The 57,671-nt window shown below is 62.4% G+C and carries 45 protein-coding genes (1 of these 45 cut by a window edge); 22 read left to right on the forward strand and 23 right to left on the reverse strand.

What is annotated here, in order from left to right; genetic code table 11:
* Positions 1-649: the 5' portion of a precorrin-6y C5,15-methyltransferase (decarboxylating) subunit CbiE gene (gene cbiE / locus ACLEJQ_RS16280; RefSeq protein WP_440796566.1), read on the reverse strand. 563 nt of this gene lie to the left of the window's left edge; 649 of the gene's 1,212 nt are visible here — the first part of the coding sequence; its start codon is at positions 647-649; the stop codon falls past the left edge of the window.
* Positions 650-1,412: 763 nt separating this feature from the next.
* On the opposite strand from cbiE, the gene cobG reads away from it, so the two are divergent.
* The 5 genes from cobG to ACLEJQ_RS16305 all read left to right on the forward strand — a co-directional run bounded on the left by cobG (position 1,413) and on the right by ACLEJQ_RS16305 (position 13,155).
* Positions 1,413-2,732, forward strand: coding sequence for a precorrin-3B synthase (cobG, locus tag ACLEJQ_RS16285; RefSeq protein WP_440796567.1), 1,320 nt, complete (start codon positions 1,413-1,415; stop codon positions 2,730-2,732).
* Complete coding sequence (locus tag ACLEJQ_RS16290; protein WP_440796568.1) at positions 2,725-3,351, forward strand: precorrin-8X methylmutase; 627 nt, start codon at positions 2,725-2,727, stop codon at positions 3,349-3,351. The genes cobG and ACLEJQ_RS16290 overlap by 8 nt, the downstream gene beginning before the upstream one ends.
* Positions 3,351-4,082 (forward strand): precorrin-2 C(20)-methyltransferase, encoded by a 732-nt coding sequence (locus ACLEJQ_RS16295; RefSeq protein ID WP_440796626.1) that lies wholly within the window; start codon positions 3,351-3,353, stop codon positions 4,080-4,082. The genes ACLEJQ_RS16290 and ACLEJQ_RS16295 overlap by 1 nt, the downstream gene beginning before the upstream one ends.
* Complete coding sequence (gene cobJ, locus ACLEJQ_RS16300; protein WP_440796569.1) at positions 4,079-5,770, forward strand: precorrin-3B C(17)-methyltransferase; 1,692 nt, start codon at positions 4,079-4,081, stop codon at positions 5,768-5,770. The genes ACLEJQ_RS16295 and cobJ overlap by 4 nt, the downstream gene beginning before the upstream one ends.
* Positions 5,771-6,078: 308 nt before the next feature.
* Positions 6,079-13,155, forward strand: a complete 7,077-nt coding sequence (locus tag ACLEJQ_RS16305) for a TcdA/TcdB pore-forming domain-containing protein (protein WP_440796570.1) — start codon at positions 6,079-6,081, stop codon at positions 13,153-13,155.
* Here ACLEJQ_RS16305 and ACLEJQ_RS16310 read toward each other — a convergent pair.
* Entirely contained in the window at positions 13,152-13,748 is a 597-nt protein-coding gene (locus tag ACLEJQ_RS16310; protein WP_440796571.1) for a MarC family protein, read from the reverse strand. The genes ACLEJQ_RS16305 and ACLEJQ_RS16310 overlap by 4 nt on opposite strands.
* Before the next feature lie 243 nt (positions 13,749-13,991).
* Between ACLEJQ_RS16310 and ACLEJQ_RS16315 the strand changes: the two genes are divergently transcribed.
* The 3 genes from ACLEJQ_RS16315 to ACLEJQ_RS16325 are packed head-to-tail and all read left to right on the forward strand — an operon-like array spanning position 13,992 to position 16,263.
* Positions 13,992-14,801 (forward strand): hypothetical protein, encoded by an 810-nt coding sequence (locus tag ACLEJQ_RS16315; RefSeq protein WP_440796572.1) that lies wholly within the window; start codon positions 13,992-13,994, stop codon positions 14,799-14,801.
* A gap of 59 nt (positions 14,802-14,860) precedes the next feature.
* Positions 14,861-15,586 carry a hypothetical protein gene (locus ACLEJQ_RS16320; RefSeq protein ID WP_440796573.1) on the forward strand — a complete coding sequence of 242 codons (726 nt, stop codon included), beginning with the start codon at positions 14,861-14,863 and terminating at the stop codon, positions 15,584-15,586.
* Positions 15,583-16,263 carry a hypothetical protein gene (locus ACLEJQ_RS16325; protein ID WP_440796574.1) on the forward strand — a complete coding sequence of 227 codons (681 nt, stop codon included), beginning with the start codon at positions 15,583-15,585 and terminating at the stop codon, positions 16,261-16,263. Before ACLEJQ_RS16320 ends, ACLEJQ_RS16325 begins: the two co-directional genes overlap by 4 nt.
* A 40-nt stretch (positions 16,264-16,303) precedes the next feature.
* Here the strand turns inward: ACLEJQ_RS16325 and ACLEJQ_RS16330 are convergent, their stop codons facing one another.
* The 7 genes from ACLEJQ_RS16330 to prmA all read right to left on the reverse strand — a co-directional run bounded on the left by ACLEJQ_RS16330 (position 16,304) and on the right by prmA (position 26,005).
* Positions 16,304-19,078: a response regulator gene (locus ACLEJQ_RS16330; RefSeq protein ID WP_440796575.1), complete on the reverse strand. Its 2,775-nt coding sequence runs from the start codon at positions 19,076-19,078 to the stop codon at positions 16,304-16,306.
* 99 nt (positions 19,079-19,177) lie between these two features.
* Positions 19,178-20,473, reverse strand: a complete 1,296-nt coding sequence (gene purD, locus ACLEJQ_RS16335) for a phosphoribosylamine--glycine ligase (RefSeq protein WP_440796576.1) — start codon at positions 20,471-20,473, stop codon at positions 19,178-19,180.
* A 189-nt stretch (positions 20,474-20,662) separates the two neighbouring features.
* Complete coding sequence (gene purH, locus ACLEJQ_RS16340; protein WP_440796577.1) at positions 20,663-22,270, reverse strand: bifunctional phosphoribosylaminoimidazolecarboxamide formyltransferase/IMP cyclohydrolase; 1,608 nt, start codon at positions 22,268-22,270, stop codon at positions 20,663-20,665.
* Positions 22,271-22,353: 83 nt separating this feature from the next.
* Positions 22,354-22,674, reverse strand: a complete 321-nt coding sequence (gene fis, locus ACLEJQ_RS16345) for a DNA-binding transcriptional regulator Fis (protein WP_003186237.1) — start codon at positions 22,672-22,674, stop codon at positions 22,354-22,356.
* Positions 22,671-23,678, reverse strand: a complete 1,008-nt coding sequence (gene dusB / locus ACLEJQ_RS16350; protein ID WP_440796578.1) for a tRNA dihydrouridine synthase DusB — start codon at positions 23,676-23,678, stop codon at positions 22,671-22,673. The genes fis and dusB overlap by 4 nt, the downstream gene beginning before the upstream one ends.
* Before the next feature lie 185 nt (positions 23,679-23,863).
* A complete protein-coding gene (locus tag ACLEJQ_RS16355; RefSeq protein WP_440796579.1) occupies positions 23,864-25,096 on the reverse strand; it encodes a DUF3426 domain-containing protein in 1,233 nt (410 codons plus the stop codon).
* Between the two features lie 30 nt (positions 25,097-25,126).
* The gene (gene prmA, locus ACLEJQ_RS16360) at positions 25,127-26,005 is read right to left on the reverse strand and encodes a 50S ribosomal protein L11 methyltransferase (RefSeq protein ID WP_440796580.1); all 879 of its coding nucleotides are present in this window, start codon (positions 26,003-26,005) and stop codon (positions 25,127-25,129) included.
* Between the two features lie 189 nt (positions 26,006-26,194).
* Between prmA and ACLEJQ_RS16365 the strand changes: the two genes are divergently transcribed.
* Positions 26,195-30,166, forward strand: a complete 3,972-nt coding sequence (locus tag ACLEJQ_RS16365) for a type III effector 1 (protein WP_440796581.1) — start codon at positions 26,195-26,197, stop codon at positions 30,164-30,166.
* A 64-nt stretch (positions 30,167-30,230) separates the two neighbouring features.
* Here the strand turns inward: ACLEJQ_RS16365 and accC are convergent, their stop codons facing one another.
* The 8 genes from accC to gcbA all read right to left on the reverse strand — a co-directional run bounded on the left by accC (position 30,231) and on the right by gcbA (position 37,953).
* Positions 30,231-31,586 carry an acetyl-CoA carboxylase biotin carboxylase subunit gene (gene accC, locus ACLEJQ_RS16370; RefSeq protein ID WP_440796582.1) on the reverse strand — a complete coding sequence of 452 codons (1,356 nt, stop codon included), beginning with the start codon at positions 31,584-31,586 and terminating at the stop codon, positions 30,231-30,233.
* A 17-nt stretch (positions 31,587-31,603) separates the two neighbouring features.
* Positions 31,604-32,071 (reverse strand): acetyl-CoA carboxylase biotin carboxyl carrier protein, encoded by a 468-nt coding sequence (gene accB / locus ACLEJQ_RS16375; RefSeq protein ID WP_440796583.1) that lies wholly within the window; start codon positions 32,069-32,071, stop codon positions 31,604-31,606.
* A gap of 48 nt (positions 32,072-32,119) precedes the next feature.
* Positions 32,120-32,572 (reverse strand): type II 3-dehydroquinate dehydratase, encoded by a 453-nt coding sequence (gene aroQ / locus ACLEJQ_RS16380; protein WP_440796584.1) that lies wholly within the window; start codon positions 32,570-32,572, stop codon positions 32,120-32,122.
* A gap of 748 nt (positions 32,573-33,320) precedes the next feature.
* Entirely contained in the window at positions 33,321-33,773 is a 453-nt protein-coding gene (locus ACLEJQ_RS16385) for a hypothetical protein (RefSeq protein ID WP_440796585.1), read from the reverse strand.
* Positions 33,751-33,987, reverse strand: coding sequence for a polymorphic toxin type 44 domain-containing protein (locus tag ACLEJQ_RS16390; RefSeq protein WP_440796586.1), 237 nt, complete (start codon positions 33,985-33,987; stop codon positions 33,751-33,753). Before ACLEJQ_RS16390 ends, ACLEJQ_RS16385 begins: the two co-directional genes overlap by 23 nt.
* Entirely contained in the window at positions 33,897-34,124 is a 228-nt protein-coding gene (locus ACLEJQ_RS16395) for a hypothetical protein (RefSeq protein ID WP_440796629.1), read from the reverse strand. The genes ACLEJQ_RS16390 and ACLEJQ_RS16395 overlap by 91 nt, the downstream gene beginning before the upstream one ends.
* A 159-nt stretch (positions 34,125-34,283) precedes the next feature.
* Entirely contained in the window at positions 34,284-36,230 is a 1,947-nt protein-coding gene (locus tag ACLEJQ_RS16400) for a methyl-accepting chemotaxis protein (protein ID WP_440796587.1), read from the reverse strand.
* A gap of 52 nt (positions 36,231-36,282) precedes the next feature.
* On the reverse strand, positions 36,283-37,953 hold the full coding sequence (gcbA, locus tag ACLEJQ_RS16405; RefSeq protein WP_440796588.1) for a diguanylate cyclase GcbA: 1,671 nt from the start codon (positions 37,951-37,953) through the stop codon (positions 36,283-36,285).
* A gap of 285 nt (positions 37,954-38,238) precedes the next feature.
* On the opposite strand from gcbA, the gene ACLEJQ_RS16410 reads away from it, so the two are divergent.
* From ACLEJQ_RS16410 to ACLEJQ_RS16435, 6 genes are all read left to right on the forward strand, one after another.
* Positions 38,239-39,306 carry a DUF2333 family protein gene (locus tag ACLEJQ_RS16410; RefSeq protein ID WP_440796589.1) on the forward strand — a complete coding sequence of 356 codons (1,068 nt, stop codon included), beginning with the start codon at positions 38,239-38,241 and terminating at the stop codon, positions 39,304-39,306.
* Positions 39,307-39,309: 3 nt separating this feature from the next.
* A complete protein-coding gene (locus ACLEJQ_RS16415) occupies positions 39,310-39,867 on the forward strand; it encodes an NUDIX hydrolase (RefSeq protein WP_440796590.1) in 558 nt (185 codons plus the stop codon).
* A gap of 168 nt (positions 39,868-40,035) precedes the next feature.
* Positions 40,036-40,407, forward strand: a complete 372-nt coding sequence (locus tag ACLEJQ_RS16420; RefSeq protein ID WP_440796591.1) for a translation initiation factor Sui1 — start codon at positions 40,036-40,038, stop codon at positions 40,405-40,407.
* A 211-nt stretch (positions 40,408-40,618) separates the two neighbouring features.
* Positions 40,619-42,532 carry an arginine decarboxylase gene (speA, locus tag ACLEJQ_RS16425; protein WP_440796592.1) on the forward strand — a complete coding sequence of 638 codons (1,914 nt, stop codon included), beginning with the start codon at positions 40,619-40,621 and terminating at the stop codon, positions 42,530-42,532.
* A 445-nt stretch (positions 42,533-42,977) separates the two neighbouring features.
* On the forward strand, positions 42,978-44,270 hold the full coding sequence (locus ACLEJQ_RS16430) for a type VI secretion system Vgr family protein (RefSeq protein WP_440796593.1): 1,293 nt from the start codon (positions 42,978-42,980) through the stop codon (positions 44,268-44,270).
* Positions 44,267-45,058 carry a DUF4123 domain-containing protein gene (locus ACLEJQ_RS16435; protein WP_440796594.1) on the forward strand — a complete coding sequence of 264 codons (792 nt, stop codon included), beginning with the start codon at positions 44,267-44,269 and terminating at the stop codon, positions 45,056-45,058. Before ACLEJQ_RS16430 ends, ACLEJQ_RS16435 begins: the two co-directional genes overlap by 4 nt.
* A gap of 4 nt (positions 45,059-45,062) precedes the next feature.
* Here ACLEJQ_RS16435 and ACLEJQ_RS16440 read toward each other — a convergent pair whose 3' ends face one another.
* From ACLEJQ_RS16440 to ACLEJQ_RS16450, 3 genes are all read right to left on the reverse strand, one after another.
* Positions 45,063-46,412 carry an MATE family efflux transporter gene (locus ACLEJQ_RS16440; protein ID WP_440796595.1) on the reverse strand — a complete coding sequence of 450 codons (1,350 nt, stop codon included), beginning with the start codon at positions 46,410-46,412 and terminating at the stop codon, positions 45,063-45,065.
* A gap of 224 nt (positions 46,413-46,636) precedes the next feature.
* Positions 46,637-46,996: a DUF6124 family protein gene (locus ACLEJQ_RS16445; RefSeq protein ID WP_440796596.1), complete on the reverse strand. Its 360-nt coding sequence runs from the start codon at positions 46,994-46,996 to the stop codon at positions 46,637-46,639.
* A gap of 504 nt (positions 46,997-47,500) precedes the next feature.
* Entirely contained in the window at positions 47,501-47,794 is a 294-nt protein-coding gene (locus ACLEJQ_RS16450) for a hypothetical protein (RefSeq protein ID WP_440796597.1), read from the reverse strand.
* Between the two features lie 164 nt (positions 47,795-47,958).
* Here ACLEJQ_RS16450 and ACLEJQ_RS16455 point away from each other — a divergent pair, with 164 nt between their 5' ends.
* Genes ACLEJQ_RS16455 through ACLEJQ_RS16470 form a run of 4 tightly spaced genes read left to right on the forward strand, consistent with a single transcriptional unit; the run spans position 47,959 to position 50,231 of the window.
* On the forward strand, positions 47,959-48,264 hold the full coding sequence (locus ACLEJQ_RS16455) for a MazG-like family protein (protein ID WP_024780720.1): 306 nt from the start codon (positions 47,959-47,961) through the stop codon (positions 48,262-48,264).
* Complete coding sequence (locus tag ACLEJQ_RS16460; protein WP_440796598.1) at positions 48,261-49,010, forward strand: methyltransferase domain-containing protein; 750 nt, start codon at positions 48,261-48,263, stop codon at positions 49,008-49,010. Before ACLEJQ_RS16455 ends, ACLEJQ_RS16460 begins: the two co-directional genes overlap by 4 nt.
* 24 nt (positions 49,011-49,034) lie before the next feature.
* Complete coding sequence (locus ACLEJQ_RS16465; RefSeq protein WP_440796599.1) at positions 49,035-49,652, forward strand: DUF4136 domain-containing protein; 618 nt, start codon at positions 49,035-49,037, stop codon at positions 49,650-49,652.
* Between the two features lie 21 nt (positions 49,653-49,673).
* Positions 49,674-50,231, forward strand: coding sequence for a DUF4136 domain-containing protein (locus ACLEJQ_RS16470; RefSeq protein WP_440796600.1), 558 nt, complete (start codon positions 49,674-49,676; stop codon positions 50,229-50,231).
* A gap of 714 nt (positions 50,232-50,945) precedes the next feature.
* Here the strand turns inward: ACLEJQ_RS16470 and ACLEJQ_RS16475 are convergent.
* Together ACLEJQ_RS16475 and ACLEJQ_RS16480 are read right to left on the reverse strand one after the other, a co-directional pair.
* Positions 50,946-51,800, reverse strand: a complete 855-nt coding sequence (locus ACLEJQ_RS16475) for a MaoC/PaaZ C-terminal domain-containing protein (protein ID WP_440796627.1) — start codon at positions 51,798-51,800, stop codon at positions 50,946-50,948.
* 2 nt (positions 51,801-51,802) lie between these two features.
* A complete protein-coding gene (locus tag ACLEJQ_RS16480) occupies positions 51,803-53,155 on the reverse strand; it encodes a 3-oxoacyl-ACP reductase (protein ID WP_440796601.1) in 1,353 nt (450 codons plus the stop codon).
* Positions 53,156-53,299: 144 nt separating this feature from the next.
* On the opposite strand from ACLEJQ_RS16480, the gene ACLEJQ_RS16485 reads away from it, so the two are divergent.
* Positions 53,300-54,577, forward strand: a complete 1,278-nt coding sequence (locus tag ACLEJQ_RS16485; protein WP_440796602.1) for an acetyl-CoA C-acetyltransferase — start codon at positions 53,300-53,302, stop codon at positions 54,575-54,577.
* On the opposite strand, the gene ACLEJQ_RS16490 is transcribed toward ACLEJQ_RS16485, so the two are convergent.
* Positions 54,564-55,592 (reverse strand): bile acid:sodium symporter family protein, encoded by a 1,029-nt coding sequence (locus tag ACLEJQ_RS16490; RefSeq protein ID WP_440796603.1) that lies wholly within the window; start codon positions 55,590-55,592, stop codon positions 54,564-54,566. The two genes, ACLEJQ_RS16485 and ACLEJQ_RS16490, sit on opposite strands and share 14 nt — an antisense overlap.
* 79 nt (positions 55,593-55,671) lie before the next feature.
* Here ACLEJQ_RS16490 and ACLEJQ_RS16495 point away from each other — a divergent pair, with 79 nt between their 5' ends.
* Positions 55,672-56,463, forward strand: a complete 792-nt coding sequence (locus tag ACLEJQ_RS16495; RefSeq protein ID WP_440796604.1) for an AraC family transcriptional regulator — start codon at positions 55,672-55,674, stop codon at positions 56,461-56,463.
* 250 nt (positions 56,464-56,713) lie between these two features.
* A complete protein-coding gene (locus ACLEJQ_RS16500) occupies positions 56,714-57,607 on the forward strand; it encodes a PA4780 family RIO1-like protein kinase (RefSeq protein WP_440796605.1) in 894 nt (297 codons plus the stop codon).
* Positions 57,608-57,671: the final 64 nt, after the last annotated feature.

Raw genomic sequence — 57,671 nt, forward strand, 5'->3', positions numbered from 1 at the left:
GGCGTGACAGGCGCGGCGTCGAGGGTTCGGCCTGGCATTCGACGGCGATCAGGTTGAGGTCTGCAACGAGCGGGTCGGACCATTGCGCGGCGTAGCCTTCGATCCGCCGCTCCGCGCCACCGCCCAGGTGTTCCAGGACCGTCATGGCGCTGGGGCCGAACCCGCGCTCGCGCAGCAGCGTCGCCACGGCGGCCGGGCTGTGCCGGTCGTTGCTCAACAACAGCAGCCTGACGCCGGTGGATAAGTGGGCATTGAGCACCGCCAGGGGGCGCGCCACTAGCGATAGGGTCATCACATCCTGCAACGGCCAACCCATGCGCGCCGCTGCCAGCGAACAGGACGATGGGGCAGGGATGACCTGAATCTCGTCGCCTGAAACCTGTTTAGCGAGGCTGGCGCCCACGCCGTAGAACATCGGATCGCCGCTCGCCAGCACGCACACCGCCTCGCCTCGACGGGCCAGCAGCGGCTCCAGGGAAAACGGACTGGGCCATAGCTCCCGTTCGCCGCGAATACACCGCGGCAACAGGGCCAGTTGCCGGGTGCTGCCGATAATACGCGACGCCCGCAGCAAAGCATGCCGGGCGGTGCGGCCCAGGCCCTTGAAGCCGTCTTCGCCGATGCCCACTACGGTCAACCAGGGCGTCATTTTTGTTCCTCGACTGGATCTGTTTGATAGGCAGGCTGATGCCCGCGAACCGGGCCGTCATCATACCGTGAGTGTTTGGTTAAGGTTGCGTTCGATCCATAGCGGTCTGGCAGTCGACCTGGATTTCTGTGTACATATCCATTGCTGCGGTAACGGCCACTTAGGGTTCCGCTTTTACAGCGGGTCACTTTTGAAAAGGCGCCAAAAGTAACCAAAAGCGCCTCGCCCCACCACTGGGCACCTCGCCAAGGCTCGGTGTTCCCTCACTCCGGCATTGCTCCGTGGGCCCGCCGCGATGGGCCATCCATGGCCCTGCGCGGCTAACCCGGCATCCATGCCGGGTTGCCCACTGCGCAATGCCTGCGTTCGGCCCTTGTGGTTGATGGGGCGCTCAAGATCAAGAGCCAAAGCCAAAGCCAAAGCCAGAGCCAGAGCCAGAGCCAGAGCCAAAGCCAAAGCCAGAGCCAGAGCCAGAGCCAGAGCCAGAGCCAGAGCCAGAGCCAGAGCCAGAGCAAGGCGGCCTGGTGGGCGGCTTGTTTTTCTCGGCCGGCCTGCGATCCCGTTGTGGGAGCGAGCTTGCTCGCGATGGCTGCGGCGCATTCAATAGTTTCATCACAGGCAGACCGATATCGCGAGCAATCTCACTTCCCCATTTGCCCCTGCGCTACCTCAATCCGACCAGCAAGCTTTTCATGCCCCCCGACAAAGCAGGCATAATGGCGCTCCTTCGCCGTCGTGGCGTGTTTTATCTGCCGGTTTGCCCTTGAACGAATATCCATCCTCCAACGTCATCCGCCCCTCGGGTTGTCCGGGGTTGTTGCGTGTCGTCCAGGCGCTGGACGGTGGGATCTGTCGGATCAAGCTCGACGGCGGTGCCATCCGGGCGGATCAGGCCGAGGCCGTGGCGTCGGCGGCGGAGCGGTTTGCCGGTGGTGTGATCGAGGCGACCAACCGGGGCAACCTGCAGATCCGTGGCATTGGTCCGGAGCATGGGGCGTTGATCGAGCAGTTGCTGGCCGCCGGGCTTGGCCCGCGCAAACCGGCCGGTGATGACGTGCGCAACCTGATGCTCAGCCCTTCGGCGGGTATCGACCGGCAGATGCAGTTCGATATCCGGCCATTGGCCGAGCAGATTCTGTTCACCTTGCAGACCCATGAGCGCTTCCATGAGTTGTCGGCCAAGTTCGCCGTGCAACTGGATGGCGGCGAGGCCATGGCGATGCTCGAACATCCCCATGACCTGTGGTTGTCGGCCTTTTTCCAGCATGGCGAACCCTGGCTGGCCTTCGGATTGGCCGGCACGCCGTTGGATCAACCGGCCGGCAGCGTGCCGCTGGCCCAGGGGCACGCCTTGGTGGTGGCGGTGCTGGAACTGTTTCTCGACCTGGCCCGTCCGGACCAGACCCGCATGCGGCATCTGCTGGGCGAAATCCCACGGCACGAGCTGATTGCCCAACTGGCCCACCGGGTGCCGTCGCAACCTTGCCGGGATTGGCAGCGCGGTGCGGCCATCGACGGATTGCATCTCGGCATCCATCCCCAGCATGACGAGCGGTTCTTCGTCGGCGCGGCGGCGCCCCTTGGTCGGCTCGACGCCACCCTGTTGCGAGGCGCCGCGCAACTGGCGCGGGAGAAGGGCGACGGCACGCTGCGCTTCACGCCCTGGCAAAGCCTGCTGCTGCCTAACGTCAGCCTCAAAGACGCAGACGAGGTGCTGGCGCAGCTCGAAGGCCTGGGTCTGCTGTGCTCGGTCGGTCAGCCTCTGGCACAACTGATTGCCTGCACGGGTTCCAGCGGTTGCGGTAAAGCCCTGGCCGATACGAAAGCCGATGCCCGGCAGCTGGCCGGGCTGCTGCAACGCCAGGGCAGCTCCCCGAAAATCCATTTGTCCGGTTGCCCACGTTCCTGTGCGGCGGCCCATATCGCACCCGTCACCTTGTTGGCGGTCGCCCCCGGTCGTTATGACCTGTATTTTCGCGAGGCCACGCAGCCGGGTTTCGGCGTGTTGCAGGCCCGTGACCTCACTATTGAAGCGCTCAGCCACCGGCTCGGCGCTCGCCCCGGAGCCCCACTTGATGCTTGATTACATCCGCGACGGTCAGGAGATCTATCGCAACTCCTTCGCGATCATCCGCGCCGAAGCCAACCTGGCGCGCATCCCGGCTGACCTGGAGAAACTCGCGGTGCGGGTGATCCACGCCTGCGGCATGGTCGAAGCCGTCGATGGCCTGCAGTTTTCCGAAGGCGCGGGCACGGCCGGGCGCCAGGCGCTGGCCGCCGGTGCGCCGATTCTTTGCGACGCGCGAATGGTCTCCGAAGGCGTGACCCGTGCCCGCCTGCCCGCCAACAACCCGGTGATTTGCACCCTGCGCGACGAGCGCGTGCCAGAGCTGGCCCTGGAGCTGGGCAACACCCGTTCAGCCGCCGCGCTGGAGTTATGGCGTCCGCACCTGGAAGGCAGCGTCGTGGTCATCGGCAATGCGCCGACCGCGCTGTTCTACCTGCTGGAAATGCTCGACGCCGGCGCACCGAAACCGGCGCTGATCCTCGGCTTCCCGGTGGGTTTCGTCGGGGCCGCCGAGTCCAAGGCGATGCTGGCGGCCGACAGCCGTGGCGTGCCGTTCGTGATCATGCAAGGCCGGTTGGGCGGTAGCGCCATGGCCGCGGCCGCCGTCAATGCCCTCGCCACGGAGATCGAATGATGCAGCAGCCTGGACGTCTGATCGGCCTCGGCGTGGGCCCGGGTGATCCTGAACTGATTACCGTCAAGGCCCTGCGCTTGCTGCGCGAGTCGCCAGTGGTCGCCTATTTCGTTGCCAAGGGCAAGAAGGGCAACGCCTTCGGCATCATCGAGGCGCATTTGCAGACTGAGCAGACCTTGCTGCCGCTGGTCTACCCGGTCACCACCGAAGCGCTGCCGGCGCCGCTGTCGTACGAACAGGTGATCGCCGATTTCTACGACACCGCCGCCGAACAGTTGGCCGTGCACCTGGACGCCGGCCGCAACGTAGCGGTGATCTGTGAGGGCGATCCGTTCTTCTACGGCTCCTACATGTACCTGCACGATCGCCTGGCCGAGCGCTACGATGCCGAAGTGATTCCCGGCGTCTGCTCGATGCTCGGTGGCGCCTCGGTGCTCGGCGCGCCGCTGGTCTATCGCAACCAGAGCCTGTCGGTACTTTCCGGCGTGCTACCTCATGACGAACTCAAGCGCCGCCTGGCTGATGCCGATGCGGCGGTGATCATGAAACTGGGGCGCAACTTCCCCAAGGTTCGCCAGGTGCTGGAGGAGCTGGGTCTGGAGGGCCGGGCGCTGTACGTCGAGCGGGCGACCATGGCGAACCAGAAAATCGTTCCGCTGGATGAAGTCGAGCCGATGTCCTCGCCATATTTCTCGTTAATCATCGTGCCGGGCGAACGGTGGCAAGGATGACGGCCAAGATACCGGCCATCGTTATCCTCGGCCCCGGCAGTCTGGCCACTGCACGCCGGATCCAGCAGCGCTATCCCGAGGCCCTGATCCACGGTCTGGCCGGGCGGGTCGAGGGCGCGGATCGTCCATACCAGGAATTTGGTGCGACGCTACGCGAACTCTATCAACAGGACACGCCGATCATCGCACTGTGCGCCGCCGGTATCGTCATCCGCACCCTGGCGCCGTTGCTGCTGGAAAAAGGTGTCGAGCCGCCGGTGCTGGCAGTGGCCGAGGATGGCAGCGCCGTGGTGCCCTTGCTGGGCGGCCTGGGCGGGGTCAACGTCATGGCGCGGGATATCGCACAAACCCTGCAAGTCGCGCCCGCGATCACCACCAGCGGTGAACTGCGTTTCGGCACGTGCCTGCTCAATCCGCCGAGCGGCTACAGCCTCGCTGACCTGGAACAGGGCAAGCGTTTTGTCTCCGACCTGCTGACCGGTGAATCTGTGCGCATCGAGGGCGTTGCGCCGTGGCTGGATCAGGCGCGGTTACCGGAAGATGCACAGGCGCGGCTGGCGATTCGTGTCGACAGTGCCGCCGGTACGCCTGGGGCGCACGAGCTGCGTATTTATCCACGCAATGTGGTGGTGGCGGTAAGCGCCGGCGCGTTGCCGAACATTGATGAGGTCCTGCGCGAGGCCGGTCTGGCGATGCAGTCGCTGGCCTGCCTGCTGGCAGCGGACAGTGACATGGCGCGTCCCGAACTGCATGACGCCGCGTTCAAATTGAACGTGCCGCTGCGGTTCGTGCAGGCCGGTGGCGATGCCGTCCAATGGTTGGCGGACGCCATCGCGCAACCGGCCTCGGTGCACACGGTGGGCGACCACGCCATCGCCGTGGCCGAGCAGCCTGTTGATCCACAAAACATTGGCCGGCCACGTGGACGCCTGGCGGTGATCGGCCTCGGCCCTGGCGCTGCCGAGCTGATGGTGCCGGCGGTACGCGCTGAGCTCGACCGCGCCACCGACGTATTGGGCTATGAAACCTATGTGCGCATGGCCGGCCCGTTCCGTGCCGATCAGGTGCAACATTGCACCGACAATCGCGAAGAAATGCAGCGTGCCCGACATGCCTTCGAATTGGCCGTCCAGGGCCGTTCGGTGGTGGTGGTGTCGTCGGGCGATCCGGGTGTGTTCGCCATGGCTGCCGCCGTGCTGGAAGCCTTGCACGAGTCGACCGATGCGCACTGGCACAACGTTGATCTGCAGATTCTTCCGGGCGTTTCGGCGTCCCTGGCGACCGCCGCCCAGGCCGGCGCGCCGCTGGGCCATGACTTTTGCGTGATGTCGCTGTCGGACAACCTCAAGCCGTGGTCGATCATCGAGAAACGCCTGGACCTGGCGGCCGAAGCGGACCTGGCCCTGGCCTTCTATAACCCGATCTCGCGTTCACGGCCATGGCAACTGGGCCGGGCGCTGGAAATCGTCGGGCAACATCGTACGGCCCAGACGCCGGTGGTGCTGGGGCGCGATATCGGGCGTCCAGGCCAGACCTTGCGTGTTACTACCCTGGGGCAGTTGACGCCGGACCAGGTGGACATGCGCACCATGATGCTGATCGGCTCCTCTACGACCTGCGTTTTCCCAAGAGCCGAGGGTGGCGATTGGGTCTACACACCGCGTTGGTATGGCAGCAAACCGCTCTGATCAATTTTTGATCAGAGATTGGCGAGGGGCTACCGTGGCGAGGGAGCTTGCTCCCGCTCGACTGCGCAGCAGTCGCCAGGTGTAGATGCTGCATTGGGTGATGAGGGGCTGCTGCGCAGCCCAGCGGGAGCAAGCTCCCTCGCCACGAGGCCGGTGTCGGTCTTCGGTAAACGTATCCGGTTTTCTATATTAAGTTGGACATTAATTGAATCTCTTATCGTTTGAGCGGTATTAGGGCGGGCGTTATGTTGTCGACTGTTCAGGAAGGAATCCTGATGAGTTGAATTCAATACATGGAAGTGTCGTTTATGAGTGAGTCTGAAGTTTCATTGGCGGATAACTACGTCAACTTCGTAAGTTTGCTTAAATTAAAAGACCTGGAGCGGGCGCTGATAGCGCATAAAGGCACCGATGAATATGACGCGGTGCTGCGTTATTACTTCGGTTGTATCGCCGTACTGGATTCGCCGCAGATGTTGAAGCCGCTGGGGCTGCTCAAGCAAGCGTTGGGCGAATTAAAGGGAAGCAGCAGGCACCGCCGTTCGCCGCAGTCGTCAGCAAGCCCGGATGAGGCTGGGGGCGCGACGCAGGCCTATGACAAGATAGAAATTTTCGAGGCGCGTCTGCGCAACAGTCTGGACCTGCTGCAACAACCGCCCGTCGAAGTGCCGAAGAACCTGCATTTTGTCTGGCTGGGCGGCGGTATTGGCGCAATCCAGCGTGACTACATCAGTATCTGGAAACAACTACTGGGTACAGAGGGTTATCAACTCAGTCTCTGGTATGACAGCGATGCCCTGTTGGCTTATGAAACCAATCGGATCATTGTCGAGGCTGCCAAGGCTGACGCCATGAGCAGTGGCGGAGAGTCCAGCGATAATGCGTTGGAACTGGGCGACCTTTATGAAGAACGGGTCATCGTCCTGAAACAGCAAATGTACGCGCACATCAATAAAGCGATTGAAAACGGCGGCAGTGCTGATGAGGCGAGAATCGATCTGCTAGTCCGGGCTTATGGCCAGGACCGGGCGCGGCTGATGACCCTGAGGAACGATAACCGTCGCAGCCTGGAGGCAATGGCTACGGACGAATTGGTCCTGCGCGATCTTGCCGGCGGCGGGGCGCTGGAGCAATTGCAGGATATCTATCGGCGCGAGGTCAATCTGCGAGGGATGTTCGCCGGCGCTTCCGATGTCGTGCGGATCGAAGCACTGTTCGCCGAAGGCGGCCGATATGCCGATGTCGATAACCTGCCGCCCTTGCAGGAGCACTTAGGGGGAGTGGACATCCGCGCGTTCAAGAACGACGCACGGATCGGCGTGTTGCAACTGCTGCTTGATCGCAACCCCGAATGGATGCCTGGCCGTCAGGCATTGCGCAGTCAGTACACGGATTACTATGACGCCATTCCCGCGGAGCACCGCCCGGCGCTCGAGCGTTTTGCCGCCAGCCAGCCCAGGTTGAACCGAGTCTTCCGCATCCCGGTTGAACGACAGGCACGTCTGGATGAGCTGCGTGCCGTGACCGTGCGGAACTCGTTGAGCAACGCTTTCCTGATGGCCCATCCGGGGGCAGCGATGCTCAAGGCGGTGATCGAGCGTTTCAGGCTCAACTACCAGATCGTCGATGCCACCGCGCGCCTGGCCGACGAGCAGAACGTCGCCATGACCGATGTCGAAACCATGACCGGGCTGGCGCGGCAGGCCGCTACCGAGGTTTTCGGTGAGTTGCATAAGCTGCCGGCGGAAGTGGAAATGACCGTAATGTTGCTGGTCGAGGCCGCCGCGACCTACTACAGCGATGGGATTCGTCCGCAGAGCGAGGGGACGATCTATCTGACCGGGCCCGCCGCCATGCGGGTGGGCATGGACGATTATCAGCGAGCCCATTTCACTCCTCGGACCGCTGAACAGTGGCAAGCGCAGGCGGCCATCGAGGCCATCGGTAGCGTCAATCTGGCGACCGAGGAGGAGCAGGATCACTCCTGGAAAGAGAACCAGAGCGACACCGAGCGATGGCTCGAAAAAGAGCAAGAGCGCTGGCGGCAGGAGAAGTTCAAGGCTCGTTATGCCGGTGACATGGCCGAGCTGCTCAAGTACCGCACCCTGAAATTCGATGAAGGCTGGCCGGTGGTCGAGGGGCGCCATGTCTTGTCCACCGAGCTGTTGCAGCATCTGGCCGATGAACTGGGTGAGCCGTTTATCCAGGCGATGGGGCGAAGCCATAACGGTACGGTCGTCTTTGGCAAGCCGATACCGCTGGGGTTCGATCAGCGCCAGTCGATTCGCGGCCAGAGCGCCAAGGTGTTGCCGCCCGTCTCGTCAAGCGATGCACAGACACGCCCATTGTCTGTCGCGCAGTTGCTGGACGGCTTTGCCCAAGGCCGGCTCGAGATCATTCAACTGAGCCCGTTACAGCGCCTGTTGCTGGGGGGATTGATCGGTGCTGACGCCCTGGATAACCGCAGCTTCGACGCGATTCGTCCGCAGTTGGACAACCTGACCAACAGCCTCTTCGGACACGGTACTGCTGGCCGCTATGCCGCGCTCGAGCAGTTGCTGTATCAACGTCAGGCGCCCGCTTTCCTGGCGGGGCTGCGCAGTGCCGGCGATGACGCGCCAGCGCACGGTGAAACCGCCCTGGGACTCAAGAGAGCCGCACTGGCGCAATCCCTGACGTTGCGCCAGTGGGGCCGGCATGTGGCGCGGATCAGGCAGGTGGCGCAGCTTGAGTTCCGGACGCGAATCGTCGAGCGCCTCGGCGGTGTATTGGACGGGTTCGAAGCCGACACCATCAAGCTGGTGCCCCAGGATCTGCTGCTCCAGGGTGAGGGCGACAGGGTGGGGGGACGTTGTTATCCCCTGAGCCTGGCAATGGCCGCCGCGTTGTCCCAAGGCAAGTCGGCGGTCAATACCCTGCGCGAGCGCTTCTATCTCGGTGTGATCGAACCCGGCGCCAGCGACTCGGCCACTTTCCTCGACAGCATCGAATCACTGCGAGACGTGCAGCTCGGCGACGTCGGCCGCACGTTGGCGCGATCGGGTCTGAACGAGGTGGTGGACCTGTTGCACGCCAGGACAACGACCGGCACGCTGATGCTCAACTCCGACAATCACGCGATGCTGGTGGCCAAGACCTTCGAGGGCGAGACCAGCACTTATCACTTCTATGACCCGAATTTCGGGGTGTTCGAGTTCGAGCACTCGGCACGGTTCAGGCAGGCGTTGGAACGGTTTTTCCTCGACGAGGGCATGGCTGCTCATTACGCGGCCTATGGCGAGGCGGCGCGCCCGACCTTCGACCTGATCGAGTTGGATGGCGGGCGAGTGGCAAGCGTCGCCTTGCCGGGTGAAATGGACGTTTCGAAACTGCTCCAACCCGGTGCCTTGCCCGGACAGTCCCAGCGCCCGGTCCGGCAACGGCTGGCCAGTGCACGCGGGCAATCGCTGCAGAGTAATCCTCGGCTCGGCAACTGCCTGCTGACGCTGGACGCTTATGGGTGGGGCCGGCAGATCGAGCAGGCTACGGCTCGCCTCCAGCAGGAAAACAAACTGGGAACGCATCTCGTGCCGCTGTTCGACACCCTGGAGGTGACCTCGGACGGCGCGTACCGAATGAACCTGATCGATCCGACCGTTCCTGAGCATCCGGTGCGGATCGTTTCCACTGACCCGCGGCTGCTGCGCATCAAGCATTATCTCGCGGAGCGTTTTTCCACCTTGGCCAACAGGCCGCTCGTGCCGAGCGAGCCCGCCGAAGTGGGCAGCGTCCATACTCTGAACGCCGGCTTCGCCATCCAGGCGCTGATGAACGCGTTGCGAGGGCGGGAAGGGGCGGACCGGCCCCTGACCCTGGCGGTCCGACTGCATGCCTATGTCAATTACGCGCAACTGGTGCATGGCAACGCGGCAGATGTCGCGGGACTGCTGGGATTGGTCCGCCAGGCCCTGGCGGAAGAAAAACTCATTGCCCGAACCGTGGCGCCGGTGGTCAAGGCCGCGGTGGGGAGCAGTGTCAGTGAGGCGACCGGCGGACTGCTGCAACTGGCGAACGTCGGGTTTGATATCTATCAACTGGCGACAGCGCAAAACGCGGTCGAGCGTGCCCAGTTCGGGACCCAGCTGGCGTTCGACTCGGCCAGCCTGGTCTTGTCCGGAGGCGCCTACGCGGTCGGTGCCACGGCCGCCGGAGCGTTCCTGGGCGGTGCGGCGGTGATGCTCGGTGGCCTCGCGGTCGGCGTGACAGCCCTGGCTCAAGGGTTCGCCAGCATTGCCGAAGAGGCCCGGCAGGTCGGGTTGCTTTTCGAAGAGCTGAGCAAGGCGCACCTGGAGGCTTATCGCTTCGATGCCAGGCAGGGAACCTGGTCGCCGCATTCGTCGTTGATCCTCCAGACGCTGGACCTGACCCGCGCCGAGCTGGTGCTGGACGGCCCCCGGCTGTATCCGCTGCGTGACCATTTCGGGGTACCGACCTTCGATGATGATTACGCCAGGGCGATCGATATACGGCGTGAGTTGAGGCTGCCGGGACGCAGCACCTTCAGCCCGGCCGCCGGTTCAGTCATCGTCCTGCCCTGCACACCGCAAACCTGTTATCGCTACGAATACAAGGCGCTACCGTTCGCACGACTGCGCCATGACCCCGGCTTCGACATCGCGCGGCGCCTGGAGAAAAAGAAAGCCGATGGCGGCTGGTTGTTTCTGTTTTCCTTCTACTCGTTTCCGAGCGACTACATCCTCTATCGCATGGTTCCTGACTATCGGCCCACGACCATCGATGTGGTGCTCGACGAAGTCGACCGGTCGCTGGTCGTCCCGGTCCTGCCGACGCCCTGGCACGGCAAGGTCGCCTACAAGATCCGCGGCGCCGGCAAGCGTTGCGCATTGGTGCTTCATCCCGGGATCAGCGTGACCCTCGACTCACCGAGCCTGAAGCAATCGAATTGGGTCCTGGATGTTCCTTGGGCCGCTGAAGGGGATGTTCGGTTCGAGGGCTACGGCAAGCTGTTCATCGGCGATGTGCAGCTGGCATTCACCGGGACCGGTCGCCATCAGACGCTGCTCAGGCTCGCCAATGGGCAGGTGTTCCAGGTCGAGTCGGGGGAGCGCAGGCTTACCCTGGTCGAGGAGGAGGTGCCACCGGGCATGGCGCGCCAGGCACTGCAGGATCGGCTGCGAACCCTGGCGCGAGAACATCGTCTGGTCATGCCATTTACACCGATTCATCACTTCCTGGTTCCCTTCGAGAAACCGGATGAGCCGCGCTATATCACCGCCTGGTACGACGCGCAGGGCGATCGTTTCCTCTACATCCGCAATGACCTGCCGGGCGTCGATGAAGCGGTGCTGGGGGCGGTGGTGGACGATTTCGGCTACTTCTACGACCCGCAGAACCTGATCATCTGGCAAGTCGATGCAGTCACCGGGCTGTTGAGCCATCGTTACTGGTTGTGGAGCACCAGCAACGTGGCAACCCGCATCGAGCGCGTCGAGGCCGATGCGCAGGGTGTGGTCCATGTCGTCCAGCACATCACCCGCGAAGATCAGTCCGTCGATGTCCTGGTGTATGTGATCCACGACGAGCAATTGCTGTTGAGTTCGATCACCCGCGGGCTGGACCCGGCCCTGGAGTCCATCCTGAGTGCCGGCGAAACGCTGACACGCTGGTCACAGGTCTTGGGAGAGGGTTTTGTGCTTGCGCCGAGCGATGCCCCTGAGGCCGCGTTCCGCACCGTCACCTGGCAGCCGGCGCCCTTCGTATCCCTTTGTTGGAAACTGGATGCGCAACGACGGGACATGGCTTGGGTACGCCGCAGCGACGGGCTGATCATCCGTCCGATGCCCAGGCGCAACGAGCCGCGTGGATGGGCCGATTCGATCAAGGACATGGCTGATCTGACGCTGTTGCCGCCGCTGAGTGACGACGATGTGTTTATCGTCTATGACCGGCTCAAGCAGACGCTGTGTTTCAGGCGACGTAGTGTGATCGCGGGCAAAGGGCGTTGGTCCAGCAAATGGGCAAGTTCCGACCGGTTGGAAAATGTGGTCGCCGTTGACGCTGGCTACGTCGCGCTGACATCGGGGGGCCTGATCTACGACCTGACCGACGATGGCGAGCTGAAGCTCAGTGGCGTCAACGAACCCTGGTTCAAGGGCCGGGCGCAGTGGTGGTCGGACCTGGACGCCCTGGCCCGACGAACCCCCAGCGCAAGCCTGGTCCTGATTGGCTTGGGCAACGTCAACGCTGAGGCGCGCTTGTGTGGCTGGTACATCGGCAATCGCCTGTTGCTCGCCTCAGCCACGCCCGGAAAGGAAATCCGCCTGCTGGGCGCCACGCCGGATGGCGAGGCTGCCTGGCTGTTCGATGTGCAAATGGGCCAAGTCCATCGCCAGGCATTCATCGATCCGCAACGGCTGGACGCTGCCTTTGGCCAAGGTTCCCAGTTGCTGCTGGACGACGTACTGCCTGTTCCCCAGCCCGAATGGGCGCCCTGGCAGTTTGCCGAGCTGACGGTCGAGGGCGTCGGGCTGCGTGGCGTGACGTTCGAGGGTGTGGTGGTTGCGTTGCGTGACCGGGAGTCGCCGTTGATCACCGGGGTCACTCATCAATGGGTCATTGCCCAGGGCGATCAGTTGCAAGAGGGACTCAGGCGCCTGGCGACCCAGCCCTCGCACAGCCCCCTGTTGGCGGTGGAGGATCCTTCGAGCCTGAAGTGGTTCGTGGCCGAGACCGAACGGCTGATCCAGGTCTCCAGAGCGGCGCTTCCCGAGGCCTTCGAACTGCTCGGCACTCAACACCAGACCCGCGTATTGCTGCATGAGAGCGGCAGTGGAAAGCTGCTGACCCTGCCGGGCAAAGGGCCGGTGGGGCAACTCAGTTATGTCCAGCGCGAAGGTGAAGTGCTGGTAGTCGAAGGGCATGAGATGAAGATCGACGATCTGTTGCCGCTGATGCCGGACGACGTCACCACGCTGGTATTGCGCATGGGCCAAGGCACGGTGAGTTACCGATTGTCCAAGGCGGCCTGGCTAAGGGCCCGCTTGGTGATCCTTGACTGCCGACCTCCACTGGGCGATGCGGTGACAGTTCCCGGCAAGTTGATCTGGGAGCTGGAGGCGCCTGACTCGTTATTGCTCAGCCTGGTGCTGGAGCACCTGGTGATCATTGATCCGGACAGCGGGCACAGCGTGATTTTCCGCGAAGTGCATGCCACGGACGTCAAACTGCGTGGCGAGGTGTTGCTCAGCTTCGGCAAGGACCAGCACTACGCTGTCTCGGCGTTGGTCCGCTGGCTGGACGGCCAGCCAGGCGCCCGGAACGGCGTGTCGCTGAAAGCGTTCAACGCCCCGTCGCCAGCGCGGCAGAACAGCGTGGTCGGCGTCTAAGGCAGCAGATACCCTCGTACGCCGGTAAAAATGATCTGGGCGGCCAGCGCGCAGACGAACAGCCCCATCAGGCGGCTGACGATTTGCAGGCCCTGGTCGCCCAGTATCCGCTCGATGCGGCTGGACAGGTACAGCACCACGCCGACGGTAAAGCTGGCCAGGGCGATGCTGATGATAGCCATGAGTTTGTCGTCCCAGTGCGGCTGGCTTACGCCCATTACCAGCAGGGCGCCGATGGTGCCGGGGCCTACGGTCAGCGGAATCGTCAGCGGCACGATGGTTACGTCCTGCTGGACGTTGTCGGTCTGTACCGCCGACTTGCCTTGGGCCATGCCCAGCGCGGAGATGAACAGCACACTGCCGGCACCGATCCGGAACGCATCCACGGTGATGCCGAACACACTGAAAATCACCCGCCCGAAGAGGTACAGCAGGACGCTGGAGACCAGGGTCGCGGTCGCGACCTTCCAGGCCAGGCGGCGTTGCTCTTTTCGCGAATAGCCGCGAGTCAGGCCGATGAAACATGACAACACGAAGAACGGGCTATAGAGGACCAACATTTTCAGGTAAACGCTGAACAGCACGTGGAGCATGGTCGGAACTCACGAAGAATGACAATTGGCGTGGAGTCTATCAGGCGCCGGGGTGTCTGTCGGCTGGCCGTGGGTTCGAGGCTTTTTTATGCGGTAAAACCTGGGTTTGTTTTTCCTGTTAGTTGCCGGTTGTTGTCTGGAATTAAGTGTGGTTACAGTTCTGCACTTGTTGCTCTGAAGGTGGATGAGTAAGTATGGCGCTCGGGCCCATGGAGGGCCTTAATTAAATAAGGGATATATTAAATGAACGCTAAATCTGATTCGATCTTAACCTTGGCGGACCGACTGGCGCGTCTGAACGCCTACGATGTAACGCCCACCGATGTCGTTGTTTCTCCTCGAACTGCACAATATGGATCGGCGGGCTTTGTCAATGAAATCGAAAAGCCGGACCGCGCTTCGATTGTCGGCGACGCTATCCTGTCGTTCGTTTCAGGCATGACGGCGCAAAATCAAGCGGATATCCAGCATTCCTATCTGTTTGCATCGTTGGTGGCCAACAAGAAGTTTCCGCGCGATGACGAAGGCGAAGAATGGTATAGAACCTTCCTTGAGGTCATGCAGAGTTGTGGTTGGACCATTGTGCAGCGTTACTACGATAAGGTTGCCGCGTCCGGCAAGAGTTTCAAGATGGATCAACTGGTATTGAAAATCCTCGGTTCGGCCGTGGCGGCGGCTGCCGTCCCGGGTCCCACCTCATTGCTGATGCTTAAAGTGGCCGGTGATGCGATCGCCGCATTGCAGACCAATGACAAGTCGCTGCGGCTCTTTGATCAGAATATCCAGGAGTCCGGTACCGGAGGCTTTGGTGTGGCGAGCTGTCACGAAACCCCGCACGGTGAAATCCTCATGGCCTTGGGCGCCGTACGCTTCATCAAGCGGACAAACCAGACCAAGGTCCTGTTTGTGGATTGGGATAGCAGTTCGGTCGATCTGTATCGCGGTGAATGCCATATGACCATGGTGCCGACAATCATCAATGCGACCCGAGAGACTATTGTTGCAAAACTGGGTGATCGTGCGAAACAGAAAATCGACGAGTATGAGATCTGATTGATCTCCTGGCGACTACCGCGGTAGTCGCCATCCGTTAATGGAATAAGGTAATTGTCATGAAAGATCATTGTTCGGTTTTTATTGATGCCGGCGCTGTTGTCCTGTTGCCCACTGACCTGACTGGGCAGAACCGGCTTGACGTATTGAACTCGGTATTGTTTGCCCAGCTGGTAGCCAGTAAAAAATATCCCACTCTTGCCCGGTCCGGCGACTGGTACTCAGCGTACCGGGAAGTGCTGAATAATGGCTGGATGCAAAAGGCCGTCAGTTGGGATGATTTTTCACTCGCTGCCTCATCGAAAAACAACCTGATGGCGTGCATCGAAGAACGGCTGGAAGAATATGTCGAGAGAACTTTGATCGCGCAGGTAACTGATGTATTGAAGCGTGTCGCTCAATTGTCCAGCACCTTGCCCGCTATTCAATTGCTGCGTGAACATGCCCACAGGCCAAAAAGCCCGGATTCGGCCGAGGTGAGTCATAAGGCACCCGACAGAATAAGGCTGCAAGTCATCCTGGCCCAACAAGGGCCTGTGTTGAGTAGCGTCTGCCTGGAGTTCGAACCCGAGCACGTGACGTCCAATCCTCTCGGGCAACTGTTCTCCACCGATCCCGTGGTGGGCAACATTCAATTGCGCTGCTTCAAGGCCAATCTGTCCCAGGCGCTCTATGCGCCTTTTCGCGATGCGATCGTCCACAAGTTGGGGGATAAAGCCGCCAGGAACATCATCGATATTTCCGATGCGGTCAAGCAAGCGCAACCGGATGTGGGGGCGTTATGACGGATCATGGACTTCTATCGGTCGGTGGGCAGCGGTTGCGCCTGGATGAGGCATCGAGGGCGGCGGTCGTGGGCGCAAGTGTTGTCTCATTCGACGAGGGTTTGACCCTTCAGGATCGGGAGGATATCTACCTGAGCAACTTGTACGCGCAGTTGGCAACCCGCTCGGCGTACGAGGACGGTCTGGTCGGTAACTGGTTCGACTATTACAAGAACAAGCTCAGGTACCTGGGGTGGGACTCGGCGCGTCCGGTCACTCCGGAGCAGGCCGGGCGAGGGCTGATGGCCGATAGCGTTTCGCAACAGATCTCCCGGTCCGTTGGTGCCGGCTATTCGCGGCAGGCCAGCCAGGCGATGGCATCACTTGGGCGAAGCCCTGATGCGCTCCAATTGTTTGAACGAACGAGCCTGCAGCGCGATACGGGATTCTTTCAGGTGATCCCTTGTGTGGTCAAATCCCCCGGGAAAGTAGAGATCGCCCTGTATCACAAGCAGTTCCGCACCCGCCGGGCGGTCTCGGGATTTCTGTTCCGGCCTATGGAGGAAGTGGTGGAAAGCAGCGTAGAGCAAATGGCCGTCGTGACATTCAGCACACTGCATTACGCAACGTTCCGGCGAAAAGTCGCGGCCGCGGTGATCGCCGAAACGACTCGTCACCTGCATGAGCTGGAAATCTGAACGGCGCTCCGGATGGTCGCTGATTACCCTGTGCGGGTGTTCAGGGCGTGTGCACCGCTCTGTTCTGCTGTTCGCGCTGGGCCACCCAGTGCTCGATCAATTCACGTAACTGCGACAGCTCTACCGGCTTGGCCATGTGCCCGTCCATACCTGCCTGGCGGGCGCGCTCCTTGTGCTCGGCAAGGATGTGCGCAGTGAGTGCTACTACCGGCGTACGGGTACGCTGGTTCCCGACTTCCCAGGCACGCAACTGCTGGGTCGCGGAGAATCCATCGAGGATCGGCATCTCGCAGTCCATCAGGACCAGGTCGTAACGCCGTTCCTTCATGGCCTTGAGGGCTTCTTCACCATTGCTGGCGGTATCGGGTTGCAGGTTGAGCTTGCCGAGCATGCCGCGGATGACCTTGGTGGAAATGCTGTTGTCTTCGGCCACCAGGATGCGGAAATCGCTGGGCACTTTCACCGGGGCGGGAGGCCCTGGATTGACCGGCGCGCTCGTCGCCTGGCCTTTGTTGCGCTGGTTCAGTTCGTCCGCCAGGGTGGTCTTGAGGGTGTAGCCGGCCACCGGCTTGGCGAGGATGCGCTTGACTCCGCTGTTGCGCGCCACGATCTTGCTCGGCGCGTTGCTGATGCCGGTCAGCATGATCAACAGGATGTCGTGGTTCAGGCTCGGGTCTTCCTTGATCTTGGCCGCCAGTTGCATGCCAGTCATACCCGGCATGTTCTGGTCCAACAGCACCACATCGAAATAATCCCGAAGGTGCGCCTTGGTGCGCAGCAGCGCCAGGGCTTCCTTGCCCGATGGCACGGCGCTGACGTTCAGGCCCCAGGCGCTGCATTGCTGCACCAGCACCTTGCGGCAGGTGTCGTTGTCATCGACGATCAATACCCGTGCGCCTTGCAGCGGTCCATCGAGATCGGCAGTCGGATGTTCGAGGCGGTCCGGGTCCAGCGGCAGGGTCAGCCAGAGGGTGCTGCCCTGGCTGCTGCCGCTTTTGATGCCGAACTCGCCGTGCATCAGGATGATCAACTGACGAGCGATCACCAGGCCCAGGTTGCCGCCCAGGCGGGTGGCAGAGAGGAAGTTCTTACTGTGCAGCTCGGCGTGCATCAGCGTGTCGCGTTCTTCCGCATCCATGGGCGTTCCACTGTCCTGCACGGCAATGCGCAGGCGCGGCTGGGTGCTGCGCTCGTCGAGGGCGACCACAATCAGCACTTCGCCCTCGTCGGTCTTTTTCAGGGCGTTTTCCAGCAGGCTCAGCAGCGCCTGGCGCAGGCGCGTCGGGTCGCCGCTGATCACCCGTGGCACCTGGGGCTGGATGAAGCTGATCAACTCGACGTTCTGCTGTTCGGCCTTGGCGCGGAAGATGCTCAGGCAATCCTCGATCAGTGCATTGAGATCGAACTGCACGTCGTCCAGTTCGATCTGCCCTGACTCGAGCCGGGAAATGTCGAGAATCTCATTGATCAGCGTCAGCAGCTCGTTGCCGGCGCTGTGGATGGTTTGCACATAGTCACGTTGCTTGACCGACAGCGGGGTGCCCAGCAACAGCTCGGTCATGCCCAGTACGCCGTTCATCGGGGTGCGGATCTCGTGGCTGATCTTGGCCAGGAATTCAGCCTTGGCGTTGATCTCGGCGTTGCTCGCCGCCAGGTCGCGGCTGATGCTGAAACGGCTTTCGTTGATCGAGCGCTGGCGCTCGCCCAGGGCGACACTCATCAACAGGCCACTGATGCAGATGAACACCAGCAGGGTGATGATCAAGCCCTGGGGCGGGACCTCCGTGAGCCCTTGCAGTGCCGGAAGAATGATCAGCGTGCCCAGGTTGAACACCACCATGGCGGCGACGAACAGCCGCGCCGGGCGGTAACCTTTCTGCCAATGCCAGGCGCTGACGAACAGCATGCTCAAGCCAGCCAGGGCCACCAGAGCGTAGGTCATGATGTTCAATGGCAGCGTGTTGACGAACAACAGCAACAGGCTGCACAGCATCACCAGGACAATGTCCCCCAGCAGCAGCCGGTTCAATGGGTGTGGCCCCAGTGGCGCGAAGAAGCGATAGGCGAACATCAGGCCGCAGGGCGCCGTAAGCAGCAAGGCCAGGTATGCGCCCGGAGTCTGGACCGCCGGCCAGTCGGGTAGCCAGGGCCCGGCAAGGTTCAAGAGCAGGATCAGGCTGAGCATCAGCAGCCCTTCGCAAGCCGCCAGCCACAGGCAACTGCGCGAACGGGTGTAGGCATAGCGGGTGAGGTTGTGCAGGATCAGCATGGCGATGCAGCCGAACAGCAGGCCGTAGATCAGCGTCTGGTTCTGATCGGCCGCCGCCATGATCGCCGGTTGCAGGGTGACGTAAGGGCGCAGTTCGTGACGCGATGCCAGTCGGACATAGACGTCCAGGGTTTTATCGCTGCGCGGTAGCGCCAGCATGAAGTCGCTGCTGGGCACGGGATGTTCGGAGCGTGGCAGTGCGTTACCGCTGATTTGCTGGTCGACCAGGGTGTCGCCGTCCAGCACGTAGAGGTTCAGGCGTGACAGGTCGGGGGCGAAGACGCGCAGGATCTGTTCATGTTCGTCGGGGGCCAGGCGAAAACGCAACCACAGCGCCCCGCCAGGTTCGGCTGGCTGGAGACGGTCAAGATCGATGGGGCTGAATTGATTGGTGTAGCGGGCAGAACGGATGTCGCTCAGCTTCAGGTCGCCCTGTTCGTCGAGCAATACCGCCCAGCCACTGCCTGGCGCGGCCTGGGCCGGGAGCATGCAGAGCAGCGTCAGCAGGGTGACGGTTAAGCCTATGGCAATCCTGAGCCAGCGCACGGCGAAATCCCTTCGTAGGTTGATGCCAGATTATAACTATGCGCGGCGCCGGAACAGTCAGGCAAGGGCCACAGACCCTTGCCTGGCTGAATGGCCGGGTTATTCCAGATTTTCGCCACGCTCACGGGCAATGGCGCGGTAGCCAATGTCCTTGCGGTAGAAGCAACCTTCCCAGTCGATCTCGGCGGCAAGCTTGTAGGCCTGTTGCTGAGCGGTGTCAACACTGCTGCCCATGGCAGTGGCGCAAAGCACACGACCGCCTGCGGTAACTACCTGACCGTCTTTCAGCGCGGTGCCCGCATGGAACACCTTGCCTTCGAGTCCAGCGGCGGCATCCAGGCCCCGGATAGCGCTGCCTTTGGCGTAGTCGCCCGGGTAACCACCGGCGGCCAGGACAACCCCGACGCTCGGACGCGGATCCCACTGGGCTTCGACCTTGTCCAGGGCCTGGGCCAGCGCGGCTTCGACCAGCAACACCAGGCTCGATTGCAGGCGCAGCATCACCGGTTGGGTCTCAGGATCGCCGAAACGGCAGTTGAATTCGATGACTTTTGGGTTACCAGCCTTGTCGATCATCAGACCAGCATAGAGGAAACCGGTGTAGACATTGCCTTCTTCGGCCATGCCGCGCACGGTCGGCCAGATCACCTGGTCCATGACGCGCTGGTGAACTTGGGCGGTGACCACCGGGGCAGGAGAGTATGCACCCATGCCACCGGTATTCGGGCCGCTGTCGCCGTCGCCGACGCGCTTGTGGTCCTGGCTGGTGGCCATCGGCAAGACGTTCTTGCCATCGACCATGACAATGAAGCTGGCTTCTTCGCCGTCGAGAAACTCTTCGATCACCACGCGCGATCCGGCGTCGCCGAAAGTATTGCCGGCCAACATGTCGCGCACGGCGTCCTCGGCTTCGGCCAGGGTCATGGCCACGATCACGCCTTTACCGGCGGCCAGGCCGTCGGCCTTGATCACGATCGGCGCGCCTTTCTCGCGCAGGTACGCCAGGGCCGGTTCGATTTCGGTGAAATTCTGGTAGTCGGCGGTTGGAATCTTGTGGCGCGCCAGGAAATCCTTGGTGAAGGCTTTCGAGCCTTCCAGTTGCGCGGCGCCGGCGGTCGGGCCGAAGCAGTCCAGGCCACGGGAACGGAACAGGTCGACGACACCGGCGACCAACGGCACTTCCGGACCGACGATGGTCAGCGCGACGTTCTGCTCGGCGAAGTCGGCCAGTTGCTCCAGGGCCAGCACGTCGATAGCCACGTTCTCGCACTTGGTTTCGATGGCGGTACCGGCATTGCCCGGCGCGACAAAAACCTTCTGCACGCGAGGATCCTGAGCCACTTTCCAGGCCAGGGCGTGTTCACGGCCACCGCTGCCAATGATCAAAACATTCATTTCAAAAACCTCGGATGACGCTGATTCTGTTCTGGAACCTAAAGCGCTTCACGCTGTAGGAGGTCGCAATGCAGTCGGTAGATGCAAGGCGGAGTCGACCTCGATGAGCGGAGTTGCCTTTTGGCAATGAGCATCATCGAGGTCGGCTCCAACGCAGCAGATGCCGGCTTCAGTGCGGCCGTTGTCCTGTTAGTGACGGAAGTGGCGCATGCCAGTAAATACCATGGCGATGCCGGCTTCGTCGGCGGCGGCGATCACTTCGTTGTCACGCATCGAACCACCCGGCTGGATCACCGCGGTAATTCCCACCTTGGCCGCGTTGTCGATGCCGTCGCGGAACGGGAAGAACGCATCGGAAGCCATGACCGCGCCCTGGACCTGCAAGCCGGCATGTTCGGCCTTGATCGCGGCGATACGGGCCGAGTTCACGCGGCTCATCTGGCCGGCGCCGACTCCGATGGTCTGGCGGTTCTTGGCGTAGACGATGGCGTTGGACTTGACGTACTTGGCGACTTTCCAGGCGAAGATCAGGTCGTTGATTTCCTGCTCGCTCGGGGCGCGCTGGGTCACCACTTTCAGATCTGCGCTGCCGATCATGCCGATATCACGGCTCTGGACCAGCAGGCCGCCATTGACACGCTTGTAGTCCCAGGCCGGCGCACGGTCAGCCGACCATTGACCGCAGGCCAGCAGGCGCACGTTGGCCTTGGCGGCGACGACGGCGCGGGCTTCTTCGCTGACCGAAGGGGCGATGATCACTTCGACGAACTGACGCTCGACGATGGCCTTGGCGGTCTCGGCGTCCAGTTCGCGGTTGAAGGCAATGATGCCGCCGAATGCCGATTCGGTGTCGGTGGCGTAGGCCAGTTCGTAGGCCTGGCGGATGCCGCCCTCGGCGTCCGGGCTCACGGCCACGCCGCACGGGTTGGCGTGCTTGACGATCACGCAGGCTGGCTTGACGAAGCTCTTGACGCATTCCAGCGCGGCGTCGGTGTCGGCGACGTTGTTGAACGACAGTTCCTTGCCTTGCAGCTGAGTGGCGGTGGCGATGCCGACTTCGGCCGGCTTGGCTTCCACGTAGAACGCCGCGCTCTGGTGCGGGTTCTCGCCGTAGCGCATTTCCTGGGCCTTGATGAACTGGGTGTTGAAGGTACGCGGGAACTCGCTGCGGCCTTCGGTGCTCAGGGTATCGGCAGCCTGGTTCACGGTGCCCATGTAGTTGGCAATCATGCCGTCGTAGGCGGCGGTGTGTTCGAAGGCCTTGAGCATCAGGTCGAAACGCTGGGCGTAGGTCAGGCCGCCGGCCTTGAGGTTTTCCAGGACGCTGGCGTAGTCGCTGGCGTTGACCACGATGGCCACGTCCTTGTGGTTCTTGGCCGCCGAGCGGACCATGGTCGGGCCACCGATGTCGATGTTCTCGATGGCGGTCGGCAGGTCGCAGCCTGGCTTGCTGATGGTGGCTTCGAACGGGTAGAGGTTGACCGCCACCAGGTCGATCGGCTTGATGCCGTGCTCGTTCATGATCGCGTCGTCGATGCCGCGACGACCGAGGATCCCACCATGGATTTTCGGGTGCAGGGTCTTGACCCGACCGTCCATCATTTCCGCAAAACCGGTGTAGTCCGCGACTTCCACCGCGGCGACGCCGTTGTCCTGCAGCAGCTTGAAGGTCCCGCCGGTGGAGAGGATCTCGACGCCCAGCTGTTGCAGCTCGCGGGCGAATTCGAGGATCCCGGTCTTGTCGGAGACGCTGATCAGGGCGCGGCGGATCGGCAGGCGGGTGGTCTGGTCGGTCATTTCAATTTCCATCAAAAGCAAGGGAAGTCAGCAAAAAAGGCGACCGTTTTTTACGCGGGCGCCTTTCTGGTTTGATTGAATGCTTACAGCAGATCGTACTGCTTGAGTTTCTTGCGCAGGGTGCCGCGGTTCAGGCCCAGCAGCTCACTGGCCTTGGTCTGGTTGCCCTTGACGTAGTTCATCACGCTTTCGAGCAGAGGCGCCTCGACTTCCGAAAGCACCAGGTTGTACACATCCGTGACGGCAGCGCCCTCAAGGTGGGCGAAATAATTGTGCAGCGCCTTCTCGACGCTCCCGCGAAGGGTCTGACCTTCTTCGCTGGGCGTATTGAGGTGCTGTTTCAAATTCACGTTGTCGCTCACGGGTGTTGTTCCACTCACTAAAGTCTCGGTCATCATCGTCATGCGGCCACCCCTTCGTCCCCTGTCAGGCTCTTGTAACGTTCAGCGAAAAAGGCCTGAACGTCGGCGCATTGTGCTTGTGTACCATCCAAACGATTGAAACGGGCGCGAAACTCCCTGGCGCCCGGCAGGGTTGCGAGATACCAGCCCACATGCTTGCGAGCGATGCGTACACCCATGACTTCTCCGTAGAAGGCATGCAGCGCGGCCAGATGCTCCAGCAGAATTCGTTCCACCTCGGACAATTGCGGCGCAGCGAGCTTTTCGCCGGTGCGCAGGAAGTGTTCGATCTCACGAAAAATCCATGGCCGCCCCTGGGCGGCCCGGCCGATCAACAGGCCATCGGCACCGGTCGCGTCCAGCACGTACCGGGCTTTCTCAGGCGAGTCGACGTCGCCGTTGGCAAAGACTGGAATCGACACCGCCTGCTTGATCGCGGCGATGGTGTCGTACTCGGTTTCGCCGGTGTACAGGTCGGCACGGGTGCGGCCGTGCACCGCCAACGCCGTGATGCCTGCCTGTTCGGCGATCTTTGCCACCGTCAGGCCGTTCTTGTTCTCCCGGTCCCACCCGGTGCGGATCTTCAGGGTCACCGGCACATCGACCGCGGCGACGACCGCCTGCAGGATCTCGGTAACCAGTGCTTCATCCTTCAACAGTGCCGAGCCTGCGGCTTTGTTGCAGACCTTCTTCGCCGGGCAGCCCATGTTGATGTCGATAATCTGCGCGCCCAACGCCACGTTGGCCCGGGCCGCCTCCGCCAGCATCTGCGCGTCACCACCGGCGATCTGCACCGAGCGCGGCTCGGGATCGCCTTCGTGGATCATGCGCAGACGCGATTTGCGGGTGTTCCACAAACTCATGTCGCTGGTGACCATTTCCGAAACCACGAGCCCGGCGCCCAGTCGCTTGCAAAGCTGACGAAAGGGCTGGTCGGTGACGCCCGCCATCGGGGCGAGAACCAGACCGTTGTGCAATGTGTATGGGCCGATGCGTACCGCCGACATAGGACTTCCCTGAAGTGGGGCCGGATCATGAGACTTCGAAAAAGGGTTGGCATGATACCCGCTCTCGATGACTGGATAAAGGTCGAATTGGATAAAATCTGAACAGCTATTTTGTTATCGCCAGCGGTTTGGTCTGGCTGGGTCGAGCCAGAAAGTTGCCGCCAATCGGCCGGCCCTGGCGGGCTTCATTCGGGGGAATGGAAGCTCAGGCTGTAGTTGACGGCCTTGGGACCGGGATCCAGGATATCCAGCGCAATGTGGATCGGGGTCTGGGGCGGCATTTCGCCGCGCCCTTCGAGGTCGCCCCCCAGGTATTCCCCTGGCTTGAAGCGACGGCTGGCGATCAGGTGGCCGTTGAGGTCGGCAAAGCGCAATTCCAGCAGCGGAAAGGGTTGGGAGAAGGGCGCCCGGTTGTAGATGATCGCATCCACTACCAACGCCCCGCTGAACTCCGGATGGCTGCGCACCACCAGGTTGCTGCTCTTGATCTTGCTGATCTCGACCTTGGACGGCACGTCGCAACCCAGGGTCGGGCAGATTTGCAGGAACCAGGGACGGTACTGGTCCTGGCGCGCCAGTTCTTCAAAGTGATAGGCAATATATTGACCGCCCAGGGCCGCCGCGGCGAGCAGTACCAGCAGTCCCCACAGCAGGCGCCGGCCCCATGGCGAGCGGCGTTTGCGCCAGTCCAGTTGCAGCGGGTCGTCGTCCAGGTCGTGAAGGGCTTCGGCGCGGATCCCTGGTTCCTGCCGTTCCCGTGCCTTGCGCAACGGCGCCACAGGGGCGGGTTCGTCGTCGCGATCCAGGTCGTCGGTCGCGGACAGTCGTTCGAGGTGTTCCTCGGGCTCGTCGTCCGGCGCCAGGTGCAGCGGGGCGACCGGTTCGTCCTCCGGCTCCAGCGGCTCGAGGGCCAGGGACACGGACGGCTCGGTTCGTGGTGGCCGGGCCGGCTCATGGGGCTCGAACGGTTCGACCGAGATTTGCAGTGCGGCTTCGGCGCGCTCGCTGGGGGATTCGCTGTACAGGCTATCGGGCCAGTCCTGTTGCTCCTCGGTATGCGCATCGCGTTGCGCGCTCAGGTTGTCTTCGCGGCGCCGGCCGGTATTGCCCGGCGCACGCTGGTCGCGCCGTTCCAGGCGAGCCAGTTCCTTGTCCAGGTCATCGAGGTCCAGTTCGGCGGCCGACCATTGTTTCTGGCTGATCGCCCGAGGCGGCGCGTCGGCGGCTGGCTTGGGAGGAGGCGCCACTGGGACCACGGCCTGATTGGCGGTGCGTTTTTCCAGCAGCTGGCGTGCGGCGTTGAACACCTGCAGGCACGAGCCGCAACGAACCACCCCGCGGGCCACGCTCAGTTGGGCATGGCTGACGCGAAAACTGGTGTGGCAATGCGGACACTGGGTGACGAAGCTGTCGGTCATGCGGCAATCCGGTCTAGACAGGCGGCCATTCTAGCGCCGACGCCCGGTGATGCGCACCCAGCCATCGCGATTGGCAATTGGGTCCAGGTCAAAGTCTGCGGCATAGGCGGCGGCGACCTCTTCGCCCTGTTCGGCGAGGATGCCCGACAACGCCAGGCGTCCGCCCGGCTTGACCAGGCTCGACAGCTGCGGCGCCAGGGAGACCAGCGGGCCGGCCAGGATATTGGCCACCAGCACGTCGGCCTGGACCTGTGGCAGATCCTGCGGCAGGTAGAGTGGAAACAGTTGCGCGGCGATATTGTTGCGCCCGGCGTTGTCGCGGGACGCCTCCAGGGCCTGGACATCGATGTCGGTGCCGACCGCTTCCTTGGCACCCAGCAGCAACGCGGCAATCGCCAGGATCCCCGAGCCACAGCCGAAATCCAGGACTTTGCAGCCCTTCAGGTCCTGGCTGTCGAGCCACTCCAGGCACAGTGCGGTGGTCGGGTGGGTGCCGGTGCCGAACGCCAGGCCCGGATCGAGCAGCAGGTTTACCGCGTCCGGCTGTGGCGCAGCGTGCCAGCTGGGGACGATCCACAGGCGCTGGCCGAAGCGCATCGGCTGGAAGTTATCCATCCAGCTGCGTTCCCAATCCTGGTCTTCGATCACTTCGCTGTGATGCTCTGGCAGCGGGCTGCCGGTCAGCAGCTCAAGGTGGGCGAGCACGCTGGCCGCCTCGGTGCCGCCTTCGAACAACGCCAGCAGGTGGGTGTGCGACCACAACGGCGTGGTGTTGAGTTCCGGCTCGAAGATCGGCTGGTCTTCGGCGTCCATGAAGGTTACCGATACGGCGCCTACTTCAAGAAACGCGTCTTCATAGGTTTCGGCTTGTTCCGGGCTGATGGCCAGGCGTACTTGCAGCCAAGGCATGGCGGGCACCTTTGGAAAAAATACAGGGGGCAGCGCACGGCTGCGAAGGCGCGCAGTGTACGCCAGGTCGAGGTCAATGTGGATAAGCGAGTCTCGGCCGTGCGGGCGGGTGTTTCGATATATATATGTATGGCAAGGGCATGTCGGGCGGCGAATAAGGTGCGGGTCCAAACCACACGGAGCAATGTGATGGACAACACTGCCGAACGGCAAAGCAATAGGAATGACGGGCCACCGGTCCCGTTTGCACAGGGAACAACGACACAGGCAGTCCTGGAGCGACTGGATCGATGGCAAACGTTCATCGACACGCGACTGCAAGCCCAGATGACCTTGCTGCAAGTGCTGGAAGAATACCTGTTGGTCGAGCTGCGGACCCGCTATTTGCAGGGCAACATCGACCTGCATTTTATCGACACCCTGGTCGACACGGTGCTGCGCCGGATGATCGACCAGCAACTGCCGGTCGCCGACGAAGAGCTGGACGCGCCTTACCGCTGGCCGGAAGGGGCGGATCGGGGTTTTCCGACCGAGCGCCAGGACACCATCGCTCAGGTGGTGGAGGGTGCCGCCGCCGGCTTTATCAATCACTACAAAGACTACTTGCGCCGCTATTGGGCACTGGCCGAGCCCGATCCTGCCCTCGAGGGGGTCATCAGCCAGCGGCTCGGTGATCATCAGGCGCGGCTCGACAGGTTGTTCCTGCCCCAGCAGCTGGCCGGGCTCGAGGTCGAGGAACTGCGGGAACGAATCGAGTCTTTCCAGGATGCCTGGCGCCGGATGGGTTCATTGACTGCATTGGCATCCCCTCAGGAGCGACAGGACCTGGAGGCGACGGCGCGCAAGCAACTGCCTGAATGGCTACGGCACTTGGATGAAGCGCAGCTTCGATCGCTGAAGGCGTATCAAGGCGAGACTGCCCAGGCACAGGCGCTACTGGACGGGTTGCTCGACGGCCTCGGTTCGTTGCAGGCCTTTGCCCGAAGCCTGGGCAAGGATTACGTCAGGCGTGAGCTGGACATGGAAGTGGAACCCGACGCCATTCGCGTGCAGGTGAAGTGGCTCAGCGTATCTGGGCAGCCGCTGCGAACGTATAGCTTGAGCGAGTTGCTTGCATCCGGGCCGCTGCGCCCGGACGCGGTATCGGTGTTCCTGGTGGAAAACGGCGCCATGTTGCGCAACCAGCCCTTGTCGGCGGATTTCATCTCCACGACGCTGGCGCAGGTCGATGCTCCTGCCGGGTACCGGTCGGCGCTGTTCGAACGCTATGAGCGGGCGGATCTGAGGGACGCCTTGCTTGACTGGTTCGCGGCGCGGTTGCGGCAGAGTGCGTTCATTGCCCGCTGTGCCGGTCATCTGAAGACGAGCAACCATGATGCGCTCACGACCCTGTGGGACCCGCAGGCGTCAGCCGTTCTGAAAGTCGCCGGGCTGCTCCTTCCCAACAGCCTCAGGTGTGCCGAGTTGTTGCTGTTCTACCGCGATGACCTGCAAGGCGATCTATTGCTGTACGCACCGGACAAACCTGATGGCCAGGAGTGGGTCGAGCTGCCCTCGCTGAGGGCGGTCAGTGCGCAGTTGGGGGCATGGGTCGAGGACGAAGCCGGTCGCGAGTATTTGCTGCAGCAGCTTTCCCCCGCCGATCGCTCGGTGGCTCTGGAGTATTTTGCCGGCGTTGCGCAGAAGCCGACTTCATGGGACCTGGAGCAGGATTTGCGCAGCACCGCGCCGGACCTGCGAGCCGTCCTTGAAACCGCCGTGGCGATGGGCCTGGCCAATAACCTGGCGCTGGTCGAGCGCGAGCAATCGCCTCGCTGGTATGCGGCGCTGCCGCTCGAATCGCGACAGATCATCAGTAGCCTGAATCAGGAAATCCAGGTTCATCAGCACGTTTTCGATGAGCGCATGGGCGGCTACGAAGTGTTCATGGACTTTGCCAAGCGCACGGTCGCCCAGGCCATCGCGCCGTACATGCTGAGCAAGGGCGTGGCGGAGCCGGTCGATCCCGCCACGGTGCTGATCGACTACACGCCGGGGCTGGCCGGGGGGACGTCCAGGGTGGCCAATCTGCTGGAGCTGGCGATCCATGGCTACGATGACAACTGGGGAATCGAGCATCCGGGGAAAGGTGTGCGCTCATCGGTTGGCCAGGATTTGGGGGATGTCCGCAGTGCCGATCTGGCGCTGTACATTCGTCGTGCTTTCCTGGGCGAGGCGTATGTCCGACGGGTTCGCGCGCAATTCCTGGATACCCAGGCGCCGGACTACCCCAAGCGCCGCCTCGCCTTGCGCAATCTGTTGCTGGCTCGGATGGACCGCGACTTGCGTATTGCCAAGGCCCGCTCGCAGGTGGATGACCAGGCCTTCTGGTGGCTGACCCGGCAAGTCTCGCTGCTGGGCGATTCGCTCCCGGGCGATACGCTACTGGCGAGGGGGGCGGGCTATCCCGACGCGGTGGTGCAGCGCGAAGGATTGGTCCGATTTACCGTCGGCGGGCATGTCGTAACGGGCGTCTATGTGTTCAGCTACTTCGAACCGAAGGCCTTCTATTGGCTGTACAGCCCCGACGCTCCGGACGGCGTCATGTTCCGCAGATACCAGGATTTTTCAGGGGCCGTTGCAGCCCGGCTGCGCGACTATGTGCTGGGCCGAGTCGCACTCTCGGCCCGTGCCGCGGTGACCCGTTCGTTGGCCGCGCTGGCAACGGCGTCCACGCGTGTCGATACCTTGCGGGAGTCCAATCGTGTGAGCGACATCCGGACTGAGTTCGATGCCAGCATCGAGCGCGCTGTCGCCGATGTACAGGACATCACCCAGAGTCAGGTCGAAGTGATACAGAATCAAGTCATCAAGGGCCTGCTGTTCGTGGCCGTGCCTGTGTGCATGGTGTACCCGCCGTTTGCCTTGCTGTTGGATGTGGCCGTTATTGCCGTCAGCGCCGGGCAGGCGAGCGAGGCCCATGTGCAGGGCGACACTGATCGTGCACTCGCCCATTGGCTGATGGGATCCTGGGGCGCTCTGTTCGCAGTGCTCGGTGCAGCGGGTATCGCCGGTTTGCTGGGAGGAGCCGTCAGACGCTTGAAGCGTGTGGTGCGCCCCTCGTCATTGTCTGCCCGGCATTTGCGGGCCGGGGCCTCGACGACGGCGAAAGAAGCGGGGCCATCGATCCAGCCCTTGCGGTTCAATCCGAAACAGGCGGTCCGCACCCCCCCCGAGCACCTGCAGCCGGTGACCGGAGACGGCATTTTCCACGGCACCTTCCTCAGCCCGGCCAGCGCCACGCAGCCGCGCAACCTTTACTATCTGCGCAGTAACGGTCGGTATTATCAGGTCAGGAAGGATCCTTACTTCGGCGGCTTGTGCCTGGTGGATGCGCGCCGCCCCGACGCCTTGTACAAATTGCCCATACGCAGGATGGCGAATGGCAAATGGACGCACAATGTGGTCGGCCTGCCCGGTGGCAATGGGCAGATGCTCAACCTCGGGCGGTTGAGCGACCTGAGGGAGGCTTTTCCCGGGCATGTTTTTCCGGACGTGGCCAGGGGCGCGCTGCAGGGTGAGGCGGTGGTAGCCAGGTTCAGCGAGGCGGTGTCCGATAACTATCTGTTCTCGCTGAATGCACAGACCTGTGTGATTGCTTCCTTGTACAACCCGACCACCCGCGTCGGAGCGGTCATCCATTTCGATCACAACATCCGGCCGCTCATCGAGCGCAGTGTCCGGGACGTGACGCAACGCCTGGGAGGTGCGGGCAAGGACATTCGCGTCACTCTGGTGGGCGGGGACTGGCTCACGGGCGCCGACATCGGCGGGCGAGTCCGTTCGATAATGAGGCGCCAGGGACTGGAGCCGGTCTGGGACCATTGGTCGTACTCGTCCTGCTTCGGTAACACCTATGGCGTTGCGCTGGACCTGCGCAGTGGCGTCACTTCGGTGTTCAAGACGTCGCGCGGTCAGGTGGAGCGCTACTACATTCCGGTGCTGGCGAGGGCCAAGAACAGCACTGACCCGGTGTCGGTGCGGGCGCGTGGTTTCATGGCGCGGGTGCGCGGCGAACCGCTGATTGCCGATGCCCATGGTGTCGTCCACACCTCCCAGGGCAGGCCGGCAACGGCGGCGCAAATCGAAGCGCAGGCGCTGCCGACGGTGGCGTTGAGCTGAACCTGAATGCCAGGCAAAAAAAGACCCCGGCCAATGGACGGGGTCTTTTTACATCACTTGGAGATCAAGCCTGCTCAGCCAGCTTGTGTTCCAGGTAATGGATGTTGACGCCGCCTTCGCAGAAGCCTTTGTCGCGGGTCAGGTCGCGGTGCAGCGGGATGTTGGTCTTGATCCCGTCCACCACGATTTCGTCCAGCGCATTGCGCATGCGCGCCATGGCTTCGTCACGGGTTGCCCCGTAGGTGATCAGCTTGCCGATCAACGAGTCGTAGTTCGGCGGGACTGCATAACCGCTGTACAGATGCGAATCGACGCGAACGCCATTGCCGCCCGGGGCATGGAAATGCTTGACCGTGCCTGGACTTGGCATGAAGGTTTTCGGGTCTTCGGCGTTGATCCGGCATTCCAGCGCGTGACCGCGGATGACCACGTCATCCTGGGTGAACGACAGCTTGTTGCCGGCGGCGATGCTGAGCATCTCCTTGACGATGTCGATACCGGTGACCATCTCCGAAACCGGGTGCTCCACCTGAACACGGGTGTTCATTTCGATGAAGTAGAAACGACCGTTCTCGTAGAGGAACTCGAAGGTGCCGGCGCCACGGTAGCCGATGTCGATACAGGCCTTGACGCAGCGTGCCAGGACTTCCTGGCGAGCCTTCTCGTCGATGCCCGGGGCCGGTGCTTCTTCGAGGACCTTCTGGTGACGACGTTGCAGCGAGCAGTCGCGGTCGCCCAGGTGAATGGCGTGGCCCTGGCCGTCGGACAGCACCTGCACTTCGACGTGACGTGGGTTGGTGAGGAATTTTTCCAGGTAGACCATCGGGTTGCCGAACGCCGCGCCTGCTTCGGAGCGGGTCAGTTTCGCCGAGGAAATCAGGTCTTCTTCCTTGTGCACCACGCGCATGCCGCGACCACCGCCGCCGCCGGCGGCCTTGATGATCACCGGATAACCGACTTCGCGACCGATGCGCAGGGCGGTTTCCTCGTCTTCAGGCAGCGGGCCGTCGGAGCCCGGAACGGTCGGTACGCCGGCGGCGATCATGGCGTGCTTGGCCGAAACCTTGTCGCCCATCAGGCGGATGGTTTCGGCTTTCGGGCCGATGAAGGCAAAACCGGAGTTCTCGACCTGTTCGGCGAAGTCGGCGTTTTCCGCCAGGAAGCCGTAGCCCGGGTGAATGGCGGTAGCGCCGGTCACTTCGGCAGCGGCGATGATCGCCGGGATATGCAGGTAAGAGTGCGCAGCCGAGGCCGGACCAATGCAGACGGACTCGTCTGCCAGGCCCAGGTGCATCAATTCCTTGTCGGCCTTGGAGTAAACGGCGACGGTCTTGATGCCCATCTCTTTGCACGCACGCAGGATTCGCAGGGCGATCTCACCGCGGTTAGCGATCAGGACTTTTTCCAGCTTCGCAGTCATCGAAGGCTCTCCGCGGTTCAAACGATGGTGAACAGCGGTTGGTCGAACTCAACCGGCTGGCCGTCTTCAACGAGGATGGACTCGATCACACCGCTGGTTTCAGCTTCGATGTGGTTCATCATCTTCATGGCTTCGACGATGCACAGGGTGTCGCCTTTCTTCACGGTCTGGCCCACTTCAACGAAGGACGGCGAGGACGGGGAAGATTTGCGATAGAAGGTACCGACCATAGGCGAGCGAGCGACGGTGCCATTGAGCGCTGGTGCGGCGGCTGCGGCTGGAGCCGCTGCAGCGGCAGCCACAGGTGCGGCGGGAGCCGGTGCGGCAGCCGGGGCCTGCATCGGAGCCGGTGCATAGAACTGCTGGGCCGGGGCTTTGCTGTGGCGGCTGATACGTACGGACTCTTCGCCTTCCTTGATCTCGAGTTCGTCGATGCCGGACTCTTCCAGCAATTCGATCAATTTCTTAACTTTACGGATATCCATGAATCATCAACTCCCAAGGGTCGGTCAGGGGCGTTCAACGCTTGTTGTTCAAGCTGTTGCCGGTCTTTCAAGCTGCTCCAGGGCGGCCTCCAGGGCCAGTCGGTAACCGCTGGCGCCAAGGCCGCAGATCACTCCCACCGCTACGTCGGAGAAGTAGGAGTGATGGCGGAAACGTTCGCGCTTGTGCACGTTGGACAAATGCACTTCGATGAATGGGATGCTCACCGCCAGCAGCGCGTCACGTAATGCGACACTTGTATGTGTAAAAGCTGCGGGATTGATCAGAATGAAGTCCACGCCTTCGCCACGCGCGGCATGGATGCGGTCGATCAATTCGTACTCGGCGTTGCTTTGCAGATAGAGCAGGTGATGGCCGGCGGCGCGGGCCCGCTGCTCCAGGTCCTGATTGATCTGCGCCAGCGTCACGGCGCCGTAGACGCCCGGTTCACGGGTGCCGAGCAGGTTCAGGTTAGGTCCGTGCAGGACCAATAGGGTCGCCATCTGCTGTTCCTTTGTTATCTGTGAGCAGGTGTCAGAGCCCGGCGACTATGCCGCAAAGGCTTGATGACTGTCCAGTTCTCGGCAATAGCCAGCACGATGAGCGATGTTTGCGCGAAACTTGTGACTATGGTTCCAGATCCGGTCACCCAGTCCTGTATAGCTGACCCTGGGATTTGTTGACCGAGTACATATCCATTGCTGCGGTAACGGCTACTTATGGTTCCGCTCTTACAGCGGGTCACTTTTGATAAGGCGCCAAAAGTAACCAAAAGCGCCTCGCCCCACCACTGGGCACCTCGCCGAGGCTCGGTGTTCCCTCACTCCGGCATTGCTCCGTGGGCCCGCCGCGAAGGACCATCCATGGTCCAGCGCGGCTATCCCGGCATCCATGCCGGGATGCCCACTGCGCAACGCCTGCGTTCGGCCCTTGTGGTTAATGGGGCGCCTAAGATCAAAAGCCAAAGCCAAAGCCAAAGCCAAAGCCAAAGCCAAAGCCAAAGCCAAAGCGAGGCGGTCTGGTGGCCGGCTTGACTCTTCCGGTCGTGACACAATTCAATTGTGGGAGCGGGCTTGCTCGCGAAGGCGGCCTCACGGCTGGCCTGTTTGTTTCGGTTGTACCTAGATCCAAATGTGGGAGCAAAGCTTGCTCGCGAGACTGCCCGACAGACGCCCTATCGCTCCCGGTCGTACCCGATCCAATTGTGGGAGCGAGCCTGCTCGCGATGTGGCCTCACAGTCGCTCTATCTCTCAACTCCCAGAACTTGATCGCAAATAAATAGCCACAGGTGTGTACTCATCGCCATTGGCATGTCGATAGAGGGTATTGCTGTGGTAGTCATAGATTTCTTTATCAACCACCACAGTAACCGTCTCTCCCTGCACATCGACGGTTATGGACTCATCCCGGGTGACGAGGAACGGCGTTGCGGTTTTCAATTCTGAAAGGATGTCGCTGTCGGCAGTCAGGGATCGATAAACGTAGTACCGATAACTGAAGGGCACCGTCGCGCCGCCACCGTCATCCTTAACGCCATAGATAAAGGCGTTGTGAGTCAGGGGAGTTCGAAGGACCACCTCTGTCAGTTGAGGCGTATTGCGAGAGAAGAAACATAACCAACTGACGTAAGCCAGCGCGAGAACAAGCAATACGCAGATGACCACGAGAGGGCTGGGCCTGTTAGTAGTTTCTGAATTTGGCATACCTTATCCCCTCCTTGATCCACCGCTGATCCATTGGATCGTCACCGAACGGGGCTCGTCCCCACCATGTGCCAAATTCTGCCGTGGTTGTTCCTGCTCGACTCTGAGCCAGACCGGCTGCCCTTAAAAGCACATCTTCACTGAAACCGGCTGCGGTTCCGGTGGCGCCGTAGTGAAAATTTCCGAAGGCTTCGTATTCTGCGGATAATTCCAAGGTCCGCGATTTCTGACTTGGGTATAGAACCAGGAATAGATAAACGCCGATCCAGCTTTCAAGACATTTTTCTTATGAAACGCCACGGCCATATTTTCTTCGACAGAAACGCCGGGCGGAGAGGTAGGTACGCGCATCGGTTGCTCCCCATATTTTTCGCGCTAGGGATAGCAACCTAGCACCAAGATAACCGCTCAAGAGCAGCAGAGAAGTTTCCCACGCACATCTCAGAGCCGTCCTTCATCTAGATGTAGGTATTTCCGGCAGCTTCAGGCGTTTCAATAAACAACCAATGCTCACACCCGAAACGCCTGCACCGCCGTATGCAACCTGCCACCGAGCACCAGCAGGTTGTCGCCCTGTTCCCGGCCCTGGCCGATACGCAGCAGGTTGTCACCGCCCAGTTGGTGGATCCGTTCGCTGTGATCGCGGATTTCGCTGACGGCGCCGCTTTGTTGCGCGGTGACGTCGGCGATGCGTACTGCGGTGTCGGCGATGGTCTGGATGGCGCCGACGATTTCGTCCAATGCGCCGTCGGCCGCTTGTGCCTGGCTGGCGGTGGCTTCGGCGTGTTCGACCTGGGCGCTCATGCCGTCTACCGATTGGCGGGCGGCCAGTTGCAGGCGGGCGATCAGGGCTTGGATCTCGGCGGTGGCGCCGGCGGTGCGTTGGGCCAGGGAGCGGACTTCTTCGGCTACCACCGCGAAACCCCGGCCCATTTCCCCGGCGCGGGCGGCTTCGATGGCGGCGTTCAGGGCCAGCAGGTTGGTCTGGTCGGCAATCGAGCGGATCACCGTCAGCACGCCGCCGATGGTGGCCGACTCTTCGGCCAGTTGTTCGATCATTTGCGCGTTGCCTTGCACTTCTCCCACCAGGGCATGCAGGCCGGTCAGGCTCAGACCGATGACTTTCTGCCCTTGTTCCACGGCCTGGCCGGCGCTGCGGCTGGCGTCGGCGGCCTGGCTGGCATCGCCGGCGACCTGTTGGATAGTCGCCTCCAGTTCGCTGAGAGAGTCACGGATCAGCGCCGTGTCGCTGGCCTGATCCTCTGCACCACCGTGCAATTCGCCGCTGAGGTCGGCCAGGGTCCGGCTGCTGTCGGCGACCTGTTCGGCGTTCACCCGGATGGTGCCCACCAGGTCCACCAGGTAAGCCCTCAGCCGATTGAGCGAGGCCTGGATATCTTGCAGCTCGCGGTTGCTGGCGCCGACGTGGATGTCATGGCTGAAGTCGCCTTCGGCCCAGGTCGACAGGGCCGGCGCCAGGTGCGTCAGGGTGCGGGCCAGGCGCCGCTGCAAGGTGTCGATCAGCAGCGCGATCAGCAGGATCAGGCCGATCATCAGGCCTTGGATCAACCGGACCTCTGCCTGGATCTGTCCATGCTGGGCCCGTACCGCCGGTTCCATGGCATCGATCGCCTGTTGTACATCGGCAGTCTTCAGGTGCGTGGCGTTGCTCAGTTCGGTGCGTTTCTGGATCAGCATGCGGGTACGCGCCAGCTCGGCGGGGTAGCGTCCCAGCAGGCTGTTGAGCTCGCGCTTGAGTGCGACACCGGCGTCTTCGGCGACGGCCTTTTCCTCGGTTTGCAGACCCATCAGCGCGGCAAAATCATCGCCAGCGGTTTCGCTGCTGGCCGTAACGCCGAGCAGCGGCAGGCCGTCGATGTGCTCGGCCTGGGTGCGGATGCTGGCCAGTTCCCGCTCCACATCGGCGGCCAGTTCGCTGCGACCGCTGCTGACCAGTTTGTCCCGCGCCAGGGACAACCGGCCCAGGTGCTGCGACGCTTCGAACAACGGCGGCAGGTAAGCCTGGGCGCCGTTGGCGTAGCGAGCAAGCTGGTCGAGGCTGGCGCTCAACTCACGTTCGGCCTGTAAGAGCAGGGCTTGGGGGTCACCGGCCAATTTGCCGGCAGCCAACAGATCGGTTTTGCTGAATTCGTCCAGGTTGGACAGGCTCGGGCGCAGGGTTTTGGCCAGCTCCGGCGGGAACTGGTCAAGTTCCTTTTGCAGGGTTTCCAGGGCCTGGGTGGCCGCGCTCAGTCGCAAGGCATCGCCGCTGCCCAGGTAGTCCTCGACGTTGCGCGCCACCTCGCCCTGGAACTGCCGCGACAGGCCCAGGTAGCGCTCCATCAGCAGATAAGGCCGCTCCAGGGCGATCTGCGACCACCACAGCGTGGCTCCCAGGCCCAGGCACACGGCGACTAGAAGGAGGGTATTGAGATTGGTCAGCAGCTTCAGGCGCATCGAGTGTCTACCACGGGCAGAATCGTAAGTGCCTGAATTTATTGCGCTTGGGTTACAGGTTTATGACCGAATCGGTCGATTCCGATGAAAAAGTGGCACTTTGCTTTGATTGCCGGGCGCTCTGCACGCGGTTACGTCCGGCGTGCTTGGCGCGGTACAAGGCTTCGTCCGCCTGGCTGGCCATCATCAGGCTGTCGCTGTCCTCGCTCATTTCCACCACGCCGGCGCTGAAGGTGCACCACAAGTCGTGGGGCTGGGCCGGATAGTGGATCTCGGCAAAGCGTTGGCGGATTTCATCCAGCACCTTGCAGGCCGCCTCGATATCGGTGTCGGGCATGACGATGGCGAATTCCTCGCCCCCATAACGGCCGATGAAATCGGTCTTGCGCAGGCGCTGCTTGAGAAACAGCGCCAGGCTCTTGATCACCCGGTCGCCCATGGGGTGGCCGTGGCTGTCATTGACCCGTTTGAAATGGTCGATGTCGAGCATGGCAAAGCTCAGCGGCTTGCCCTCGCGGCGCGCACGGAAGCTGCAATCTTCCAGCAGTTGCAGGATGTGGGTGTGGTTGTACAGACCGGTCAGGCTGTCGCGCACCATTCGCGCCTTGAGGTTGCGGGCCCGCGCCGCGCGGTTGCGCACGGTGGTGATCAGGTGGCGGGGCTTGATCGGTTTGGTCAGGAAGTCATCGCCGCCTTCGCTCATGGCGTCGAGCTGTTTGTCCAGGTCGTCTTCGGCGGACAGGTAAATGATCGGCACACTGACGTAGCGGTCGTTGTGGCGGATGACTTTGGCCAGCTCGGTGCCGGTGCAGGCCGGCATGTACATATCGAGGATGATCAGGTCCGGCTGGAAATCCGCCAGCTCGGCCATGGCCTGGATCGGCTCGATCAGCGTACGGGTGACGATGCCGGCACTGTTTAGCAGGCGTTCGGTGTGCAAGGCCTGGGCGCGGGAGTCGTCGATGATCAGCACTTTGTAAGGTTCGTACTGGGCAACGCAGGTCAGCACTTCGATCTTTTCCAGCAGGCTCGACGCTTCGAGGGTGCCGGTGAGGAACTCCTGCCCGCCAGCGCGTACGGCTGCAAGACGCGTCGGCGTGTCGGTTTCCAGCAGGCTGAAAAACAACAATGGCAACGGCTGTTCCAGGCCTTCCTGGGCTTCGGCCGCCAGTTTCAGGCCCGCGCCGGGGCCGCTGAAGTCCACGTCCATGACAATCGCCGCGGGCAGGCGCTCGACCATTGAGGCTCGGAAGGCTGCGACACTGTTCAACGCCTGGGCACTGAGACCGAAAAATTCCAGCTGTTTGGCCAGGCGCTCGGCGCGGTCGTGGTCTTGCAACAGCACGTAGATGGGTTTGCGCAGCGGTGGCAGGAAGGTCTGTTCGAGCTGGTCGCCGTGGCGCAGGCCGGTGCGGGACAAGCGTTGCATCAGTCGATTGATTTCAGTGATCAGCTGGCTGCTCAGACGCCCGCGGTTGGCATCCACCGCTTGCAGCGACTGGCTGATGCCCTGGGCAAGCTGCGAATGCTCGGGTTGTTCAAAGCGTTCGGCAAAGCGCAGCAGACGCAAATTGGCTTCGCTGAGCTCCGACAGGTCGGTGCTTGACCATTCACTGCGTTGCAGGCGCTGCCAGATCTCCAGGATCTGACGAGCCTGATGAATTACCCGCTGGGCAAAGTGGTGCTTGAGGCGCTCACGGCTGGGGTCTTCTGGCTCGGTCATATCCTGACTACTAGTTAGGGTGCATGCTGAGATCGACTGGTGGCTCTATGCTAGCACCTCTTTTCATTCCCATGAGTGTCATACGTCAATAATCTGCCCTGGCGTGAAATTCAGTTTGTGACCCGCCAGTCTCATAGGCCGATGGCAACGCTTCCTTTATAGTGGCTGTCCGATTCTCCTGTCGCGACCGGCATGATGGGCGCCGCATTATCGCGCGCCAGGGCAGGCACGATGACGTAGGGTTGTGGTCGAACCGTGAACTCAAGTGATTGAAGGGACATCACCATGCTGGACTGGAAAAACCGCGCGGGCAGCGCGCCCGAACGTGCCGCCGAACCGAAATCGGACACCCGCAGCTACCTGGGTGGGCTGTTTTTCAGCCGGGCGCTGGCCACGCTGATCGGCTTGTACCTGCTGGTCACCATCGCCATCGGCTGGTACTGGAGCCAGGAACCCGCGTTGTTCCCGGTGCAGCAGACGGCCCAGGCCGCCGCTGAAAAGGATGGCCGGCAAATGGTGGTGGGCTACACCACCGTCGAAACCCTCAAGAACGTGGCCGGGACCCTGCTGACCAAGCCGGGCGGCTACATTTCCAACGACCGCTTCCCGCCGGGCCTGTGGATGGACAACATGCCGAGCTGGGAATACGGCGTGCTGGTGCAGGTCCGCGACTTGAGCCGCGCTTTGCGCAAGGATTTCGCCCGCTCCCAGTCCCAGTCCGCCGAAGATGCCGACCTGGCCAAGGCCGAGCCGCGCTTCAACTTCGATAACCGCAGCTGGGTGCTGCCTTCCAGTGAGTCGGAGTACCAGGAAGGCATCAATTCCCTGAGCCGCTACCAGGCACGCCTGTCCGATCCTGGTCAGAAAAGCGCGCTGTTCTACGCCCGGGCCGACAACCTGAACAACTGGCTGGGCGATGTGGGTACGCGCCTGGGTTCGCTGTCCCAGCGCCTGTCGGCCAGCGTCGGTCGGGTCAAGCTCAACACCGCGCTGAAAACCGAGATCCCGGCGCCGGGCCAGGTGCCGCAGGTGGATGAAGAGGTGGTCGAGACCCCATGGTTGCAGATCGATAACGTGTTCTATGAAGCTCGTGGCCAGGCCTGGGCGCTGTCGCACCTGTTGCGCGCCATCGAAGTGGATTTCGCCGACGTGCTGGCGAAAAAGAACGCCACGGTCAGCGTGCGGCAGATCATTCGTGAGCTGGAAGCCTCCCAGGAACCGGTCTGGAGCCCGATGATCCTCAACGGCAGCGGCTTCGGTGTCCTGGCGAACCACTCGCTGGTCATGGCCAACTACATTTCCCGGGCCAACGCGGCGGTCATCGACTTGCGGCAGTTACTCAACCAGGGCTGATCCATGAATGACAGCAGCCGGGAGGTCGCTCACCGAGCGGCCTCGGATGCCGAGCTGATCGCTTGGGTCGATGAGCACGACAACCTGCTCGGCAGCCTGGTGCGTTCGGAACTGCGTGAGCGCGGGCTGATCGGCCGCGGCACCTACATCATGCTGTTCAACTCCGCCGGTGAACTGTGCGTGCACCGGCGCACCCTGAGCAAGGCGATCTACCCGGGTTTCTGGGATGTTGCGGCGGGGGGCATGGTCCAGGCGAACGAGACCTACGCCGAGTCGGCTGCCCGTGAACTGGCGGAAGAGCTGGGCGTGAGCGACGTCGAGCTGACGGCCCACGACCATTTCTACTTCGAGGATCCCGGCAGCCGCCTGTGGTGCTCGGCCTTCTCGGCGGTGTGGGACGGTCCGCTGGTCCTGCAACCTGAAGAAGTGCTCGAAGCGCGTTTTTTGCCCATCGAACAAGTGCTCGACGAAATTCAGCGCAAGCCTTACTGCCCGGACTCCCTGGCGGCGCTCGAGCGCTATTTGCGGGTCCATGGGGAACGCGTCGCAAAGAAGCTATAAATTGGCGCCGATAGGCCCTTAGCAAGTCGGCTTTTTGCCGTTACACTGCGCGACTTTTCAAGCTGTACCGCGTCTGTGGTCCAGTAGCGCTGCCCCTGCCTGAGTGGGGCTTCGCGGTCGGGGCAGGTTGCCCTTCGACCAGTCTTTGTCCTCCCGAGAGGATTGCCGGTGGCCAAAAAAGCCGCATCCTTCGCCGCCCTGGGCGGCCTGGTATTTTCTACCGACGCCGGTCGTCATTGCCCTGATTGCCGTCAACCGGTGGATGCCTGCATCTGCAAACAGACCGTCATCCCCCAAGGTGATGGCATCGCCCGCGTGCGCCGTGAAAGCAAAGGCCGTGGCGGCAAGACGGTGACCACGATCACCGGCGTGCCACTGGCCGAAGACGCGCTCAAGGAACTGGCAACGACGTTGAAGAAACGCTGTGGCACCGGTGGCGCGTTGAAGGACGGCGTCATCGAGATCCAGGGTGACCACGTCGAGCTGTTGCTCGCGGAGTTGGTCAAGCACGGTTTCAAGGCCAAGAAATCCGGCGGCTAGCAGCCTCTGTGAAAACCACCCTCGGCTGGATCCGGACCCTGCGTACGGGATCGCCCGCATGGTTTTCACAGAGCCTGTTATGAACGGGTTTCTAAACTCATCGCTGACAGCAGGGTCTACCCTGCTGACAGACAATTCGTCATTTTCACTCTCTAGACTGCCCCAGCCTCCGACCGGATGGTGCATTTTGACTTCTTTATAGGGGACTTCGATGTCCGTACGACGCACACGCAAAGACGATGGCAGCCAATGGACAGTTGCGGACAGCCGCAGTGTTTACGGGATTCGCCATTGGGGGGCCGGTTATTTCGCGATCAATGAAGCCGGTCGCGTCGAAGTCCGTCCGAACGGTCCCGGCAGCTCGCCCATCGACCTGTTCGAGCAGGTCGACCAGTTGCGCCAGAGTGGCCTGTCGCTGCCTTTGCTGGTGCGCTTCCCGGACATTTTGCAAGACCGCGTGCGCCAGCTCACCGGCGCGTTCGACAGCAATATCGCGCGCCTGGAATACCAGAGCAAATACACCGCGCTCTACCCGATCAAGGTCAACCAGCAGGAGGCGGTGATCGAGAACATTATCGCCACCCAGAACGTTTCCATCGGTCTGGAAGCCGGTTCCAAGCCGGAACTGCTGGCGGTGCTGGCCCTGGCACCGAAGGGCGGGACCATCGTCTGCAACGGCTACAAGGACCGTGAGTTCATCCGGCTGGCGCTGATGGGCCAGAAGCTGGGTCACAACGTTTTCATCGTCATCGAAAAAGAGTCCGAAGTCGGCCTGGTAATCGAAGAAGCCACCTCCCTCAAGGTCAAGCCACAGGTGGGCCTGCGGGTGCGCCTGTCGTCCCTGGCGTCGAGCAAGTGGGCCGACACCGGTGGCGAGAAGTCCAAGTTCGGCTTGTCGGCCGCGCAATTGCTGTCTGTGGTCGAGCGTTTCCGCGCCGCTGGCCTGGACCAGGGCATCCGCCTGTTGCACTTCCACATGGGCTCGCAGATCGCCAACCTGGCCGACTACCAGCACGGTTTCAAGGAAGCGATCCGTTACTACGGCGAGCTGCGCAACCTCGGCCTGCCGGTGGATCACATCGATGTCGGCGGCGGCCTGGGGGTGGACTACGACGGTACTCACTCGCGCAATGCCAGCTCGATCAACTACGACATGGACGACTACGCCGGCGTCGTGGTCGGCATGCTCAAGGAATTCTGCGACGCCCAGGGCTTGCCGCATCCGCACATCTTCTCGGAAAGCGGTCGGTCGCTGACGGCTCACCACGCGATGCTGGTGGTACAGGTGACCGACGTCGAGAAACACAACGATGACGTGCCGGTGATCGAGAACAAGGAGCAACTGCCGGAGACCGTGCAGTGGCTGGTTGACCTGCTGGGCCCGACCGACATCGAGATGGTCACCGAGACCTACTGGCGCGCCACTCACTACATGAGCGACGTAGCCGCCCAGTACGCCGACGGCAAGCTGACCCTGGCGGAAAAAGCCCTGGCCGAGCAGTGCTACTTCGCCGTGTGCCGCCGCCTGCACAACTCGCTCAAGGCCCGCCAACGCTCTCACCGCCAGGTGCTGGACGAACTCAACGACAAGCTCGCCGACAAGTACATCTGCAACTTCTCGGTGTTCCAGAGCCTGCCGGACACCTGGGCCATCGGCCAGGTGCTGCCGATCCTGCCGCTGCATCGCCTTGACGAAGAGCCGCTGCGCCGTGCCGTACTGCAAGACCTGACCTGCGACTCCGACGGCAAGATCAAGCAGTACGTCGACGAGCAGAGCATCGAGACCAGCCTGCCGGTGCATGCCCTCAACCTTGGCGAAGACTACCTGCTGGGCATCTTCCTGGTGGGCGCCTACCAGGAAATCCTCGGCGACATGCACAACCTGTTCGGTGACACCGACTCGGTGAACATCTACCAGAACGCCGACGGCAGCGTGTACCACGCCGGTATCGAGACCCACGACACCATCGAAGACATGCTGCGCTACGTGCACCTGTCGCCGGAGGAGCTGATGACTCATTACCGCGACAAGTGCGCCAGCGCCCGCATCAGCGCCGCCGAACGCACCCAGTTCCTGGATGCCTTGCGCCTGGGGTTGACGCGTTCTTCTTATCTGTCGTCCTGAGGATGCTGCAACCCTCTATGCCAGGGGGTTGTCCACTTGAGGGTGGCGGGATTCCTTGTGGCGAGGGAGCTTGCTCCCGCTCGGCGGCGCAGCCGTCGTAAAACCGGCTGGTGCGGTCTGCCTGAGAGATTGCGTCAGCCTGTTTTGGGGCTGCTGCGCAGCCCAGCGGGAGCAAGCTCCCTCGCCACAGGATGAGTCCAGCGCCATCTTCAACGGATCAGCAATGCCCTCCGATCTGTCAGAAACGATCCCGCATGTTGCGGGATTTTTCCGATAGTCCCGGAGGGCATTCTCATTTGTGCTGCTGCTAATTCCGTAACTCGGTGTTTTTAAGCAGTGCTGTCCTTATTTCGTGTAGTCCCTTTCCGAACTTGTACTTCGGCTCTCTACTCCGCCCTGGCTCTCGGCGAGAATCCCCGGCCGCCCCTCCTGTAGAGAAACGCCGATGTCCGACCCAGCCAGCGAGTCATCATTCCGACTGGAGATTGCCGGTCTGCCTGAACCCTTCGTCGTCCTGGCCTTTACTGGCAACGAAGCCATCAGCGAACCCTTCGTCTTCGAGGCGCAGGTGTTGCTTGGCGATCCGGCACTGGATCTGCAAAGCCTGATGTACCGCAGCGTCTGGTTGAGTTTCGGGCGCGGGGGCCAGGGCATCCACGGCCAATTGCACCAGTTGGTCCAACCTCGCCAAGGAGGCGCCTGCCAGGTGCGCATCGGGCCGAAACTGGCCTGCCTGGCGCAGCGCTTCAGCCAGCGGGTTTTCAGCGCCCGTTCAGTGCCGCAGATCATCCGCCAGGTGCTCAAGGCCCACGGCATCAGCGGACGCAGCCTGTGCCTGGACTTGACGGGTGACTATCCGTTACGAGACATCTGCACCCAATACCGGGAGTCGGACCTGCAGTTTCTCCAACGCGTCTGCGCCGAGGCGGGTATCCACTTTCATTTCGAACATACCCGGCAGGGACATTCCCTGGTTTTCGCTGATCATCGCGCAAGCTTTCCACCTACCGGCGAGGTGATTTACGGTGGCGATGCGGATGCCCCCGCAGTGCGGACATTCAGTGTGCAGACCGATACGGCATCGGCGCTGGCCGCCCAGGGCCGCAGTGACTTGCCGGCCCTGCATTGCGCCCAGGTGTTGACGCTCGAGGGGTATTCCTTTGCAGGCTGGAACCGGCGCTGGTTGCTGACCAAGGTCGAGCATCGCGCCCAGGCGGGCCTGTATGGCAATCATTTCCAGGCCATTGAATGGGGTGTTCCGTTTGTGGTCGAGCGGGTCCCTGCAAAGCCGCGGATGATGAGCCGGCAGCGCGGCTGGGTGGTTGAAGTGGACGAGCCGGCGCTGCAGGAGGCGGGACGGGTAGCGGTGCAGTTCGATTGGGCCTATCAGGGCGAGGGCGCCAGTCCCAGCCATTGCTGGCTGCCGCTGGCGCCGGAGCTGGCCGCCGACGGGCTGGGGAGGCTGCTCGACGGCACCGAGGTGTTGGTGAGTTTTATCGAAGGTGACCCGGATCGGCCGCTGGTCAGCGCCTTCCTCGATTCAGGCCGGCCGGATGAGTCCAGCGCTGGCGCGACGTCTCCCGATCCTCTGCCATCGGCGGTCGATCCGAAGCTGTTGTCCGCCATTCGCAGTGCCGAGCCGCTGGTGTTGCTGTGCCTGTTGCCTGGTGGTGGCTGTTTCAGTCCTTGCGCCCAGCCATTGTGTACCTGTCGGATGCTCACGCGAGTGGCTCCGTGAGCGCTGCGGCCATGTCGGGGGCGACGCCTCAATGGTTGCTGCTCGACGTACCGGGCGCACCCACGGCCGCACGGCTGCTGCAAGAGCAGTTCGCCGAGGCCCGGCGCTTTGCCTTGTTCGAAGGCACCGAGTTGCATGGGGTCAGGGAGCATGGCCCGCTGTTGGTGGATCTGCGCCAGTCGCCGGCGCTGCTCAGTCTCTGCCATCTGGATCCACGGTCCTGGCCTGGGCTGCTGTTGATCAGCCCGGCGCCAGCCAGACAACTGCTGGTGCATCTGCGGCGCATGCTGACGGTGACGCTGGGTCTGCATCACAAAGCGCTGCTGAACTACTACAACCCGCACACCGCCAGCTATTTCTTCGACGGTTGCGACCCGCAATCGCTCAGCTGCTGGCTGGGTCCGATCCGCCTGCTGCGCTGGTTTGGCGGCACCTGGGCCGACCGGGCGATCGGCAGCCAGGGTTGGCAGCAGTTGTCCAATCCGGGATTACCGGTGGCGGCATTGGAAAATGAACACAGCCTCAGCGACCACCAGCAGAGCCAGCTGCAGTTGTGCCTGCTGGAGCGGCATGCCTGGCAGTGGTCCCGTTCCACCGGGCAGGATTATCGTCGGCTTTGGGACGACTTGCAGCAGGGCTTGGCGTTGGGGTTCACCGAGCGGCCGGTGCTCGACGACTGGCTGTGGCTACGCCTGCAATACCCCGATGCGCAGCCGGGACCGGTGCACGGTTCGCAACGCGAGCGTCTGGATCAACTGCGCCGACATTGGCAGGGCGGACAGGGTTGAGCGGTTATTGCCCGCTGTATGCAAGCCAGCGGTCGTGTCGCTGCAACTGCCAGGCGATCGTGCCGAGGGTCAGGCTGCGCAGGGCCATGAACAACAGGAAGGTGATCCACAGCCCGTGGTTGCCCAACCCTTGCAATGCCCAGGCGATGGGCAACGTCAGCAGCAGGGTCAACAGCATGCCGTTGCGCATTTCCCGGGCGCGGGTCGCGCCAATGAACAGCCCGTCGAGCAGGTAGCTCGACACCGCAATCAGCGGCAGGGCCGCCAGGTAAGGCAGGTAGCGGTAAGCGGTGTCGCGCACCTCGGCGATGCTGGTCTGCAGGTCGATGAACAAATGGCCGGCGAGCAGGAACAGCAGCGCAAAGCCGATGCTGGCAATCAATGACCAGCCGCTGGACACCACCAGCGCGCGGCGCAGGGCCAGCCGGTCGCGGGCGCCAATGGCGTGGCCGCACAGCGCTTCGACCGCATGGGCCAGGCCGTCCAGGGCATGGGCGGTCAACAGCAGCCCGTTGAGCAGCAACGCATTGGCCGCCACCGTCGCATCACCCAGGCGCGCGCCTTGCACCGTGATCAGGAAAAACACCGCTTGCAGCGCCAGGCTGCGAATGAAAATGTCCCGGTTCACCGCCAGCAGCGGGCGCCAGTTCTGCCATAAGCCGAGCGCCGCCCAGGCAATCGGCCCCGGCCAGGCGCGCAGGGTTTTGTGGGCCAGTGCCAGGCCTACCAGCGCGCCGGTCCATTCGGCCACCACCGAGGCCCGGGCCGAGCCGATCACGCCCCAGTCCAGGCCGATCACGAACCACACGTTCAAGACGATGTTCACCAGGTTGGTCACCAGCAGGATCGCCAGCGGCGCCCGGGCATTCTGCGCACCGAGAAACCAGCCCACCAGCGCATAACTGGCCAGCGCCGCTGGCAGGCCGAACAGTCGGGTATGGAAAAAATCCCGGGTCAATTGCTCGAGTTCGGCCGAAGGCTGCATGAAGTGCAACGCCACGCCACTCAACGGCACACCGACGACACCGAGCACCACCGCCAACCCCATCGCCAGCAGCAGACCTTGCGCCAGCACCTGCCGCAGCGCCGCGCCGTCACCGCGCCCGGCGGCCTGGGCGGCGAACCCGGTGGAGCCCATGCGCAAGAACCCCATGGCCCACGCCAGCACCGTATACAGGCTCGCGCCAACTGCCACCGCGCCCAACTGATGGGCATGGGGCAGATGGCCGATGACGGTACTGTCCACCAACGCCACCAGCGGCACGGAAATGTTCGAAAGAATCATCGGCGCAGCCAACGCCCAGACCCGGCGATGGGTCAGGCGGTCGCGCCAGTCGGCGATCAGCTTGGACATGAAGGCTCCTGGGTGGAGCGCGATTGTAGCCGGTTCCCGGGGTTATCGTTTCCAATACGTGACTTACGAGACACTCAAAACCTGTGGCGAGGGAGCTTGCTCCCGCTGGGCTGCGCAGCAGCCCCAAAACAGGCTGACGCAATCCCCCAGGCAGACCGCGTAAGCCGGTTTTACGACGGCTGCGCCGCCGAGCGGGAGCAAGCTCCCTCGCCACACAGGGGGTGTTACGGCTGGCGAGCTTCGTTGCTATCCAGCGCTCGGTTTGCCAGCAAGCAGCCCAGTTCGATCAATTGCTGGATGCCCAGGGCGATGTGCCGTCTGGAGCCGTCCAGTTCGAAGGCCAGGTCGTTGACCAGCGCATTGGCCGAAGCCAGGGTTTCGCTGAGGTTGGCGAGCAGGCATTCGACGTCGATGCCGTCGGCCACGATGAACAACTGGCCGGGAGCGGTTTTGGCTTCGGTCGGCTTGGGTTTCAGATAATGGTCGAGGGCGCGTTGGGTGGCTTTTTCGAAGGCTTCTGATGTGAGGGGCTCGCCGGGGGACGGCTGGTCATTGGACGGTGGGTTGGGGGTTGCTTTGAACATGATGAATCTCCGTGATTGGTTGAGCCACCACGACCTATCGCTAAACAAGTAAAGGTGGCGGCTGTACGCAGGTTAGCGATCCGGGTCACAGAAACCCCGGGTAGACCAGAAGGTCTCCCACGCACAGCCACCATGACGAGAGTTGCAGGCTTGAGAAGACTGCAATCGAGACTGGGCATTGTTGCGTCTGTATGGAGCCGGATCGCTAAACCCGATCACTGATTTGTCAGCGACCGGGAAACGATAAAACCCAACCCCAAGGCACACAAGTCGGCGGATTCTGGCGTAGTTGTAGGCGATGGCGCAAGGCGGTGTAGCCGGAGCCTGCACCGAAACGAAAGGAATAAACATCAGGCTCTTGTGGCGAGGGAGCTTGCTCCCGCTCGGCGGCGCAGCCGTCGTAAGCTGGTGCGGTCTGCCTGGAGGATTGCGTCAGCTCATTTGGGGGCTGCCATGCAGCCCAGCGGGAGCAAGCTCCCTCGCCACAGGAGGATGGTGGTGAGCTTAGTGAATAATCCAACTCAACAACCAAAGCCCCAGCACCAACCAGATGATGCCCAGGATGATCGAGGCTCGCATGAACGCGCGGATCGCCGAGTAGAGCAGCATCAGCCCGAGGATCAGGGCGATGATGCTGATGATCGAGGTGTCCATGCCCAGGGCGCGGGACAGGCCGTCGACGAAATTGCCGCCGGCATTGGCCAGGGTGTTGAAGAGGCCGCTGAGCAGGTCGACGATGAACCGGATCACCGAACCGAGCGCCTGGCCGAGCCATTCGAAAAAGCTTTCTACCTGCATGTGTGCATCCTGATCAGAGGGGGTTTTGGTTGAGCTTCTGGCTCCTGATTGTAGGAGCTGTAGCGGTCGCAATCGTTCGATTATGGGGCAAATTGCCGCTTCGTACCGAGGCGCTTGCCTTCCCCCGTCATCCCCCCGAAGCTATGGGCATTCAGGAGAACCCGATGAACCTTGTTGAACTGACCGAACGCCTGCATGCCATTCGTGACCGTAACGATTGGCGGCCATTTCATAGCCCGAAAAACCTCGCCATGGCCGCCAGCGTCGAGATGGCCGAGCTGGTGGAGATCTTCCAGTGGCTGACCGAGGACCAGTCGCGCCAACTGCCCGCCGACAAGCTGGCCCACGCCGGGCAAGAGGTCGGCGACATCGTGCTGTACCTGTTGCTGTTATGCAGTGAGTTGGGGCTGGACATGGACGCGGTGGTACGCAGCAAGCTGGCCGACAGTGAACGGCGGTTCGGCCAATGAGTGACCGTCATTTCGATCAGCTCGCCACGCGTTTTGCCGAGAAAATCTACGGAGGGGCCAAAGGCGCGATCCGTCTGGCGGTGCTTCAGGCCGATCTGCTGGAAGCCTTGCCGGACCGACCGTTGCGCGTGCTCGACATCGGCGCCGGCCTGGGCCACATGGCGTTGTGGCTGGCCGAGCGAGGCCATCAGGTGACCCTGGCCGAGCCCGCCGAGCCGATGCTCGAAGGCGCTCGCCAGCGGTTTGCCGAAGCCGGCCAGAACGCCACGTTCATCCAGGCGCCGTGGCAGGATCTGCTGGGTCAATTGACCGAGCCATACGACCTGGTGCTGTGTCACGCGGTGCTGGAATGGCTGGCCGAGCCCCACGCGATCCTGCCAGTGCTGCATCAGCTCACGGCGCCTGGCGGCTGGCTGTCGCTGGCGTTCTACAATCGTGACGCGTTGGTGTATCGCAATCTGCTCAAGGGGCATTTCCGCAAGTTGCGCAAAAACGACATGGCCGGTGAAAAACAGAGCCTGACGCCGCAGCAACCGCTTGATCCGAGGGAATTGGCGGCGCAACTTGAAAGCCTGTGGCAGGTCGAACGCCAGAGTGGCGTGCGGGTTTTTCATGACTACATGCCGGTGGAGTTCCAGGGCCGCGTGGAGCTGGCCCAGTTGCTGGAAATGGAGCTGGCCCATCGTCGCCATCCAGCGTTTGCCGGGCTGGGGCGTTACCTGCACTGGATCTGTCGGCCCCGTTGATCAGGGCGTAATCGGGAGAGCGGAATGAGCAGTCGTTCAGGGTTGTTGCTACTGTGCCTGGGGCTTGCAGCCTGTCAGGGCAGCAACCCTTATGTCGCCACGTCCAATCCACTGCCACCGGCGCCGCCCGAGGCGGCCACGGTGTTCGACCGCAGCGCCTATCCCGCGCCGCCTCGGGACTACGGGCGCTATCGCAGTTGGGCCTGGCTCAATGGACGCCTGCCGCCAGGCACCGCCTGGGCGGACTCGGCCCAGGTGGCCGAAGCGGTGAGCGAGGCCCTGGACCAGCGTGGTCTGCGGCCGTTGCACGACAACCGATCGGCCGACCTGTTCGTCAGCGCCGACCTGCGCCTGGAGACCCGCGTGCGTCAGGTCCGGGATGATTATGATGCCGGCTATTACGGCGGCTATAACCGTTATGACCGCTACGGCCCGGGTTATGGCATGTACCACACGGTGCCGATGGTGCGCACGTATCAGGAGCAGGTCGTGGTGGTCCGGGTCGATCTGTTCGACGCTCGCAACGGCCAACCGGTGTGGAGCGCCAGCGCCGAGACCAGCCAGCGCGGCAACCAGAGCGAGCGTACCGATGCCATTCGTGAGGCGGTGGAAAAAGCCATGGCGGCTTATCCACCCAGTTGATCAACGCAACGGAGAAAAATCATGTTTCGCCGGCTTGCTGTACTGGCTTTCACACTGCTGTTGGGAGCCTGCGCTTCCAACCAGGTCAACCATGACTTCGACACCACTCGTGATTTTGCGGCGTATCGCAGCTGGAGCTGGAAAGAGCCGGCGCTGCAATACCGCCCCGATGATCCACGGATCAAGAGCGACCTGACCGAACAGCGGATCCGCCAGGCCGTGGCCGACCAGCTCGACCAACGCGGCCTGCGTCCGGCGCCGTCTGGCGGGCGAGGGGATGTGCAGGTCCAGGCCTATCTGATCGTCGAGGACCGCCAACAGCAAGTGACCACCAACTATGGCGGCGGTTGGGGTGGACCCTGGAATGGCTATTGGGGCGGGCCGATGTACAACGAGACCCGCAACATCAGCTACAAAGTCGCCACCGTGCAGATCGACCTGCTCGACGGCAAGGACGGCAAACTGGTGTGGCGCGGCAGCGATGAACAACTGCTCAGCAACTCCCCCAACCCCAACGACCGCAGCAACGCCGTGCGCGAGACTGTGGGGCGGATCCTGGCCAATTATCCACCGCGGTGACTCTCCAACATTGATGCAAGCCGACGCGCCGCCATCGCGAGCAAGCTCGCTCCCACAGGGGAATGGTGGTGAGCGCTGAATCCGTGAACACCCGAGATCTAATGTGGGAGCGGGCTTGCCCGCGAAGACGGCGGCGCATTCAGCACAGAGGCAAGCTGACCCACCGCTATCGCGAGCAGGCTCGCTCCCACAGGGGAATGTTGGTGAGCGCTGAATCCATGAACACCCGAGATCGACTGTGGGAGCGGGCTTGCCCGCGAAGACGGCGGCGCATTCAGCACAGAGGCAAGCTGACCCACCGCTATCGCGAGCAGGCTCGCTCCCACAGAGGAATGGTGGTGAGCGCTGAATCAATGGACACCCGAGATCTAATGTGGGAGCGGGCTTGCCCGCGAAGACGGCGGTGCATTCAGCACAGAGGCAAGCTGACCCACCGCTATCGCGAGCAGGCTCGCTCCCACAGGGGAATGGTGGTGAGCGCTGAATCCGTGAACACCCGAGAATTATTGTGGGAGCGGGCTTGCCCGCGAAGACGGCGGAGCATTCAGCACAGAGGCAAGCTGACCCACCGCTATCGCGAGCAGGCTCGCTCCCACAGAGGAATGGTGGTGAGCGCTGAATCAATGGACACCCGAGATCGACTGTGGGAGCGAGCCTGCTCGCGATGAGGGCGGCACATTCTACATAGCTCCAAGCTGACCCCCCGATCCCAGCTCACCCCGCCGGCCGCCAGCCCCCCACCATATGTTCAAGCTCCCCAGCCCCGATCAGGCGCAAGTCCCCACTGGACCCCGCCGCGCTGGCCTGCAATGTCACCTCGCTGGGCAAACGCACCGGTTTCTTGAAGGTAACCCCGATTTCCACATTGGCCTCGGGCAGGTGGCTGTCCAGGGCCGCGACGGTCCTGGCCTTGTTCCACAAGCCATGGGCGATGGCGGTGGGGAAGCCGAACAGTCGGGCGCTGAGGCCGCTCAAGTGGATCGGGTTGTAGTCCCCCGACACCTTGGCATATTGCCGGCCAATGTCGGCCGGTGCCGCCCAGCGCGCCACTTCGACCAACACCGGGCTGGCCGCAGGCGCATCTTCCAGCAGCGCACCGTCAAGCTTAACGCCCTTGCAGAGCATCTGGCTGCTGGCTTCCCACAGCAATCCCAGTTGGTCATCAATCCGTGTCACCAGCTCGAACACCGCCCCTTTGGGGTGGGCTTGCAGGTTCTCCACATGAACACTGCCCCGGACCTGACTGACACCGCCCATGGGCCGCAACACCCGGATGCGGTTACTCAAGTGAATCAACCCCAGCAGCGGAAACGGAAATTCCCGAGCGGTGAGCAACTGCATCTGCAAGGCAAACGCCATGACGTGGGGATAGGTCGGCGGCAGCAATCCGTTATCGCTGAAACCACAAACCTTGCGATAGGCCGCCAGGCGCTGCTGATCGACCTGAAGCACCTGGCGCAATCCCTGCTCCGGTAATACCTTTCCAGTGACCTTGCGCCGAGTCGCCGCCTTGGAGTACAGCGCCGACATGGAAGGCGCGGCGCTGACCTCTTGCCATTGGATCGTCATCGTCATGCCCCCAAAAGGCTTTGCCCACACACGCGCAGTGCCTGGCCGGTCACGGCGCCGGTGCCCGGTTGGGCGAGCCACGCCACGGCTTCGGCGACGTCCTGGGGCAGGCCGCCCTGGCCGAGGGAACTCATGCGCCGTCCGGCTTCGCGCAGGGCGAAGGGAATTTCGGCCGTCATCCGGGTTTCAATGAAGCCCGGCGCCACCGCATTGATACTGATGCCTCTAGGCTGCAAAGCGGGAGCCCAGGCCTGGGCCAGCCCGATCAAGCCGGCCTTGCTCGCGGCGTAGTTGGTCTGCCCACGGTTGCCGGCGATGCCGCTGATGGACGCCAGCAACACCACCCGGCCATTGTCTCGCAGGGTGCCGCTGTCGAGCAGGGCCTTGGTCAGCACCTGCGGCGCATTGAGATTGACCGCCAACACTGCGTCCCAGAACTCCGGCGTCATGTTGGCCAGGGTTTTGTCGCGGGTGATCCCGGCGTTGTGCACCACGATGTCGACCCCATCGGGCAAATGTTCGATCAACTGCGCCGCCGCGTCCTCGGCGCAAATGTCCAGGGTCAGGCTGCGCCCGCTCAAGCGCGCAGCCAAGGCATCAAGGTCAGTCTTGGCCTGAGGCACATCCAGCAGGATCACGTCGGCACCATCGCGGGCCAGGGTTTCAGCGATGGCGGCGCCGATCCCCCGTGCAGCGCCGGTGACCAGAGCCTTGAGCCCGGTCAGTGGTCGGGTCCAGTCATGGACCTGGGTCGCGCAGGCATTGAGACGAATGACCTGCCCCGACACAAAGGCGCTCTTGGGCGACAGGAAAAACCGCAGCGCGCCTTCCAGCTGGGTTTCGGCGCCATCGCCGACATACAACAACTGCAATGTCCCTCCGTGGCGCAGCTCCTTGGCGAGGGACCGACTGAAACCCTCCAACGCCCGCTGGGCACTGGCCGCGAACGGGTCGGCAAGATGTTCCGGTGCGCGGCCAAGGATCACGACATGGGCGCTGCGGTCGAGATTTTTCATCAAGGGCTGGAAGAACTCGCGCAACTGCTTGAGCTGATCGACCTGCGCCAGGTGGCTGGCGTCGTACACCACGGCCTTGATTTTCGGGCCGTGGCCGGGGATCCATTCAGTCGCCAGAGTCGGTTCGCCGCCGTACACGTAGATAGCGTCGGTCAGGCGTTTGGCGAACGTGCCAATCTGCTCGATCAGCGCACCGCCGCCCAGCAGCAGCGCGCCCTCCACCGGACGCAGCCGCCCGGCCTGCCAACGCTCCAGGCGTACCGGCGAGGGCAGGCCAAGGGCTCCGACCAGGCGCAGGCCAACGGGTGAATTGGCGAAGTCGATATAACGGTCAGACATGGAACACACTCCGGCTGATGAGATCCCAAGTGTGGACCACGATTGGCAATCAGTCGTTCGATCAACCAGATAAAGCCTAAGCTTGTGCAGGGACGGCGCTTTTAGGGCCCCATCCGCGCACCAGCAACCCTCAAGGAGTTCTACATGGCTCAGCTACGCCGCGTCGCGATCATCGGCGGTAACCGCATTCCCTTCGCCCGCTCCAACGGGCCTTATGCCACTGCCAGCAACAAAGCGATGCTGACGGCCGCCCTCGAAGGGCTGATCGAGCGCTACAACCTGCATGGCCTGCACATTGGCGAAGTCGCGGCCGGCGCGGTGCTCAAGCATTCCCGTGACATGAACCTGACCCGTGAATGCGTGCTCGGCTCGCGACTGTCCCCGAGCACTCCGGCCTATGACGTCCAACAGGCGTGCGGCACGGGCTTGGAAACCGTGCTGCTGGTCGCCAACAAGATCGCCCTGGGCCAGATCGATAGCGCTATTGCTGGCGGCGTAGATACCACTTCGGACGCACCGATCGGGGTCAATGAAGGGCTGCGCAAGATCTTGCTGCAAGCTAATCGCGCCAAGACCACCGCCGAGAAGATCAAGGTGTTCCTGCAACTGCGTCCGCAACATCTGGTGCCAGACCTGCCGCGCATCAACGAGCCGCGCACCGGGCTGAGCATGGGCGAGCACTGCGAGTTGATGGCACAGATCTGGCAGATTCCCCGGCAGGAGCAGGATCAGTTGGCCCTGGAAAGCCATCAGAAAATGGCTGCGGCCTACGCCGAAGGTTGGCATAACGACCTGATGACTCCGTTTCTAGGCCTGACCCGGGATAACAACCTGCGCCCGGACCTGACCCTGGAAAAACTCGCGTCCCTCAAGCCCGCTTTCGAAAAAAGCGCCAAGGGCACGCTGACGGCTGGAAACTCTACGCCACTGACCGATGGCGCCTCGCTGGTCCTGTTGGGCAGCGAAGAATGGGCCCAGGCCCGTGGTTTGCCGATCCTGGCGTATCTGCGCGACGGTGAAACGGCGGCGGTGGATTTCGTCAACGGCGCCGAAGGGCTGCTGATGGCCCCAGCCTACGCCGTGCCGCGGCTGCTGGCGCGCAATGGCCTGAGCTTGCAGGATTTTGATTACTACGAGATCCACGAAGCCTTCGCCGCCCAGGTGCTGTGCACCCTCAAGGCCTGGGAAGATCCGGACTATTGCAGGACCCGGCTGGCCCTCGATGCACCGCTGGGAGCGATCGACCGCAGCCGCCTGAACGTCAAGGGCAGCTCTTTGGCTGCCGGGCATCCGTTCGCTGCCACGGGCGGGCGGATCGTCGCTAACCTGGCCAAGCTGCTCGATGCGGCAGGGCGCGGTCGAGGACTGGTTTCCATCTGCGCCGCTGCCGGCCAGGGGGTGACGGCGATTATCGAGCGTTGAGCAGTGCGTCGCTTGGGCGAGCAGCTTGCGCCCGGTGGCGGCTGGCGTAACGCTCGGCCAGGATCGAGCAGACGATTAACTGCAACGGGTGGTAGATCATGATCGGCAGCAGGATCAAGCCAAGACCTGGGTTGTTGCCGAAAATCAACGCGGCCATCGGCACGCCGGCCGCGAGGGATTTCTTGCTGGCGCAGAACACCGCTGCGACTTCATCGGCGCTGTTGAAGTGCAAGGCCCGGGCGGTGCGGGTGGTTGTCCACAGGATAATCGCCAGCAGTACCGCACTGCCGATCACTGCGCTGAACAACACGCCGTTGCCCTGCTGTTGCCAGATGCCGGAAACCATCGAATTGCAGAACGCGGCGTAGACCAGCAGCAGGATCACCAGTTTGTCCATGATGCTCGTGTAGCGTTTGTAGCGCCCGAAGAAGCCGGCCAGCCAGCGCCGCAGGAACTGCCCGAGCACCAGCGGCAACAGCAACATCAGGCACAGGTCGAGCAGGGTCGAGCCCAGGTCGATGCCACCGGCGCCGCGCCCGACCACCAGGCTGACCAGCAGTGGCGTCAGGACTACCCCCAGCACGCTGGACAGGCTCGCGTTGAGAATCGCCGCCGGCACGTTGCCACCGGCGCTGCCGGTCAGGGCCACCGAGGAAGAAATGGTCGAGGGCAGGGCGCACAAGTAGAAGAAGCCGAGCATCAGCAGCGCCGGTACATGACTGCCCAGCAGCCAGTTGCTCAAGACCCAGATCAACGGGAATACGCCGAAGGTAAAGCCTTGCACCATCAAGTGCAGTCGGGTGTTCTTCAGGCCATGGCGGATCTGCTCGCCGGACAGGTTGACCCCGTGCAGGAAGAACACCACGAAGATCCCGATGTTGACCACCCACTCGGCATGCATCGCCCCGCCACTGGCGCCAAAGGTCGGGAAGAAATAGGCCAGCAACGTGGCGAGCAGCATGCCGCAGAGAAACCAGTCGGTCGCCATGCGTTTGAGGTGTCTGAAAATGTGCATAGGGCACCGCAAGTTGTCAGGAAAGTCGACTTAGCCTAACGTCGTACCCAACAGTCGTCTTGCGACATAAGGCCATTCAATGCCGTCTAACGGACACCGACAGCTCGAACGCTCCATTCCCGACCTGACGGAATTGCCCAGGCCGTTGTACGCCCGTGTCGAAAGTTTGCGTGCCGGTTCCTGGACCCAGAACCATCGGCATGACTGGGTGCAGTTTTCCTACGCCATCAGTGGTGTCCTGGGTGTGCACACCGCCGAGGGCAGTTTTTTCGCGCCGCCGCAGCGGGGCATTTGGATTCCGGCCGACCTGGAGCACCACGTCGTGACGTCGACCCGAGCGGAGATGCGCAGCCTTTACGTGCATCGCCAGGCCTGTCCCTGGGCGGACCAGCGCTGCCGGGTGCTGGAAGTCACGCCGCTGGCCCGAGAGCTGATCAAGGTCTTCTGCCAGTTGCCGGCCGATTATCCACAGGGCAATACGCGAGAAGAACGCTTGGTGCAGGTGCTGTTGGACCAGTTGACGACGTTGCCGGAAGTCGGGTTCTCCCTGCCATTGCCGCGGCATGCCCGGCTTCTGGCGCTGTGCAACGAGTTGATCGAGCATCCCGAACAGAACGTCACGTTGCAGGCCTGGGCCGAACGCCTGGGCACCTCGGAGAAAACCCTGATGCGTCTGTTCCAGCGCGAGACCGGCCTGAGTTTTCGCGCCTGGCGTCAGCGTATGCGCCTGTTGTCTTCCCTGGGGCCGCTGGAACAGGGCGAAAGTGTCACTCACGCAGCGTTGTCGTGCGGCTACGACTCGACGTCAGCCTTTATTGCCGCGTTCAAGGTGATGTTCGGTTTTACACCGGGGGAATTGTTCAAGGCTTGAGCTGGGCGCAGTTGCCGAACTTGCCTACGACAGCGGCTGACTCGACTGTCAGCTCTTGTCGCAAATACCCGCGTATTCAGTCACCAACGGCCTATCCGGTCTCGGCTATGATTCGGCTCGGTCGATTTGATCCGGCACATTGTGTGCATCACTGGTTCATAGGTCGGTAACCCCTCCCCGTGGAGCGAGGATTGCCGTATAACGACTGTCATTCGCGTGTTTGGTAATAAAGGACCCTCAATAAAAGCTGATGAAGACTCCAAAACGCATTGAACCCCTGATCGAGGACGGTCTGGTCGACGAGGTGCTGCGCCCACTCATGAGTGGTAAAGAAGCAGCTGTTTATGTGGTGCGCTGCGGCAACGAGCTACGTTGCGCCAAGGTCTACAAGGAGGCGAACAAGCGAAGTTTTCGTCAGGCGGCCGAGTATCAGGAAGGTCGCAAGGTGCGTAACAGCCGTCAGGCCCGGGCCATGGCCAAGGGCTCGAAGTTCGGACGCAAGGAGGCCGAGGACGCCTGGCAGAACGCCGAAGTGGCGGCGCTGTTTCGCTTGGCCAACGCCGGTGTGCGGGTGCCCAAGCCGTACGACTTCCTTGAAGGCGTGCTGTTGATGGAGCTGGTGGCCGATGAGTACGGCGACGCCGCGCCGCGTTTGAATGACGTGGTGTTGGAGCCGGAGCAGGCCCGTGAATATCATGCGTTCCTGATTTCCCAGATCGTGCTGATGCTGTGTACCGGTCTGGTGCACGGCGACCTGTCGGAGTTCAACGTCTTGCTCACGCCGACGGGGCCGGTGATCATCGACCTGCCGCAAGCCGTGGATGCGGCGGGTAACAACCACGCCTTCAGCATGCTGGAGCGGGACGTGGGCAATATGGCGTCTTACTTTGGCCGCTTTGCGCCAGAGCTCAAGCGCACCCGTTATGCGAAGGAAATGTGGGCGCTGTATGAGGCCGGGACTCTGCACCCGGGCAGCGTGCTGACCGGTGAGTTTGCCGAGCCCGATGAGCTGGCGGATGTCGGCGGGGTCATGCGCGAGATCGAAGCGGCCCGCCGGGACGAGGAACGCCGCCAGGCCATCCGCGCCGCGGACGACGCCCCTCCCGGCAAGACCGAAGAACCGCCTCCACCCTGGATGCAGTGATCAGGTGACAAAAAAACCGGCCAAGGCCTGATGCTGTTCTCTAAGGTTTATGACTTGTCGTGGC

The organism is Pseudomonas sp. SMV71 (assembly GCF_052042015.1).
Taxonomy (GTDB): domain Bacteria; phylum Pseudomonadota; class Gammaproteobacteria; order Pseudomonadales; family Pseudomonadaceae; genus Aquipseudomonas.

Excerpts from the sequence above, each read along its gene's own strand:
- fis (WP_003186237.1), bottom strand. The coding sequence starts at position 22,674 with ATGACGATGATGACCGAGACTTTAGTGAGTGGAACAACACCCGTGAGC.
- purH (WP_440796577.1), bottom strand. The coding sequence starts at position 22,270 with ATGACCGACCAGACCACCCGCCTGCCGATCCGCCGCGCCCTGATCAGC.
- ACLEJQ_RS16440 (WP_440796595.1), bottom strand. The coding sequence starts at position 46,412 with ATGTCCAAGCTGATCGCCGACTGGCGCGACCGCCTGACCCATCGCCGG.
- accC (WP_440796582.1), bottom strand. The coding sequence starts at position 31,586 with ATGACTGCGAAGCTGGAAAAAGTCCTGATCGCTAACCGCGGTGAGATC.
- ACLEJQ_RS16495 (WP_440796604.1), top strand. The coding sequence starts at position 55,672 with ATGCCGTCTAACGGACACCGACAGCTCGAACGCTCCATTCCCGACCTG.
- speA (WP_440796592.1), top strand. The coding sequence starts at position 40,619 with ATGTCCGTACGACGCACACGCAAAGACGATGGCAGCCAATGGACAGTT.
- ACLEJQ_RS16315 (WP_440796572.1), top strand. The coding sequence starts at position 13,992 with ATGAACGCTAAATCTGATTCGATCTTAACCTTGGCGGACCGACTGGCG.
- ACLEJQ_RS16460 (WP_440796598.1), top strand. The coding sequence starts at position 48,261 with ATGAGTGACCGTCATTTCGATCAGCTCGCCACGCGTTTTGCCGAGAAA.
- gcbA (WP_440796588.1), bottom strand. The coding sequence starts at position 37,953 with ATGACCGAGCCAGAAGACCCCAGCCGTGAGCGCCTCAAGCACCACTTT.
- ACLEJQ_RS16485 (WP_440796602.1), top strand. The coding sequence starts at position 53,300 with ATGGCTCAGCTACGCCGCGTCGCGATCATCGGCGGTAACCGCATTCCC.
- ACLEJQ_RS16500 (WP_440796605.1), top strand. The coding sequence starts at position 56,714 with ATGAAGACTCCAAAACGCATTGAACCCCTGATCGAGGACGGTCTGGTC.
- purD (WP_440796576.1), bottom strand. The coding sequence starts at position 20,473 with ATGAATGTTTTGATCATTGGCAGCGGTGGCCGTGAACACGCCCTGGCC.
- ACLEJQ_RS16490 (WP_440796603.1), bottom strand. The coding sequence starts at position 55,592 with ATGCACATTTTCAGACACCTCAAACGCATGGCGACCGACTGGTTTCTC.
- ACLEJQ_RS16465 (WP_440796599.1), top strand. The coding sequence starts at position 49,035 with ATGAGCAGTCGTTCAGGGTTGTTGCTACTGTGCCTGGGGCTTGCAGCC.
- ACLEJQ_RS16310 (WP_440796571.1), bottom strand. The coding sequence starts at position 13,748 with ATGCTCCACGTGCTGTTCAGCGTTTACCTGAAAATGTTGGTCCTCTAT.
- ACLEJQ_RS16325 (WP_440796574.1), top strand. The coding sequence starts at position 15,583 with ATGACGGATCATGGACTTCTATCGGTCGGTGGGCAGCGGTTGCGCCTG.
- ACLEJQ_RS16400 (WP_440796587.1), bottom strand. The coding sequence starts at position 36,230 with ATGCGCCTGAAGCTGCTGACCAATCTCAATACCCTCCTTCTAGTCGCC.
- ACLEJQ_RS16385 (WP_440796585.1), bottom strand. The coding sequence starts at position 33,773 with ATGCCAAATTCAGAAACTACTAACAGGCCCAGCCCTCTCGTGGTCATC.
- dusB (WP_440796578.1), bottom strand. The coding sequence starts at position 23,678 with ATGTCGGCGGTACGCATCGGCCCATACACATTGCACAACGGTCTGGTT.
- ACLEJQ_RS16365 (WP_440796581.1), top strand. The coding sequence starts at position 26,195 with ATGGACAACACTGCCGAACGGCAAAGCAATAGGAATGACGGGCCACCG.
- aroQ (WP_440796584.1), bottom strand. The coding sequence starts at position 32,572 with ATGGCGACCCTATTGGTCCTGCACGGACCTAACCTGAACCTGCTCGGC.
- ACLEJQ_RS16470 (WP_440796600.1), top strand. The coding sequence starts at position 49,674 with ATGTTTCGCCGGCTTGCTGTACTGGCTTTCACACTGCTGTTGGGAGCC.
- ACLEJQ_RS16320 (WP_440796573.1), top strand. The coding sequence starts at position 14,861 with ATGAAAGATCATTGTTCGGTTTTTATTGATGCCGGCGCTGTTGTCCTG.
- ACLEJQ_RS16445 (WP_440796596.1), bottom strand. The coding sequence starts at position 46,996 with ATGTTCAAAGCAACCCCCAACCCACCGTCCAATGACCAGCCGTCCCCC.
- ACLEJQ_RS16415 (WP_440796590.1), top strand. The coding sequence starts at position 39,310 with ATGAATGACAGCAGCCGGGAGGTCGCTCACCGAGCGGCCTCGGATGCC.
- ACLEJQ_RS16430 (WP_440796593.1), top strand. The coding sequence starts at position 42,978 with ATGTCCGACCCAGCCAGCGAGTCATCATTCCGACTGGAGATTGCCGGT.
- ACLEJQ_RS16475 (WP_440796627.1), bottom strand. The coding sequence starts at position 51,800 with ATGACGATCCAATGGCAAGAGGTCAGCGCCGCGCCTTCCATGTCGGCG.
- prmA (WP_440796580.1), bottom strand. The coding sequence starts at position 26,005 with ATGCCTTGGCTGCAAGTACGCCTGGCCATCAGCCCGGAACAAGCCGAA.
- cobJ (WP_440796569.1), top strand. The coding sequence starts at position 4,079 with ATGACGGCCAAGATACCGGCCATCGTTATCCTCGGCCCCGGCAGTCTG.
- ACLEJQ_RS16480 (WP_440796601.1), bottom strand. The coding sequence starts at position 53,155 with ATGTCTGACCGTTATATCGACTTCGCCAATTCACCCGTTGGCCTGCGC.
- ACLEJQ_RS16305 (WP_440796570.1), top strand. The coding sequence starts at position 6,079 with ATGAGTGAGTCTGAAGTTTCATTGGCGGATAACTACGTCAACTTCGTA.
- ACLEJQ_RS16290 (WP_440796568.1), top strand. The coding sequence starts at position 2,725 with ATGCTTGATTACATCCGCGACGGTCAGGAGATCTATCGCAACTCCTTC.
- ACLEJQ_RS16410 (WP_440796589.1), top strand. The coding sequence starts at position 38,239 with ATGCTGGACTGGAAAAACCGCGCGGGCAGCGCGCCCGAACGTGCCGCC.
- ACLEJQ_RS16455 (WP_024780720.1), top strand. The coding sequence starts at position 47,959 with ATGAACCTTGTTGAACTGACCGAACGCCTGCATGCCATTCGTGACCGT.
- ACLEJQ_RS16355 (WP_440796579.1), bottom strand. The coding sequence starts at position 25,096 with ATGACCGACAGCTTCGTCACCCAGTGTCCGCATTGCCACACCAGTTTT.
- accB (WP_440796583.1), bottom strand. The coding sequence starts at position 32,071 with ATGGATATCCGTAAAGTTAAGAAATTGATCGAATTGCTGGAAGAGTCC.
- ACLEJQ_RS16395 (WP_440796629.1), bottom strand. The coding sequence starts at position 34,124 with ATGCGCGTACCTACCTCTCCGCCCGGCGTTTCTGTCGAAGAAAATATG.
- ACLEJQ_RS16450 (WP_440796597.1), bottom strand. The coding sequence starts at position 47,794 with ATGCAGGTAGAAAGCTTTTTCGAATGGCTCGGCCAGGCGCTCGGTTCG.
- ACLEJQ_RS16295 (WP_440796626.1), top strand. The coding sequence starts at position 3,351 with ATGCAGCAGCCTGGACGTCTGATCGGCCTCGGCGTGGGCCCGGGTGAT.